This window comes from Streptomyces fildesensis (assembly GCF_016107395.1).
In the GTDB taxonomy this organism is placed as follows: Bacteria; Actinomycetota; Actinomycetes; order Streptomycetales; family Streptomycetaceae; genus Actinacidiphila; species Actinacidiphila fildesensis.
The window spans coordinates 164,884-222,554 of sequence record NZ_JAAIKO010000009.1 but is presented as its reverse complement, the minus strand read 5'-3'; the positions used below and the strand labels follow the sequence as shown (position 1 = coordinate 222,554).

General features: G+C 69.5%; 53 protein-coding genes (2 of these 53 only partly in view). 23 read left to right on the top strand and 30 right to left on the bottom strand.

The features are described from left to right. Positions 1–822 carry the 3' portion of a cytochrome P450 family protein gene (locus C6N31_RS16945; RefSeq protein WP_232485275.1) on the top strand. The gene continues 471 nt to the left of window position 1, outside the view, so the window shows 822 of its 1,293 coding nt (coding positions 472–1,293); its start codon lies beyond the left edge, outside the window; the stop codon is at positions 820–822. Between the two features lie 65 nt (positions 823–887). Here the strand turns inward: C6N31_RS16945 and C6N31_RS16940 are convergent, their stop codons facing one another. The 3 genes from C6N31_RS16940 to C6N31_RS16930 form a co-directional block, all read right to left on the bottom strand. Next, positions 888–1,094, bottom strand: a complete 207-nt coding sequence (locus C6N31_RS16940; protein WP_138352446.1) for a ferredoxin — start codon at positions 1,092–1,094, stop codon at positions 888–890. Positions 1,095–1,131: 37 nt separating this feature from the next. Then, on the bottom strand, positions 1,132–1,779 hold the full coding sequence (locus C6N31_RS16935; RefSeq protein WP_232485274.1) for an LmbU family transcriptional regulator: 648 nt from the start codon (positions 1,777–1,779) through the stop codon (positions 1,132–1,134). Between the two features lie 314 nt (positions 1,780–2,093). Continuing rightward, entirely contained in the window at positions 2,094–2,933 is an 840-nt protein-coding gene (locus tag C6N31_RS16930; protein ID WP_138352445.1) for a TetR/AcrR family transcriptional regulator, read from the bottom strand. 113 nt (positions 2,934–3,046) lie between these two features. Between C6N31_RS16930 and C6N31_RS16925 the strand changes: the two genes are divergently transcribed. From C6N31_RS16925 to C6N31_RS16895, 7 genes are all read left to right on the top strand, one after another. Continuing rightward, positions 3,047–3,916: a siderophore-interacting protein gene (locus tag C6N31_RS16925; RefSeq protein ID WP_138352444.1), complete on the top strand. Its 870-nt coding sequence runs from the start codon at positions 3,047–3,049 to the stop codon at positions 3,914–3,916. 74 nt (positions 3,917–3,990) lie between these two features. Beyond that, a complete protein-coding gene (locus C6N31_RS16920; protein WP_164606459.1) occupies positions 3,991–4,974 on the top strand; it encodes an ATP-binding cassette domain-containing protein in 984 nt (327 codons plus the stop codon). Then, positions 4,964–5,731 (top strand): ABC transporter permease, encoded by a 768-nt coding sequence (locus C6N31_RS16915; protein WP_138352442.1) that lies wholly within the window; start codon positions 4,964–4,966, stop codon positions 5,729–5,731. The genes C6N31_RS16920 and C6N31_RS16915 overlap by 11 nt, the downstream gene beginning before the upstream one ends. A 116-nt stretch (positions 5,732–5,847) precedes the next feature. Continuing rightward, positions 5,848–8,109, top strand: a complete 2,262-nt coding sequence (locus C6N31_RS16910) for an ATP-binding cassette domain-containing protein (protein ID WP_198357761.1) — start codon at positions 5,848–5,850, stop codon at positions 8,107–8,109. A 364-nt stretch (positions 8,110–8,473) separates the two neighbouring features. Then, positions 8,474–9,847, top strand: coding sequence for an ATP-grasp domain-containing protein (locus C6N31_RS16905; RefSeq protein ID WP_198357760.1), 1,374 nt, complete (start codon positions 8,474–8,476; stop codon positions 9,845–9,847). A 62-nt stretch (positions 9,848–9,909) separates the two neighbouring features. Further along, positions 9,910–11,859: a PEP/pyruvate-binding domain-containing protein gene (locus tag C6N31_RS16900; protein WP_307811437.1), complete on the top strand. Its 1,950-nt coding sequence runs from the start codon at positions 9,910–9,912 to the stop codon at positions 11,857–11,859. 125 nt (positions 11,860–11,984) lie between these two features. After that, positions 11,985–13,250 (top strand): MFS transporter, encoded by a 1,266-nt coding sequence (locus tag C6N31_RS16895; protein ID WP_138352439.1) that lies wholly within the window; start codon positions 11,985–11,987, stop codon positions 13,248–13,250. Between the two features lie 7 nt (positions 13,251–13,257). Here the strand turns inward: C6N31_RS16895 and C6N31_RS16890 are convergent, their stop codons facing one another. Then, on the bottom strand, positions 13,258–14,331 hold the full coding sequence (locus C6N31_RS16890) for a PAS domain-containing protein (protein WP_187144704.1): 1,074 nt from the start codon (positions 14,329–14,331) through the stop codon (positions 13,258–13,260). Positions 14,332–15,141: 810 nt separating this feature from the next. Here C6N31_RS16890 and C6N31_RS46915 point away from each other — a divergent pair. After that, entirely contained in the window at positions 15,142–15,333 is a 192-nt protein-coding gene (locus C6N31_RS46915; protein WP_381588688.1) for a hypothetical protein, read from the top strand. Positions 15,334–15,527: 194 nt separating this feature from the next. Then, entirely contained in the window at positions 15,528–16,019 is a 492-nt protein-coding gene (locus C6N31_RS16880; RefSeq protein ID WP_138352437.1) for a pyridoxamine 5'-phosphate oxidase family protein, read from the top strand. Between the two features lie 57 nt (positions 16,020–16,076). Here C6N31_RS16880 and rph read toward each other — a convergent pair whose 3' ends face one another. Then, a complete protein-coding gene (gene rph / locus C6N31_RS16875; protein ID WP_138352436.1) occupies positions 16,077–18,674 on the bottom strand; it encodes a rifamycin-inactivating phosphotransferase in 2,598 nt (865 codons plus the stop codon). A gap of 388 nt (positions 18,675–19,062) precedes the next feature. Further along, complete coding sequence (locus tag C6N31_RS43895) at positions 19,063–19,467, bottom strand: alpha/beta hydrolase (protein ID WP_187144705.1); 405 nt, start codon at positions 19,465–19,467, stop codon at positions 19,063–19,065. 652 nt (positions 19,468–20,119) lie between these two features. Here C6N31_RS43895 and C6N31_RS16865 point away from each other — a divergent pair. The 3 genes from C6N31_RS16865 to C6N31_RS16855 all read left to right on the top strand — a co-directional run bounded on the left by C6N31_RS16865 (position 20,120) and on the right by C6N31_RS16855 (position 23,532). Then, complete coding sequence (locus C6N31_RS16865) at positions 20,120–22,105, top strand: protein-arginine deiminase family protein (RefSeq protein WP_138352423.1); 1,986 nt, start codon at positions 20,120–20,122, stop codon at positions 22,103–22,105. A 187-nt stretch (positions 22,106–22,292) separates the two neighbouring features. After that, positions 22,293–22,931: a TMEM175 family protein gene (locus C6N31_RS16860; RefSeq protein ID WP_138352422.1), complete on the top strand. Its 639-nt coding sequence runs from the start codon at positions 22,293–22,295 to the stop codon at positions 22,929–22,931. Positions 22,932–23,007: 76 nt separating this feature from the next. Beyond that, a complete protein-coding gene (locus C6N31_RS16855) occupies positions 23,008–23,532 on the top strand; it encodes a GNAT family N-acetyltransferase (protein ID WP_138352421.1) in 525 nt (174 codons plus the stop codon). On the opposite strand, the gene C6N31_RS45185 is transcribed toward C6N31_RS16855, so the two are convergent. Together C6N31_RS45185 and C6N31_RS45180 are read right to left on the bottom strand one after the other, a co-directional pair. Next, positions 23,514–23,999: an MFS transporter gene (locus C6N31_RS45185; protein ID WP_187144706.1), complete on the bottom strand. Its 486-nt coding sequence runs from the start codon at positions 23,997–23,999 to the stop codon at positions 23,514–23,516. The two genes, C6N31_RS16855 and C6N31_RS45185, sit on opposite strands and share 19 nt — an antisense overlap. Beyond that, the gene (locus C6N31_RS45180; protein ID WP_198357759.1) at positions 23,981–24,310 is read right to left on the bottom strand and encodes an MFS transporter; all 330 of its coding nucleotides are present in this window, start codon (positions 24,308–24,310) and stop codon (positions 23,981–23,983) included. Before C6N31_RS45180 ends, C6N31_RS45185 begins: the two co-directional genes overlap by 19 nt. A 140-nt stretch (positions 24,311–24,450) precedes the next feature. On the opposite strand from C6N31_RS45180, the gene C6N31_RS16840 reads away from it, so the two are divergent. Continuing rightward, a complete protein-coding gene (locus C6N31_RS16840; RefSeq protein ID WP_138352419.1) occupies positions 24,451–25,353 on the top strand; it encodes a helix-turn-helix domain-containing protein in 903 nt (300 codons plus the stop codon). A gap of 261 nt (positions 25,354–25,614) precedes the next feature. Here C6N31_RS16840 and C6N31_RS16835 read toward each other — a convergent pair whose 3' ends face one another. Continuing rightward, positions 25,615–26,841, bottom strand: coding sequence for an ice-binding family protein (locus C6N31_RS16835; RefSeq protein ID WP_244808945.1), 1,227 nt, complete (start codon positions 26,839–26,841; stop codon positions 25,615–25,617). A 948-nt stretch (positions 26,842–27,789) separates the two neighbouring features. On the opposite strand from C6N31_RS16835, the gene C6N31_RS16830 reads away from it, so the two are divergent. Beyond that, positions 27,790–28,245 carry a universal stress protein gene (locus C6N31_RS16830; RefSeq protein WP_138352417.1) on the top strand — a complete coding sequence of 152 codons (456 nt, stop codon included), beginning with the start codon at positions 27,790–27,792 and terminating at the stop codon, positions 28,243–28,245. A 122-nt stretch (positions 28,246–28,367) separates the two neighbouring features. On the opposite strand, the gene ppk2 is transcribed toward C6N31_RS16830, so the two are convergent. Further along, positions 28,368–29,219 (bottom strand): polyphosphate kinase 2, encoded by an 852-nt coding sequence (gene ppk2 / locus C6N31_RS16825; RefSeq protein ID WP_244808946.1) that lies wholly within the window; start codon positions 29,217–29,219, stop codon positions 28,368–28,370. A gap of 255 nt (positions 29,220–29,474) precedes the next feature. Between ppk2 and C6N31_RS16820 the strand changes: the two genes are divergently transcribed. Together C6N31_RS16820 and C6N31_RS16815 are read left to right on the top strand one after the other, a co-directional pair. Next, complete coding sequence (locus C6N31_RS16820) at positions 29,475–30,533, top strand: alcohol dehydrogenase catalytic domain-containing protein (protein WP_138352415.1); 1,059 nt, start codon at positions 29,475–29,477, stop codon at positions 30,531–30,533. Further along, on the top strand, positions 30,530–31,405 hold the full coding sequence (locus tag C6N31_RS16815; protein WP_138352414.1) for a universal stress protein: 876 nt from the start codon (positions 30,530–30,532) through the stop codon (positions 31,403–31,405). Before C6N31_RS16820 ends, C6N31_RS16815 begins: the two co-directional genes overlap by 4 nt. A 144-nt stretch (positions 31,406–31,549) precedes the next feature. On the opposite strand, the gene C6N31_RS16810 is transcribed toward C6N31_RS16815, so the two are convergent. From C6N31_RS16810 to C6N31_RS16800, 3 genes are all read right to left on the bottom strand, one after another. Further along, on the bottom strand, positions 31,550–32,755 hold the full coding sequence (locus C6N31_RS16810; protein ID WP_138352413.1) for a globin domain-containing protein: 1,206 nt from the start codon (positions 32,753–32,755) through the stop codon (positions 31,550–31,552). A 361-nt stretch (positions 32,756–33,116) separates the two neighbouring features. Next, positions 33,117–33,599, bottom strand: a complete 483-nt coding sequence (locus C6N31_RS16805; protein ID WP_164292350.1) for an RICIN domain-containing protein — start codon at positions 33,597–33,599, stop codon at positions 33,117–33,119. A 303-nt stretch (positions 33,600–33,902) separates the two neighbouring features. Continuing rightward, a complete protein-coding gene (locus tag C6N31_RS16800) occupies positions 33,903–34,316 on the bottom strand; it encodes a VOC family protein (protein WP_198357758.1) in 414 nt (137 codons plus the stop codon). 312 nt (positions 34,317–34,628) lie between these two features. On the opposite strand from C6N31_RS16800, the gene C6N31_RS16795 reads away from it, so the two are divergent. Next, complete coding sequence (locus C6N31_RS16795; RefSeq protein ID WP_138352410.1) at positions 34,629–35,108, top strand: hypothetical protein; 480 nt, start codon at positions 34,629–34,631, stop codon at positions 35,106–35,108. A gap of 28 nt (positions 35,109–35,136) precedes the next feature. Here the strand turns inward: C6N31_RS16795 and C6N31_RS16790 are convergent, their stop codons facing one another. From C6N31_RS16790 to C6N31_RS16760, 7 genes are all read right to left on the bottom strand, one after another. Continuing rightward, complete coding sequence (locus C6N31_RS16790) at positions 35,137–35,523, bottom strand: hypothetical protein (RefSeq protein ID WP_138352409.1); 387 nt, start codon at positions 35,521–35,523, stop codon at positions 35,137–35,139. A gap of 37 nt (positions 35,524–35,560) precedes the next feature. Then, on the bottom strand, positions 35,561–36,289 hold the full coding sequence (locus C6N31_RS45570; protein WP_198357757.1) for a serpin family protein: 729 nt from the start codon (positions 36,287–36,289) through the stop codon (positions 35,561–35,563). A gap of 198 nt (positions 36,290–36,487) precedes the next feature. Next, positions 36,488–37,000, bottom strand: a complete 513-nt coding sequence (locus C6N31_RS16780; protein ID WP_198357756.1) for an RICIN domain-containing protein — start codon at positions 36,998–37,000, stop codon at positions 36,488–36,490. Positions 37,001–37,309: 309 nt separating this feature from the next. Then, positions 37,310–37,738: a cytidine/deoxycytidylate deaminase family protein gene (locus C6N31_RS16775; protein ID WP_164292353.1), complete on the bottom strand. Its 429-nt coding sequence runs from the start codon at positions 37,736–37,738 to the stop codon at positions 37,310–37,312. 120 nt (positions 37,739–37,858) lie between these two features. Next, positions 37,859–40,267 (bottom strand): thiamine pyrophosphate-binding protein, encoded by a 2,409-nt coding sequence (locus tag C6N31_RS16770; RefSeq protein WP_198357755.1) that lies wholly within the window; start codon positions 40,265–40,267, stop codon positions 37,859–37,861. Between the two features lie 294 nt (positions 40,268–40,561). Then, entirely contained in the window at positions 40,562–40,939 is a 378-nt protein-coding gene (locus C6N31_RS16765; RefSeq protein WP_198357754.1) for a luciferase domain-containing protein, read from the bottom strand. A gap of 33 nt (positions 40,940–40,972) precedes the next feature. Next, on the bottom strand, positions 40,973–42,373 hold the full coding sequence (locus tag C6N31_RS16760; RefSeq protein ID WP_198357753.1) for a PP2C family protein-serine/threonine phosphatase: 1,401 nt from the start codon (positions 42,371–42,373) through the stop codon (positions 40,973–40,975). Between the two features lie 375 nt (positions 42,374–42,748). Between C6N31_RS16760 and C6N31_RS16755 the strand changes: the two genes are divergently transcribed. Together C6N31_RS16755 and C6N31_RS16750 are read left to right on the top strand one after the other, a co-directional pair. Next, the gene (locus tag C6N31_RS16755) at positions 42,749–43,075 is read left to right on the top strand and encodes a YciI family protein (protein WP_138352403.1); all 327 of its coding nucleotides are present in this window, start codon (positions 42,749–42,751) and stop codon (positions 43,073–43,075) included. Beyond that, positions 43,072–44,301, top strand: a complete 1,230-nt coding sequence (locus C6N31_RS16750; protein WP_198357752.1) for an RNA polymerase sigma factor — start codon at positions 43,072–43,074, stop codon at positions 44,299–44,301. Before C6N31_RS16755 ends, C6N31_RS16750 begins: the two co-directional genes overlap by 4 nt. Before the next feature lie 119 nt (positions 44,302–44,420). Here the strand turns inward: C6N31_RS16750 and C6N31_RS16745 are convergent, their stop codons facing one another. The 6 genes from C6N31_RS16745 to C6N31_RS16725 form a co-directional block, all read right to left on the bottom strand. Then, on the bottom strand, positions 44,421–44,774 hold the full coding sequence (locus C6N31_RS16745; protein WP_138352402.1) for a VOC family protein: 354 nt from the start codon (positions 44,772–44,774) through the stop codon (positions 44,421–44,423). Between the two features lie 734 nt (positions 44,775–45,508). Continuing rightward, complete coding sequence (locus C6N31_RS16740) at positions 45,509–46,990, bottom strand: DUF308 domain-containing protein (RefSeq protein ID WP_198357751.1); 1,482 nt, start codon at positions 46,988–46,990, stop codon at positions 45,509–45,511. 22 nt (positions 46,991–47,012) lie between these two features. Further along, positions 47,013–47,291: a hypothetical protein gene (locus C6N31_RS16735; RefSeq protein ID WP_138352400.1), complete on the bottom strand. Its 279-nt coding sequence runs from the start codon at positions 47,289–47,291 to the stop codon at positions 47,013–47,015. Further along, entirely contained in the window at positions 47,291–49,084 is a 1,794-nt protein-coding gene (locus C6N31_RS45565; RefSeq protein ID WP_307811425.1) for an FtsK/SpoIIIE domain-containing protein, read from the bottom strand. The genes C6N31_RS16735 and C6N31_RS45565 overlap by 1 nt, the downstream gene beginning before the upstream one ends. Further along, on the bottom strand, positions 48,991–51,705 hold the full coding sequence (locus tag C6N31_RS45560; RefSeq protein ID WP_306664980.1) for an FtsK/SpoIIIE domain-containing protein: 2,715 nt from the start codon (positions 51,703–51,705) through the stop codon (positions 48,991–48,993). Before C6N31_RS45560 ends, C6N31_RS45565 begins: the two co-directional genes overlap by 94 nt. 87 nt (positions 51,706–51,792) lie before the next feature. Further along, positions 51,793–52,092, bottom strand: a complete 300-nt coding sequence (locus C6N31_RS16725; RefSeq protein WP_138352399.1) for a WXG100 family type VII secretion target — start codon at positions 52,090–52,092, stop codon at positions 51,793–51,795. A gap of 433 nt (positions 52,093–52,525) precedes the next feature. Between C6N31_RS16725 and C6N31_RS43880 the strand changes: the two genes are divergently transcribed. Next, positions 52,526–53,908: a ricin-type beta-trefoil lectin domain protein gene (locus tag C6N31_RS43880; protein WP_244808950.1), complete on the top strand. Its 1,383-nt coding sequence runs from the start codon at positions 52,526–52,528 to the stop codon at positions 53,906–53,908. 79 nt (positions 53,909–53,987) lie between these two features. Here C6N31_RS43880 and C6N31_RS16715 read toward each other — a convergent pair whose 3' ends face one another. Both C6N31_RS16715 and C6N31_RS16710 read right to left on the bottom strand, forming a co-directional pair. Next, complete coding sequence (locus C6N31_RS16715) at positions 53,988–54,797, bottom strand: aquaporin (protein ID WP_138352398.1); 810 nt, start codon at positions 54,795–54,797, stop codon at positions 53,988–53,990. A 27-nt stretch (positions 54,798–54,824) separates the two neighbouring features. Beyond that, positions 54,825–55,139 carry an ArsR/SmtB family transcription factor gene (locus tag C6N31_RS16710; RefSeq protein ID WP_138352397.1) on the bottom strand — a complete coding sequence of 105 codons (315 nt, stop codon included), beginning with the start codon at positions 55,137–55,139 and terminating at the stop codon, positions 54,825–54,827. Positions 55,140–55,218: 79 nt separating this feature from the next. Here C6N31_RS16710 and C6N31_RS16705 point away from each other — a divergent pair, with 79 nt between their 5' ends. Both C6N31_RS16705 and C6N31_RS16700 read left to right on the top strand, forming a co-directional pair. Continuing rightward, entirely contained in the window at positions 55,219–55,632 is a 414-nt protein-coding gene (locus tag C6N31_RS16705) for an arsenate reductase ArsC (protein ID WP_138352396.1), read from the top strand. 64 nt (positions 55,633–55,696) lie between these two features. Beyond that, the gene (locus C6N31_RS16700; RefSeq protein ID WP_138352395.1) at positions 55,697–56,248 is read left to right on the top strand and encodes a DinB family protein; all 552 of its coding nucleotides are present in this window, start codon (positions 55,697–55,699) and stop codon (positions 56,246–56,248) included. A gap of 328 nt (positions 56,249–56,576) precedes the next feature. Here the strand turns inward: C6N31_RS16700 and C6N31_RS16695 are convergent, their stop codons facing one another. Both C6N31_RS16695 and C6N31_RS43875 read right to left on the bottom strand, forming a co-directional pair. Further along, the gene (locus C6N31_RS16695) at positions 56,577–56,945 is read right to left on the bottom strand and encodes a cupin domain-containing protein (RefSeq protein WP_138352394.1); all 369 of its coding nucleotides are present in this window, start codon (positions 56,943–56,945) and stop codon (positions 56,577–56,579) included. Between the two features lie 148 nt (positions 56,946–57,093). Then, a protein-coding gene (locus C6N31_RS43875) for an MDR family MFS transporter (protein ID WP_244808951.1) crosses the window boundary here: on the bottom strand, positions 57,094–57,671 show its final stretch. Its footprint extends 2,023 nt past the window's final position; the window shows 578 of its 2,601 coding nt (coding positions 2,024–2,601); the start codon falls outside the window, past its right edge; it ends in the stop codon at positions 57,094–57,096.

Below are 57,671 nucleotides of genomic sequence, written 5' to 3'. Positions count from 1 at the left end.
CAGGACGGTGCGGTCGACTTCCTGGAGCATTTCGCGTATCCACTGTCGATCACCGTGATCTGTGAGCTGGTCGGCATCCCGACGATCGATCTCGAACGGTGGCGGGTGTGGGGAGGCGATCTGGTGTCGATGCGGCCCGAACGGCTGCAGCACTCGTTCCCGGTCATGATCGACTACTGCCATGCACTGATCGAGCAGCGCCGCGCCGCGCTGGGGGACGATCTGCTGAGCGCGCTGATCCGGGCCCAGGACGACGACGGCAGCCGGCTCAGCGACATCGAGATGGTCACCATGATCGTGACCCTGGTGCTGGCCGGGCACGAGACGAGCGCGCATCTGATCGGCAACGGCACCGCGGCACTGCTCACCCACCGCGACCAGCTCGAGCAACTGCGCAAGGACCCGTCGCTGATTCCGCGCGCGGTCCACGAGCTGATGCGCTGGTGCGGTTCGGTGCAGGTGGCACGGCTGCGCTACGCCGCCGAGGAGCTGGAGATCTCCGGGACGCGCATTGCTCGTGGCGACGCGGTCCAACTGGTGCTGGTGTCCGCCAACTTCGACCCGCGCCAGTACCCGGACCCGGACCGGCTGGACGTCACGCGCCACCAGGACGGACAGGCCGAGAACCACGTGGGGTTCGGTCACGGTATCCACTACTGCCTGGGTGCCACGCTGGCCCGGCAGGAGGGCGAGGCGGCCTTCGCCAAGCTGCTGGAGCACTACCCTGATCTGGCGCCGGCCGACGGTGACGCGGGGTGGGACCGCGCGCTGCTCCCCGGCAGCTGGCGGCTGAACTCGCTGCGCCTTCGGCTGCGGGCCTGAGCCGGCCGGTCGCGGGGTGAGGGGGCCGACCGGTGCCGGGCGACCCCATCACTCCGCTGTCCCGCTCAGTTGGCGGACGGCTCGTCCGCCACGGCGATGGCCCGTACAGGACACGACAGGGCGGCCTCCGCCGCCTGCCGCCGCGTCGCTACCTCAGTACCTCCGGGTACGAGCCGGGAGTACCCGTCGTCATCCTGGGTGAACAGGTCAGGCGCCGTCAGGACGCACTGCCCCGAGCCGATACACGTATTGTGGTCAATGCCGATCAGCATGAGCGTGACTCTCCGGTGGTGGGCAGTCAAAGGTCCTTCAGTGATCCAGCCCGTGCGCGGCGGCGCGGTCGAGCGCCGCGACTATCCAGTCCTCGAAGTCCCGTTCAGCCTTGGACGCGGCCTCGCGCCAGAGCTCCACGCGGTCACCGGAGGCGCTGATCCGGGGGATGTGGTCACGTTGGGGTGTGGCCGCCCGGTTGCCCTGACGGCTCTCGCGCAGGGTGGCTCTGAGCTGATTCCTGGACCAACTGTGCTGCTCCGCCCGGTCGAGCCACACATCCGCCTCCGCGGGCGGGAGGGAAGCGACCTCGGCATGGTGGCCGAAGCTGAGAGCCTCGCGCCGTCGCCCGAGCTCGAAATGCCGCGCCACCCAGGCGTAGTTGCGCAGTGTCTGGTAGTCGAGGCCGGCAGCCTCCGCGCCGGCCTGGTAGCGGTCGGCGTACTGTTCCTGGCCGTACACCAACCAGTCCCCCAGGCACCAGGCGGAGGAGTCGGCGATCTGGAAGATGCGCTGTCCGGCCTTCTCCCAGCGGTCGTAAGTGAGTCTGGCTGGGAGCTGCAGGCCGACCCGGGTGGTCAGGATGCGCTCCGGTCCGGCGTTCCGGGGGCGCACTGTCCTACCACCCGTGGTGTGCCTGGCCGTTGATGGCATGATCCGCTGGTTTTCCTTGGTGATGTGCTCCATGTGGTGCTCCCCTGGAATTGAGGCACTGCCAAATCTCGTACCAGTCGTATGCGGCCGGGGGTCGTGATATGTAGCGGCCCAAAAAACCGTAGGTCAACCTTCAAGAATCAGTCAACAATCATTTCCGGTCGGCATATGACCGATCCGGTTGCGTTCCTGGGCTCCCAGCGATCAAGACCGTCCTAAAATCGCCTATAGGTGAGCGCGATAGGAGTCAGCCGCCCGGGGCGGGGGGTACTGCTGCCTTCACGCCTCCACGCGGCGGCGCAGCACCCCGCCCGCCCGGACCGTCCGCCCGTCCGTCCGTCCGTCCGTCAAGGAGCTGACGAGGTGGGGCGGTTGGAGCCGGCCGAGGTGGACAGGACCGCCGCGTCGATGCCGTCGAGGATCAGGTCCAGGCCCACCCGGAAGGCCTCCTTGGCCTCATGGTCCAGATAGGGCGCGGTGTCGCCGCTCCCTTCCTCGACGGCGACGGGGGCGGCGCCCGACTCCAAGGCCGCCACGGCCGGAAAGCGCTGGGCGAAGTCCGGAGCAGCCTCCATGAGCAGCGCGGACCGGACGGACCACCACTCCTCGTCGGACACGCCGGTCGCCGGCCCCGCCTGCTGAAGCTCCGCTGCGACCCGGGCCATCCCGCGAACGAACTGGAAGAGCACGGAGATGACACGACGGACCTTCAACGGCTCCAGCCCGATCCCGTCGAGGATCCGCACCACCGTCTCCAACTGCGTGTACTCGCCGGGGCCGAGTACGGGCCTGGCCTGGGAGACCTGCAGGACCCACGGGTGGCGCAGGTAGAACGCCCAGACGTCGTCGGCCCAGGAGACGACCGCGGGGCGCCATCCACCGCCGGTCTCGTACGCGGTGGGCAGCTCGGCCAGCACACGGTCGTGCATGAGGTCGATCAGTTCGTTCTTGCTCGGCACATAGGTGTAGAGCGCCATCGCGCTCCGCCCGAGCCACACGCCCACCGCCCGCATCGACAGGTCGGCCATGCCCTGCTCGTCGGCCACGGCGATACCCGCCGCCACGATCGTGTCGACGTCGAGACCGGGCTTGGGCCCGGGCGCCGTCCTGGCCTCCTTGGAACCGGCCGTGCGCCAGAGCAGGGCCATCGAACGGCGAGCGTCGCCCTGTCCGGAAAAAACAACCACCTTGCAACTCCTTACCGCATAAAGTAACCTCTTCCACGCATCTCTTTACAGCGTAAAGATATCACGTCGGCACGGGCTGCCCCGGGATGGCCGACGTCCATGGAAGGTTTCCAATGGCAGAACTCCCTGTATCTCTCATCCAGGTCACCGACATCACCCGCGTCACACCGCACATGGCCCGCGTGACCTTCGACGCCGACCAGCTCGACGCCTCCGTCGGCCGGACACCGGACCAGCAGGTGAAGCTCTGCTTCCCCCTCCCCGGCCAGCGGGTGCCCATCCTCCCGGAAGAGGGAGGAGACGCCACGAGCTGGTACTACGCGTTTCTGGCCATTCCGGAGGACGAACGTCCGACGATGCGCAGCTTCACCGTCCGCCGTCGCGTACCGGGCACCAACACGATCGAGATCGACTTCGTCCTCCACGGCGAGACCGGCCCCGCGACCCGCTGGGCCGCCTCCGCCCAGCCGGGCGATCAGCTCGGCATGGTCGGCCCCTCGGCCGTCTACGCGCTGCCGGTCTCGATCGACGACTCGATCGCGAACTCCGACTGGCTCCTGCTGATCGGTGACGAGACCGCCCTGCCCGCGATCGGCACCCTGCTGGAGGCGCTGCCCGAGGGAGCCCGCGCCCATGCCTACATCGAAGTCGCCGACCACACCGAGCGCCAGAGCTTCGAGACCAACGGCGACGTCAGCGTCAACTGGGTGTTCCGCAACGGAACCGCCGCCGGACAGAGCGACGTCCTGTTCGACACCGTAGGCAAGGCCGAGTTCGCCCCGGGCCGCCCCTTCGTCTGGCTGGCCGGCGAGTCGGGCACCGTCCGGGCACTCCGCCGTCACCTCGTTGACGATCGCGGACTGGACAAGCGGTCGATCGCCTTCAGCGGCTACTGGCGGTTCAAGCTGACCCAGGACGACGCGCCGACCGAGCAGGACATGGCCGAGGCGCAGGAGCGGCTGGCCGAGGCGACCGCGGAATGAGCCACAGCGAGGAGTACACGGTCGGGCCCTTACGTGGTCCGAGCCAGGAGCCGTCCGCACACGAGGGAGATCCCATGATCACCGTGCGAGGTCTTGCCCGGCAGTTCGCCCTGCGGGGGCGAACCGTCGACGCGGTCAAGGGCATTGACTTCGATGTGGCCGCAGGCGAACTCGTCGGGTTCCTCGGGCCCAACGGAGCAGGCAAGACCACGACCCTGCGGATGCTGACCACGCTGCTGCGCCCCACCGGCGGGACCGCGACCGTGGGCGGCTGCGATCTGCTGACGGACCCTCAGGGAGTGCGCCGCAGGATCGGCTATGTGGCCCAGGGCGGCTCCACCTGGCCGGAGTCCCGGGTCGGCGAGGAGATCGAGCTGCAAGCCCGGCTGTACGGACTGTCGCGATCGGAGGCCAGACGCCGCGGAGCACTGCTGGCCGAGCAACTCGACCTCGCCGGCTTGGACCAACGTCCAGCCAAGACGCTCTCCGGAGGCCAGCGGCGGCGGCTCGACATCGCCCTGGGCCTGGTGCACGAACCGGCCCTCGTCTTCCTGGACGAGCCCACCACCGGACTGGATCCGCAGAGCCGGGCCAACCTCTGGGACCACGTCCGCCGGATGCGCGCCGAGCAGGGCATGACCGTCTTCCTCACCACCCACTACCTCGACGAGGCCGACGCCCTGTGCGACCGGATCCTCGTGACCGACCACGGAACGATCGTCGCGCAGGGCACCCCGGACGAACTCAAGGCCCGCGTAGCCGGCGACACGATCACCATCGAGGTGTCCGACCGGCCCACCGAGGCCGCCGACGCCGCCCAGCAGCTGCCGGGCGCCCACGAAGTCACCATCACCGACGACACCGTGCGGCTCCGGGTCCCGCACGGCGACGCCGCCCTGCCCGAACTGCTGCGCGTTCTGGACCGGCAGGGCATCACCATGACCTCGGTCAAGGTCAACCGCCCCACCCTCGACGACGTGTTCCTCAGCCTGACCGGTCGCTGTCTGCGCGACGACGAGGCCGCACCACCGGCCCTGGAGGCCACCCATGCTGCATGACACCGGACTCATCTTCACCAGGGACATGAAACTGTCGCTGCGCAATCCCACCTGGCTCCTCATCGGAATCATGCAGCCGCTGCTGTACCTGTTCCTCTTCGGGCCACTCATGGTGACCGTGGTCCGCAACACCCCCGGCTTCCCCTCCGACGACGCCTGGACGGTCCTCACGCCGGCGCTCATCGTGCAGACGGCGTTGTTCAGCGGCTCGTTCGCCGGAGTCGGACTGCTCACCGAGTACCGGGTCGGCGTGGTCGACCGCTTCCGGGGCACCCCGGCCAGCCGGTCCGCCCTGCTGTTCGGCAAGGTACTGGCCCAAGCCGCCCAGGCCACAGCACAGTCCGCCCTGATCGTGGTCGTCACCCTGCTGGTCTTCGACCTGAACGCCCCCGTCTCCGGCATGCTGCTGAGCCTGCTGATCGCCGCGGTGCTGGCCATCACGCTCTCCTCGGGGTCGTACGCGCTCGCGCTGATCCTCAAGAGCGAGGCCGCGTTTCCCTCGCTGATGAACATGGTGCTGCTGCCGCTCCTGCTGCTGTCCGGCGTGCTGCTGCCGGTCACCAGGGAACTGGCCCCCGCCTGGCTCTACAACCTGGCGCGGATCAATCCCCTGACCCACATCGTCGATGCCGAACGTGCAGCGTTCCGAGGTGACCTGCAGGCGACTGGGCTGCTCACCGGTTGCCTGATCCTGTTGCTCATGACCGTGTTGGCGCTGGTCTGGGGCACCCGCACGTTCCAAAAGGAGAACGCCTGACGAACCGTCGGCCGGGCGGGCCGCGGACCGACCCGCCCGGCCGATGACACCCCCTCCCCCGACCACCACCCGAGGTTCCCTCCGGAGCCTCACCCGTACCACCCCGAGGAGCGCATGTGAGTACCGAGGCCATCAAGGTGACCGGTGCGAGGGAGAACAACCTCAAGAACGTCTCGGTAGCGATCCCGAAGAACCAACTGACGGTCTTCACCGGTGTCTCCGGCTCGGGCAAGTCCTCCCTGGTGTTCGACACCATCGCGGCCGAGGCACAGCGCCAGCTCAACGAGACCTTCACCAGCTTCGTCCGCAACTTCCTGCCCGACCAGGGCCGCCCGGACATGGACGCCATCGAGAACATCTCCGCCGCGATCGTCATCGGCCAGAATCGCCTCGGCGGCAACCCGCGCTCCACCGTGGGCACCATCACCGACACCCACCCGCTGCTCCGACTGCTGTTCTCCCGTGCGGGAGAGCCGACCGGCCTTCCGCCGAGCGCCTTCTCCTTCAACAACCCCGCAGGCATGTGCCCGGTCTGCGAAGGCCTGGGCACGATCGTCGAGCTCGACCTCGACGCCTTCGTCGACCGCACCAAGTCCCTCAACCAAGGCGCCCTGCTGCACCCGGACTTCTCCCCTGACAGCTGGTACTGGCTGAGCTACGTGGAGTCCGGCCTCTTCAACGGCGACACCCCGCTGGCCGACTTCACCGATCACGAGTGGCAGCACCTGCTGCACGGCGAGACACCGCACAAAATCCGTCTCAATTGGCAGGGCAACACCCTGAACGTCAAGTACGAAGGCATCGCCGACAAGTTCACCAGGCTGTACATCAAGAAGGAGGACATGTCGGAGCGCGGCCGCCAGGTGTTCCAGCGGTTCACCCGCTCGGCTGCCTGCACCGCCTGCGACGGCACGCGCCTCGCCCCCGCCGTTCGCGCCACCCGCATCGCCGGCCACCACATCGCGGACCTCACCGCGATGGAGACCGAACATCTCGCGGCGGTCCTGGCGGCATGGGACCTGCCCCACGTGAAGCCCGTCCTGAACGACCTGACCTCCCGCCTCCGCCACCTGGTCGACATCGGTCTCGGCTATCTGAGCCTGGACCGGGAGACCCGCACGCTGTCGGGCGGGGAGTCGCAGCGCATCAAGATGGTCCGTCATCTGTCCAGCAGCCTGACCGGAATGATGTACGTCTTCGACGAACCCAGCGTCGGCCTGCACGCCCGGGACGTCCACCGGCTCAAGGAACTCCTGGTCAAACTACGGGACAAGGGCAACACCGTGCTGGTGGTCGAGCACGACCCCGACATCATGGCCATCGCCGACCATGTGGTGGACATGGGACCCCATGCCGGAACGCTGGGCGGCGAAGTCGTCTTCGAGGGGACCTTCGCCGGCCTCGCCGACGCTGACACCCTCACCGGCCGCCACCTCCGGCACGCTCTTCCCCTGCGGTCCGAGCCCCGGCAGCCCACCGGGACCCTCACTGTCCGCAACGCGAGCGGCCACAACCTCAAGGACGTCACGGTCGACTTTCCCACCGGCGTCCTGACCGTGGTCACCGGCGTGGCCGGGTCGGGAAAGAGCTCACTGGTCAATGACGAGTTCCTGAGCCGGTATCCGGATGCCATCGTCATCGACCAGTCCGCGGTGACGGGCAGCCGGCGGTCCAACACGGCCACCTACACGGGGCTGCTGGACACCATCCGCAAGTTGTTCGCCAAGGCCAACGGCGTCAGTGCCTCCCTGTTCAGCGCCAACTCCAAAGGCGCCTGTGAGAACTGTCAGGGGCTCGGCATGCTCTACACCGACCTGGCGTTCATGGAGACGCTGAAGTCCGTCTGCGAGGTCTGCCAGGGCCGCCGCTTCTCCGACGACGTCCTCGGCTACCGGCTGCGCGGCCGGTCGATCAGCGACGTACTGGAGATGACAGCGGCCGAGGCGGCGGAGTTCTTCACGGAACCCAAGCTCCGCCAGGTCCTGCACGCGCTGACCGAGGTGGGCCTGGACTACCTCCGCCTCGGCCAGCCGCTCAGCACCCTGTCCGGCGGCGAGTGCCAACGTCTCAAGCTCGCGGCCGACCTGCACCGGGTCGGCAGCGTCTACGTCCTGGACGAGCCCACCACCGGTCTGCACATGTCCGACACCCAGCGACTCCTCGGCATCATCGAGCGCCTCGTCGACCAGGGCAACACCGTGATCGTCATCGAGCACAACATCGACGTCATCAAAAGTGCCGACCGGATCATCGACCTGGGCCCCGAAGGAGGCAGCGGCGGCGGCCGGATCCTGTTCGAAGGAACGCCCTCGGACCTCCTGAAGGCCGAGAACTCCCATACCGCCGAATTTCTTCGCCGGGACCTCGCGGGCACATGACGTGTCCGCACGCCGCCACACGGCGACTCCCCTGGCGGCTACGCCCGGGGAGTAGCCGTTTCCTCGGCCGGCACGGCCACTCCTACGACGCCTGACGCCCCCGCGAAGCGGGCTGCACTCCCCCGATCGGCTCGGCTCCCCTCTTCGGCCGCCCGTTCTCGCGATGGCTGATTCCCACTCAGCGACGACTCGCTCACTCCTGGTTGTTTGGCGGACGCCTAATCGAATGACCGCACAAGTGTCCACACATCGCGTTCTGTCATGTTTTGGTTACTGACGGCCCGTTCAAGGCAATGCCATGCCGACGACGACCGGACGAAACCGCAGCGGTGCGCGCAGCGCCCCGCCCGACACCAGGAGTGCCGTGAACCCGATCCTGTTCATCTACGCCAAGGGCGGACCGCCTCTGGAATACGCCCTCCCGAAGATCGCCGCACACGGCGACGTGCATGTACTGGCGCTCGCACCACTGCCGCAGTCCACCGAGATGGCGTGGCAGCCCTGGTGTGCCTCGGTCACCCGCGTGCAGCCGCAGGAGGGTGCGGAGTTGGTGAACCTGATCTGCGCCCACGCCACTCGCGTCGAGGCCGCCGCCGTGCTGACACTCTCGGAATACGCGGTGGTGGCCGTCGCGCACGCCTGCCTGCAGCTCGGTCTGGCCGGTGCGGGCGAGCAGGTGCTGGCCGCCCGGGACAAGCGGCTGATGCGGCAGATCTGGCACGACGCCGGGGTTCCCGTTCCGGGCTTCGCCGAGATCCACTCGTCCGGCGACATCGCCCTCGCCTTCGAATCGCTGAAGCCGCCGCTGCTCCTCAAGGCGGCGTGGAGCGCGGGCTCCACAGCTCACCTCACGGTGCGGAACGAACAGGAGGCGGAGCGCGGCTGGCGGATCGGACGCTCCGTCATGGAGGCGTCGTCCGAGGAGGGTTACGCGGAACTGCACTCAGCGGACGAGGGCGTGAGCGACTTCCTCCTCGAAGAGATCGTCATCGGAGACGCGACCGACTGGTTCGACGGACCCGGCTGGGGGGACTACGTCAGCGTGGAGGGAATCGTCGCCGACGGTACCTACCACCCTTTGTGCATCACCGGACGCATGCCGACCATCCCGCCCTTCACCGAACGCGCCAGCATCACCCCGGCCGCACTGCCCGAGGCGCTGCAACGTCGCATCGAGGACGTGTCCCGAGCCGCGGTCGACGCGCTCGGACTCGGCACCTGCGCCACGCACACCGAGATCAAGCTCGGTGCGGACGGCGCGATGTGGCTGATCGAGACCGCGGCCCGGTTCGGCGGCGTGATGACCACCTGCCAGGTGGAGACCGTTTTCAGCCTGGACATGATCGGCATGCTGGTGCGCCAGTTGCTCGGTGAGAAGGTCGTATACCCGTCGCGGATGCTGACCGAGGGCTCGGGCGCCGCGGGCTCGCTGGTCATCCTCGCCGCCGACACCGCGGGCGAGCCGTGGCAGCACCTTCCGCGCTGGGACTTCGCCGCGGTGGACTGGTCCTCCCTGCTCAGTGGCGGGTCCCGGATCGAGCTCGTCCGCGAGCTCAGTCTCCCGCCCGGCACGGTCATGCCTGCCTACGAGGAGGCCGGAGGAGCCAACTCCATGGCCGCCCTGTGCTTTGTCGCAGCCGATTCCGGCCCCGCACTGCTCGCCGACTGCGGACGCATCGTCGAATCCCTTCCCCACGAGCTCGCCGCCACCTGTCCGACCTCGCGGAGTACCTCATGACGAACTCCGGCACTCCCGTGCCCGGGACGGGCGCACCGACCACGGCTCACCAGGGAGCAGTCGTGGGCAGTGTGCTCACCCTGCCCCTGTTCGAGCAGCTGTGCGGCGTCCTCGGCGGCCACCCTTACGTCAAGGTCGTCGTGGACCGGCAACAGGGTGTGTGGCACATCCTCGACAGCGCCGTGCACTCCTTCCACGTCAACTACATCGCCACCGAGATCCAGGCGCTGACCCTGGAGGAACTCGACTCCGAGCTCGACAGTTTCAACCACAGCGTCTACCAGGACCCGGAGCGCCGGTTCCTGCTCGGTGTCCTGTCCCTGCACTTCGGCGGGCCCGAGGACCAGTCACAGCCGTTCCTGGTGCTGGAGACGACCGAGGCCGACACCATGGGCGCGACGCTGCTCACCGAGTTCTACTCCTTCGTCCGCGAGCAGCTCGACAGCGCGCTGGCGCTGCTGATCAAGCCGGCCAACCACGGCCAGGCGAACGCTCTCACCTCCGTGCCCGAGACCGTGCTGCCGCGCACCCAGGGCCACGAGCTCTTCGCGGCCGCCCCCTTCGTACCGCTCACCCTCGGCTCGGCCGTCGGCCGGCTGCGGGCCTTCACCTCCACCGAGGAGTACCTCGCCGCCCGCCCCGGACTCACGTGGTACGACATCGTCGCCATGCCGGTGGTCCCGGACGACATCCCGCGGCTCGCCGGCCTGATCAACGGCTCGCCCACGACCCCCCTGTCGCACACCAACATGCTGGCGGCCGGCTGGGGCATCCCCAACGCCATCGTGCGCGGTGTCCTGGACCGGATCGCCGCCGAGGACCTCGACGGCGCCTGGATCCGCTACGAGGTGCTGGCCGACACCGCTGTCGTCGAACGCGCCGAGCAGCCGTCCGACCTCAACGAACCGACGTGGCACACCCAGCGCATCAGGCTCGACGCCCCCCAGGTCGCCGACGTCCCCATCGTGCCGCTGAGTGAACTCCGCTCCCACGACCGGCGCAGCTACGGCACCAAGGCGGCCAACCTCGGCGAGCTGCACCATGTGCTGCGCCACGGCTCGGCCCGGCTGACCGGCTACTACTCCGTACCGCGCCCGCCCAGGCCCGACCTGCTCGGCCACCTGGCGGGCCGCCTGCAGACGCCCGAGCACGCCGATCTGGCCGAGGCCGCCGGTGCGTTCCTGGCCCGGCGCGTCAGCGCACCGGAGGGGATAGCCGTCCCCTTCGCCGTCCAGCAGCGATTTCTGGACTCCTCGCCTGCGGTGCAGCAGAGCATCGGCAAGCTGAAGATGGCCCTGGAACTGGATGCCATGGACGCCGTGGACACCGCCTGCGTCCAGTTGCAGCACCTGGTGCGCACCCTGCCGGTGCCCGAGGACCTGGTCAGCGCGCTCGACACGCATCTGGTCAAGCACCTGGCTGGAACGAGCCGCTTCGCTGTGCGCTCCTCCTCCAACGCCGAAGACCTGCCGGGCTTTTCCGCCGCGGGCATCTACGAGTCGCACACCAAGGTCACCGATCTCCCCGGACTCCTGGACGCCATCCGCCACGTGTGGGCGTCCCTGCTGTCCCCCCGTAGCGTGCGGCTGCGCCACCAGGCAGGCATCTCCCTCGACGACACGTACATGGGCGTGATCGTCCAGCGGTACGAGGCATCCCCGCTCGGAGGCGTGATGGTCACCTGCAACCCGACCAACAGGGCCGACTTCCGCAACGTCTACCTGAACTGCGCGCACGGCTCCACCTCCGACATCGTCGACGGCACCACGCTGCCCCTGCAGTACCTCTACAACACCGTGGAGGGCGGCGGCCGTACCATCTCGCTCGGTGCGGCCTCCGAGGACCTGGACCCGCACACGCAGGACCACCTCGGCGAGCTCGCGCTGGCCGGCCGCCTGCTCCAGTCCCACTTCGCCACCGACTACACCTTCGCGGTGCCGCTCGACATCGAATGGCTCCTCGCACCCGGTGGCCGGCTCCACATCCTCCAGCTGAGGCCCTACAGCGCCTGACACCGCCCGGCAGGCCCCACCACCACAGGACTTCCGGTGTGGTGGGGCCCGTCCCCCGTGGTCGCCCGCGCACTCTCGGGGAAGCCGGCCCCTCGCACCGTCCCGCTCATCGACGAAGGTCACCCATGCCTGTTTCCCTGCTCGCGCGTGCGAAGCGCCGCGCCCCCCTGCGCAAGAACGTCCTGCGCGTGATCCGCCTGAACAACGGCTTCCAACTGCTGTTCAACCTGCTGTGGTGGATGCCGGTCTTCTACGAGTACCAGAGGCAGGCGGGGCTGTCGGACAGCCAGATCTTCGGCATCCAGAGCATCTACTACGTGGCGTTCTGCCTGCTGGAAATACCCACCGGTCTCCTCGCGGACCGCATCGGACAGCGACGCTGCCTGCAACTGGGAGCGGCGGTGATGACCGCCGCCAACCTGGTCCCGGTGGCCTGGCCCTCCTTCTCGGGCTTCCTGCTGCACTTTCTGGCCATCGCCGCCGCCCGGTCCCTGGTGTCCGGAGCCTCCAGCGCCTACCTGTACGAGTACCTGCACGCCAACGGTGCCGGCGAGCACTACGTCCAGGCGGAGGGCACCGCGAGGTCCCTCGGACTGTGGGCGAAAATCGCCTGCTGGCCGCTGGTCGGCGTCCTGATGCACCTCCAGCACCAAGCCCCCTACCTGCTGACAGCCGCCTGCACACTCGGTTCGCTGGCCTGCGCCGGCGCACTCCCCGCCCTCGCCGCGGACCACGAGGCACAGCGCCCGCACGCTGAGCGCGCCGGCCTCCTCAGCTCCGCCCGCCAGGCACTGACCTTGCTCAAGAACTCGCGATCTCTGGGACCCTTGATGGTGCAGGGCGTCGCCATCTTCACGCTGGCCCGCATCTGCCAGGTCAACCTCTTCCAGCCGCTACTCCTCGACAAGGCCATTCCGGTCGCCGACCACGGCGCGGTGCTGTCCGCCATGACCGTGGCCGAGGCCGTCGGTTCGGCACGGCCGGGCTGGGTCCGCGGCAAGCTGTCGGACACGGTCATCGTCACCGTCCTGAGCCTCGTGATGGCCCTGTCCCTGGCCGCCACCACCATGGCCGGGGCCATGGCCACCGTCGGATGGCTGTGTGTCTTCGCGGCGGCGACCGGTCTCGCCTACCCGGTCCAGCGGAACCTGATCAACGCGGCGATCCCGCAGACCCCTTACCGCGCAACGCTCCTGTCGTTGGAGTCCATCATCGACCGCGGGGTGTGCGCCCTGGTCGCGCTGGCCGTCGGCGCCTACCTCGCGGCCGACCGCCTCGACGCCCTCCTGGTGCACGCGGCCGTGGGAACGTGCCTGCTGCTTCTGGTCGTCAGCGTCGTCCTGTGGCTCGTCCGTCGTGACCGGGTCCGTCCAGCTCCCGAGGAGGCCTGAGACCTGGTCAATGCCGGGAGAGGGCGTCGGCGGCCCGCGGCGGCCAGGCGGTGGCGTCGAGAATGCCCAGAGCGTAGGCGCGAGCCACCATCGCCGGACGGGAAGCGGCGTCCAGCACACCGCGCAGTCGCCGCAGGTGGTAGTCCAGCGCTTGCCGCGACAGTCCGAGGTCGGAGGCTATGACCGTGTTCGGGCGGCCGCCGGCCATCAACGTGAGCACGCGCAACTGCACCGGACTCAGACGCGGCCTTCCGCGGAACTCGGCGCTCAGCGCGGTCAGAACGGCTGCGATGTGGTCGGGCGCTCCTTGCCTCCTGACCACCGCCAGGTCGGTCCGCAGCACCCTGTTGCCGCCGGAGGCCGTACGGCAGACCACCGAGCCGCTGTACCGGGAGGTCCGTCCCGCGACGAGGTCCGCCCATACGCGCCGCACCGTGCCGTCATCGAGACCACCGTCCAGATGCTCGGCGGCCCAGCTTCCCTCCAGGGCGCTGCGGCCGCTCCCCAGCAGTTGGGCGGCGCCGCCACTGACTCTCCGCACCCGGCCGCTCAGGTCCAGTGTCACGACGGCGAGCCCCGTACGCTCCCGCAACGCGTGCAGTTCCTCGTCGGCGACGGTCTTGTCCTCCAGGACCCGGGTGTGGTCGGTGAGGTCGACATAGATGCCGCCCACACGCGGACCGCAGCCGACGTCGAGCACGAAGCGGTGCCCGGTCACCTGGCGGGGTAACCCGTCGGGATGCCGGAAGGAAAGGGTATGACGGACGGGCCTGCCGGACAGGAGCACCTCGCGGTCGAGCGCGCGGAACATGGCCGCGTCGGCGGGTGTGTCGATCTCCTCGACGGCCCTCCCGACGACATCGTCGGGCTCCCTGCAGTAAAGGTGCGCGTAGGCGGCGTTGACCCACAAATACCGGCCCTGCCCGTCCCGGATGAACGCCGGCGCCGGCGCGAACACGGCAATCGCCTCGAACCACCGCGCAAATTCCGAACGGTCCTGCTGCACCGGCGGCTTCCGGGCCGACGCCTCCCAATTGCCGGGCTCCCGCAGGGCCCGCCCGTCATCCGCTTCTGCGTACATACCCAACTCCCCCATTCTTCATCGGATCCCGTGGTCATCGGCTGGTAATCGGCGCCGGCGTATCGAGTGCAGCGGCCCATCGTCGAACGTGCCTAGTTCCCCACCACACAGACCATGATCGACGATCAGGCCCCTGACGGGCCAGCGCCGGCGATGCACGATTCGTCAGCTCGGCACACCACCCCGTCGACGTGCCGGTGTCGAGCGCACCTGGTGAAGTACGCTCGACACCGGCATCGCGCCTCTCCAGCAGTCCACGCCTCTGCTTCAGATGAGATCTCATGAGCGATACACCTCTCGGATCGGTTGACGCTACGCGCGAAAATTACCTTCCTGGCAAGCTCCACGGCTTTCCAGCGGCCCTTGGAGGTCCCTTCTCAGCCAGGCTTCCTGGCGCCCGGTGAGAACGGTTCCGATAGTGAACTGATAGCGAGGGCACGGGTATCCCGAACTCTGGTGGGTGGACACGCAGGACCTACGTTGGGAGCTTGCAGGGACGGAATGGATCCCAGCAATGCAGTCAGGCGCACCACGGCCGGAGGACGGGCGGTTCGATGGCCCGAAGGACCCGGGCTCGCGACGAAGATGGGTGCGGTGCAGGCGGGTAGCAGCGTGGCTTGGTCGCCGTTGAGGTGACCGCGTGGAAAAGGACGAACGGCGCTGGCCGAGCTGCGCAGCTCGCTGCCGGCTGTCCGTGCCCTGTCGGGCAGTGCCGAGGCGGTACAACCGTCGGTGGTACCCGCACTGTTGACGAGCAGCCCCTGTCCCGCGCGATCACCCGGCTCGAGCGACAAGCTCGGGGTCACGCTGTTGGAGCGCACCAGCCGCAAGGTCACCCTCACCGAAGCGGGAGCGGTGCTGCTCTCCGAGGGGCGCGCCATCCTCAGCGCGGTAGCCGCGGCGGAGCGGCGTACCCAGCAGGCCGCGCAACCGCGACCCAGCCTCGTCCTCGCCGTCAAATCCGGCGCCGCCGGCGACCCGAGTCCGCCGGCACCGACCTGAGCCGGGATCTCGCCGCCGTACCGGTCATGGACGCTCCGCCGGTGACAACGGTGATCGCTTGGCCGTCACAGAGCCGACTTCGCGCAGTCGCCGACCTGATCCGCGTAGCAACACGCCTCTGACCGGGGTGGGCCCGGGGGCCGAGGTCGCGTGTTGCCTGCCGCTCAGGCCCGCGTTGTCGTAGCGTCACAACCATGACGACCTGGAAAGAGTTCACCGAGGGCGCGCCGCGGATCGCCGGCATCTTCACCCGCCGTCATGCCGCCACAGGCAACCTGTGCCTCCTTGCCACTCTCCGCTCGGACGGATTCCCGCGGATCAGTCCGATCGAACCGAGAGTGTTCGAAGACCAGCTGTGGATCGTGGGCATGCCGGACACCACCAAATTCCGGGACCTGGGCCGCGACCCGCGCTTCTGCCTGCACACGGCAACGGTCGACGCCGAGGTCAAGGACGGTGACGCGAAGTTGTGGGGCGTCGTCGTCGACGTCCAGGACAAGGCGCTGCATCAGCGGTTCGCCACCGACCTGTTCGAAGACACCGGACTCGATCTCCGGGGGCGCGACTTCGACCACTTCTACGCGGCCGATGTGACCGCCGCGTCAGCGGTAGAGGTCGGCGGCGGCCACATGGACGTCACGATCTGGAAGCCGGGCACGCCGGAGCGCGTCGTACGGAAGCACTGACCTCGCTCCGGCGCCTCCCGGTCTGGTCGGTCTAGTCGGCCCGATCGGCCTGACAGGTCACGACAGGATCTCGATGTACCCGTCGGTTCCGTGCACGCGGATCCGCTGCCCGTCCTTGATCAGCCGGGTGGCCTGCTCCACGCCGACGATGGCCGGCAAGCCGTACTCACGGGCGATCACGGCGCCATGGGTCATCAGGCCACCCACCTCCGTCACCAGGCCCGCGATGCCGACGAACAGCGGCGACCAGCTGGGGTCCGTGAAGGCGGTGACCAGGATGTCGCCCGCTTCGAGATCGGCCTCCGCCATGTCAAGGATGACGCGGGCCCGTCCCTCAATAGTCCCAGCGGAAACCGGCAGGCCGATCAGGGCGCCGGCCGGCGCGTCGTCACGTCGGTACGCCCCGGTGACGGCCTCACCGTCCGAGGTGAGCACCCGGGGCGGTGTGAGCGCGTGATACGAGCGGAACGCGTCCTTGCGCTCCTGGATGAGCTGGTCATCCACCTGGTGAGAGCGCACGACGTCGTGAAACTCCTGGAACGTGAGGTAGAAGATGTCCTCCTTGGCAGGGAGCACGTCAGCCTGCACAAGACGCTCGGCCTCCGCCAGCAGGGCCTGCTTGTAGACGAAGTAGCGGCTGATGATGCCGTACTTCGGGTACTCCCGGTACCCGATGAAGGTCCGGACCCGGTCGATCATCCGCTTGGTCTCGTCGGCTTTCCGGTCGCCGTCCGGCAGGGCCCGCAGGCGTGACAGGACGTCCTGCTCCTTCTTCAGCGCCTTCTGCCGCCCTTCCTCGAAACGCCGCTCGGCGGCGCCCGGCTCGAAGATCCTGACGTTGTCGAGGATCACGGGCACGAGCGTGGTGGGGCGCTCGCGCCAACGTGGCCTCGTGATGTCGATCTCGCCGACGCAGCGCATGCCGTACCGGTCGAGGTAGGCCTCGATGGCGTCACGCGCCTCGGTCCCGCCCGCGACCTTCGCCAGCTCGTCCAGGAAACCCTCGTCCTCGACGCCCTGCAGGAACGTCACCACCTCCGGATACGGGCGGATCACGTCCGCCACGTCGAGCAGCGCCAGTCCCATCTCCGACGTGACGTTGTCGGGGGCGGACAGCGTGAGCGTGTCAGCCGCGTTCTTCTCGCCCAGCCACTCCTGCAGCTTGTCGTTGAGCCACCAGGTGGACTCCATCCCCGCCATGATCACCTGCAGGCTCAACGGGTCGCTGAGGACTCGCTTGTGCTCCTCGAAGGCCTCCCGCAGGAAGTCGAAGAGCGCCGGTCCGGTCTTCGTCCGGATGGCGCGCTCCAGGGCGGCGATGGACAGCCGGCTGCGCTCGATCAGCTCGGTGACGATGGCCGGATCGGTGTCGATCGGGGCGGGCGGGCTGCCGGCCGGCGGCCCGCCGGGACCTGCGTCCGGGAGCGACGGGACGAAGCCGTCGCGGTCGAGAACGGTCTCCAGAGCGTCCCTGACCAGCGGATCGCCCTTCCCCATGATGTCCAGGAGGCCGGCGCGGCTCGCGGGCGAGGCCAGGCGCCGGGTGACGTCGACGAACAGCCTCCCGCCGGCCTCGTGCATCGGCACCATGGCCGTCAGCTGCCACATGGAGAACCCCAGGGGCTTCATGGGGTCGGTCATCATCTGCTGGTGACCGACGGAGACGTAGACGTGATTCTCCTGGTCGCCCGACTCGGGGATGGGGAACAGCGTCGTGATCGGCCGGCTCTGAACGATCTGGAAGCCGTCGTCGACCAGACACCATTCGATGTCCTGCGGGCGGCCGAAGTGCGCTTCGATCCGCCGCCCGAGCTGTACGAGCAGCACGACCTGCGCATCCGTCAGCGCCGGCTGCTCCTGCCGCTGCGAGTCGATCGCCACTTCCTGCGTGCCGCCGGCGGGCAGGGCGTAAATGGCACGCTGTTTGGCGCCGATCGCCTTGGCGATGACTTCGCCGTGTCGCACCGTGTAGACGTCCGGGTTCACCAGGCCGGAGACCAGGGCCTCGCCGAGGCCGAAGCCGGCGTCCACGGTGGCGACCTTCCGGTTGCCCGTGACGGGGTCGGCGGTGAACAGGATACCGGCCGCATGCGGGAAGGCCATCTGCTGCACGACCACGGCCATGTGGACCGTACGGTGGTCGATGCCGTTGCGCCGGCGGTAGGTCACGGCCCGTTCGGTGAACAGCGAGGCCCAGCACCGGCTGACGTGCTGAAGGATCGCCGTCGGCCCCACGATGTTCAGGTACGTGTCCTGCTGGCCGGCGAAGGACGCTGTCGGCAGGTCCTCCGCCGTCGCGCTGGACCGGACGGCGTAGGCGGCCTGCTCGCCGAGCCGGGCGAGCGAGCGGGTGATCGCCGCCGCGAGATCACCCGGGATGGCAATCCCTTCGATGGTCCGACGGATCTGCGCGCTGAGGGTGCGGATCGCCTCCCGGTCGTCCGGGTTCACACGCGACAACTGGTCGAGCTGGTCGTCGATCGACAGCGCTTCCGCCATGATCCGCCGGAACGCGTCCGTGGTCACGCAGAAGCCACCCGGCACGCGGATGCCTTCGATCCGCGACAGCCCGCCCAGGTGCGCGCCCTTGCCACCGACGACCGCGACCTGGGTCTCGTCGACCTCTTGAAGGTCCAATACGTACTGCTCAGTCATGGCGTTACCTCCGAGGCAGCCGTGTTCCGTTGCACTGCGGCGGCCGATCGAATCACCGGTGCCTCCAACTCTGTCGCGCCTCTTGGCGACAACAACACACGCACGTGGTGCTCCTCTTTCCGCAGGTTGTGGCCTCGGCCGACGATTCTGCGGCACCACCGGGGTCTTGCCGCAAGCCCCCCGGTGCGCTATAAGTTGAGAGTGGCAAGGAGAGAGTTCTCCTTGCCTTTGCCTTTTGCCGTCCCATGGAACCGTCGTCCAGAGCTTGGTCAGGGGTGGTCGCCGGCCTGCCCCCCTCCTCGTACTCGGGAGCTTCGGGGGACGGTTGCCTACTGAGACGAACGGGACATCGATCCTTGTGAGATCCGGTGTCCATTCTGCGTAGGTTTCATCGTCGAGGGGGTGCTCCCGCGACGTGTCGAGCGAATTCACACCCTTTGCAAGAGGACACGTCCTTGGCCCGCCCTGCGGTGACCGCCTCCAAGTCCTGTTCGTTCCGGGCCCTCTCGCACGCGATGCAGGTCAGCATCCGGCCGCCGGAGAAAGCGGTGCCGACGGACTCGTAGGCGTGGTCCATTGCCGCGACCACGAATCCGCGGCCGGCGAGTTCCTCGGCGAGGCCGGTGAGGGTGAAGCGCGAGACGCCGAACCCTGGGGAGAGCACCACCAGGGGATGACGGCGGCGGTCGGGCCAGGCGCCGACGCGGCCGTTGGTGGCCGTGGCGCTCAAGGTCTCGGCGGGGAAGGCACCATCCAAACCGAAGCTCTTCAGGAACAGCCCGGCCTCGCGCACGGTCGCGTACGGTGCCGGTGTTCCGGTGCCGGTGTTCCGGTGCCGGTGTTCCGGTGCCGGGGAGCGCGGGGTAGAACATGCCGATCATCAGTTCTCGAGCCCTGTCCGGCACCCACGGGTCCCGGCGGGCGCCGTCGACGAGGTGAAGGGTGTCCCGGCCGACGGCGTGCGGGCCGGTGGGGCGGGGCAACGAGGTGCGCGCGTCCGCGTCGTCGCGGATGGAAGCGACACCGGCGGCCGCATGAGTCGAGGGCGACGCCGCGGCGGCCGGCCACGCACCGGCGGTAGGCAGCGTCAGAGCGAGGGTGAGCAGCGCGATGGTCGGGGTTGCAGAAGATCTGAGCATGTCGTGGACGCAAAGTGCCGTGGCGGGTCCAGCACATCAGCCCCCAGTTGCGTCCTGATGCCTGGAGTGTCCACTTGCGGATGCAGTTCCGCGACGGTGGATTCAGCCTGTGGGAGCCTGGGCGTTCCGGTCGTCCTGGCCCACGTTGAGCGCGTGAAGGTCCCCGCTGACGAGTCGCTGACCTCCGGTTCACAGGAACCTGACAAGTTTTGGCGATCTTGTTGTCTTCAGACGGTCCCTGAAGCTGAAGCGGGTACTCCCCGGCAGCGGGACCTCGCACGCACCAGATCCGAGGGACACCCAGCGATGAGATTCCGAACGCGCGAACTGTTTCTGGCAGGGGCACTGACCGTCAGCACGGTGGGCCTGGCCGTGCCCGCCTCCGCCGCCTCGCCGGTGGCGGACCTCCGGACCGATGCCGCCACGCCTCCCGGGAAGCCTGAGCTCTTCCTGGCCAACATCGACGATGACGCCGGCGTCTGCAAGGCCCGTTCCAAGGAGCTCCTGGTCGATGCCGCCGGTCGGGAGCAGGCCGACAACGAGAGCTTCCGGGTGCAGGAGGCGGCGCTGCGTGAGGAGGCCAAGGACCCCGCCAAGAAGGAGGCGGCGGAGCGGAAGTACGCCGCGCTGAGGCGGACCCATCGGCTGGCGCAGTATCAGGCCGACCGTGACATGGCCGGGTGCAACGACGCCGCTGACACGGTGGTCAACGGCGCCCAGGACGAGGCGGATCTGGCCCGGCTCCATACGGCCCCCTGGGCCGCTGCACCCGCCTCCGCGACGGGGCGCGTCACCGTGCCAGGCGCCGGGGCCGACCACGTCCGCCTGTTCGTCAAGCGCCCCAAGAGTGCGGCGCCCCGCGGCTGGGAAGTCGTCGGCCCCGACACGAAGCTGAGCGCCGCCGAGCTGCGCGCCGGAGTCGAGCTGGGCATCGAAGGGCGTGACATCGTCCGGGACTCCGCCGTATGGGCAGGCCGCGTCACCGTACGACTGGACGTCACCGCGAACGGCGTGACCTCCTCTCGCACCGTTGCCCTCGAACAGGCACCCGTTCTCACCCAGCTCAACACGCAGCGTCTGCAGGAGGCGCTCGCCTCAGACGACCAGGACCCGGAGACCGGCAAGCCCTTCACCGACGCCCTCGCCGCCGCCGTGAAGGCGAACGGCGTCGCCACTCCGCTGCGCAGGGTGGACACCGGCGGCGACCAGTGGATGCAGGACCTCTTCGAGCCGGGCTACGCCTCCATCCCCGGCCCCGGCGGCAAACCGCACGGGATGCGGGTGCTGATCCCCTCCGTCAACGAGAACCGGCACGCCGCCTCCCGTGTCGTGTTCACCGAACTCGCCGGGCCCGATGTGGCCGCTGTGCACATCGCGCACGTGCCGACCCCGGACGAGGACTCGACCTACGACTCGATGGGCAACCTGGAGACGGTCCCCGCGTACCCGGGGTACCCGGCGGGGCGCATCGTCATCGGGGGCGATCCCGCGGACGGGAAGAAGGGCCCCGCCGCGGAGATGCTCACCTTCCTGCGCTCGCAGAACATGCAGAAACCCCTGTCGCTCGACACGTCATGGCTGTCGGTCGGCCACATCGACGAGTTCGTCCAGTTCCTGCCCGCGCCGGGGAGCCGCCTCGGCTGGCGCGCGGTCGTCGCCGACCCGCGAAGCGGCATGAGGATTCTCCAGGACGCGAAGAAGGCCGGGTACGGAGGCCAGATCATGCACGGCGGGCTGCCGGCGCTGGACTGGCGCTATACCGACCACGTCGACCAGCGCAGCATCAGCGAGTTCCTCGCCGACCCGCAGTTCCTTCACGTCAACGACCGCAGCGCGAAGAGGATCGACGCGAACGTCGCCGTGCTGAAACGCGAGGTGGGTCTGACCGACGCCGACATCGTGCGGGTCCCCGCCTTGTTCACCGCCCGCACGATGGACTACCTGATGCTCCAGAGCGAGATCAGAAGCATGAAGCCGGGCCCGGACAGGGACGCGGCCGAGGCCCGGCTCCGCGCCATGGACCAGGCGGTCGCGTTGATCCCCGGCACGGTCAACGGCCTGGTGCTGAACAACGGGGAATATGTCGCGCCGAAGCCCTTCGGTCCGCTGATCGGCGGGAAGGACGTGTTCACCGAGGCCATCGACAAGGCCTTCGCCACCACCGGCTACACGGTCCGCTACGTCGACGACCTGCTCTCCACGCATGTGTCCGAAGGAGAGATCCATTGCGCGACCAACACCCTGCGCGCGGTCTTTTCCACCGACCAGCGGTGGTGGCCGCACTCCGCATGACCGACCGCGGATAACACTCCGCCCAGGAAGCCCGGGAAGCAGCGCCACGTCCGCTCCGGTGCGGCGACGGTCGTCCGGCCCGAGGTTCGGAACGACGTCGCTGCACCGGCGCGGGCAGGACGCAACGCATCGCCCGAACCGTGGCGGGTGCGCTACCACCAGGACACAGCGCCCTACTGTCGTCGACATGACGGAACCAGTGGCAGCGACGCACCCGCACGAGAGCGACCTGGGCGCGACACGCCTGATCGCGCTGTCGGACGGTATCTATGCCATCGCGATGACCCTGCTCGTCATCAACGTGGCGATCCCCGCGCATCTGGGGGACGCCGCGTTCCATAAGGCGCTCGGCGATGCGCTTCCCAACGTCGGTGCCTTCGCCCTCAGCTTCAGCCTCATCGCCGGATTCTGGCGTGACCACCGCCGCATCCTCACCGCGCTGCCCACCGAGACGGTCGTGATCACCCGCCTGGTCCTCCTCGGCCTCGGCCTGGTCGCCCTGCTGCCCTTCCCCACCGCGCTCCTGGCCGAGTACGCGTCTCAGCCCGAAACCGTCGCCCTCTACGCGGGCACTCTGGCCGCGATCCACGCGGTGCACGCAACCTTGCTGCTGCTCACACAACGCCAAGTGCACCCCTCCGCCGCATCATCCGCGGCCGCGGCCCGCCGAGGCTTCACCGCCCAACTCGGCTCCAGCGTGCTGATCTTCGGCCTCTCCGTTCCCTTGGCCTTCGTCAACACGGCAGCAGCCATGTGGTTCTGGATCACGCTCATCCCCGCCCACTACATCCTCGGCCACTACCACCGCAGACGCCCCGAACGGTGAATCACCCGGTCCGGCTTGTCGGTCCCGTCGTCGCGTGATGTGCTTTCATGCTTCGGTGAATCGACAGGGTGTTCCTATGGCCGGTGAACCTTCGACCTGCCGCATTCGGCAGCGCGAGGCGTCTGATCTCGATGACTGTGTCGAGGTGCTCGCCGAGGTCCATTCCGGTGACGGCTATCCGGCGAACTGGCCCGACCGTCCCGGCGAGTGGCTGATGCAGCCTGCACTGCTGGCTGCCTGGGTGGCGGAACTGGACGGGCGCGTAGTCGGTCACATCGGTCTGTCCCGCAGCGGGGCGGGAGATGCGGCACCTGGCCTGTGGAGCCGCCGCGAGGGTGTGTACGTCGAGGACACCGCTGTGATCAGCCGGTTGTTCGTCTCGCCTTCCGCTCGTGGCCACGGGATCGGCGCACTGCTGATGGAGCGGGCCGTGCAGGACGCCCACGAGCGTGCCCTGCATCCGATCCTCGACGTCCTGGCCTCCGACACGTCGGCCGCAGCCTTGTACGAACGCCTGGGCTGGAGCTTGCTGGCCACCGTCGATCAGCAGTGGAGTCCGACCCAGACGGTGACGGTCCATTGCTATGCCGCACCTGCGTGACCAATCGGACCACGCCACAGCCTTTCATTGCGCCCGGCACTGGATCCTGTCCCGGGGTCAGCGGTGGCGTCGGCCAGGACGAACAGGCGGTAGTCCTCGTCGGCCGCCTGCCGGAGCGTCGTCAGCACCACGCCGCTGATGTGCAGCGGCGAGTACGAGGGCGGCGGCGAGCGGGGCCGGTCCAGGTGCGGCAGCGCCGAGAGGAAGATCATCAAGGCGGCGAGCGAGCCGCCGAAGCCCAGCATGTCGAGCCAGTCGACGCGGGAGGCGAGAGCGCGCGGCGAGCCGGGACGCACGGGGTCGGCGTCCCGTGGGATCCCGGTCAGCACCAGGATCAGAGTGACGGCCGCGACCGGAATGTTGATCCAGAAGGCACTCCGCCAGCCCGCCCAGGCGACCAGCAGCCCGCCAAGGGCGGGACCGACCGCGACGGTGGCGGCGCCGGTGATCAACAGTCCGCCGAGCACCCCCGTGGTGGGGCCTCGTGCCCGGCCTGTTCGGCGCGGCGGCGTATCAGCAGCATCGCCGCCGGATTTCCCGCCGAGGTGCCCGCACCGATCAGCACCCGTGCCACGATCAGCGCGGTCAGCGAGTGGGCCGACGATCCGACGACCCCGGCCGTGAACTTCAGCACGATGCCTGCGACGAAGACCCGCCGGGGCCCGAACTCCTCGGCGAGGCGCCCGGCGGCGGGCTGGGCCGGCGCGCTGGTGAGGTAGAGGCAGGAGATCAGGATCGCGGTGTCCCCGACGGGAAGGTGGGCACGACGCGCTGTCAACCACCCATTGGAAGGAGACACGCCGCAAGATGATCGTTCCTGCAGCCCTGACCGCCTAATCTGCAGGCGGATCGCTCAGCGGTCGCCGATGCGGCTGCCCAGCGGCTGGTCCCATGTTCTGTAGCGGAGGTAGTTGTCCTGTGTCGCCCCACGTCAATCCCACTGTCGGAAGACGCCGACTGGGATCGGAGTTTCGCGCGCTTCGAAAGAGCAGGGGTTTGACAGCCCAGCAAGTGGCAAAGCAGTTACTGGTCTCGCAAGCAAAGATCAGCCTTCTGGAGAATGGCCGCCGCAGAGTCAACTCACGTGATGTCCGCGATCTCTGCGAGGTGTACGGGGTTCAGGATCCGCAGGTTGTCGATGCTCTGATGCGGATGGCCGAGGAATCCGGTCAAGTAGGCTGGTGGAAGGAGTACGGCGATATCCCGCACAGCGTCTACATCGACCTCGAAACCGACGCCGTGGCCATCCGCTGTTACCAATCCATGGTGATTCCCGAACTGCTGCAAACTCCGGCCTACGCCCGGGCCGTTATTGCAGGAACGATCCCGCACGCCACGGCAGAACAGATCGACACATGGGTTCACGTTCGGTTGCGCCGTCAGTGGCGGGTCGACGAGCTGGACCGCCCGTTGCGCCTGTGGGTCGTGCAGGACGAGTCGGCCCTGCGGCGCGTCGTGGGCGGTTCCGAGGTCATGAGGGAGCAGTTGGAGCGACTGCTCGACCTCGGTGGTCGCCCGCACATCACCGTGCAGGTCATCCCGCACCAGTTGGGAGCGCATCCTGGCATGGCGGGGCAGTTCTCGATCATCGAGTTCGCGGATGACTCGGACCGGAGCGTTGTGTACCTGGAAGGGTTGACCAGCGATCTCTACCTGGAGAAACCCCTCGACGTGCAGCGCTACGCCGTCATCCATGAGAGTTTGCAGGCCAGGGCGCTGGACCCGGTAGCTTCCGGGCAGCTCATCACTGATGTCATCAAGTCGTACATCGGAGCGGAGTTCGGAGACTCCGCACATCAGGATGTCCCGCCACCGCCCTGAGGCTCAGCGGCGAAGAAGCTGACGATCGACACCTTTTGCATCCCGCCCGTGGTGTCCCATTGCGTCCATGCCTGCCGAAGGCACCTGCTCGCGCCGGCGGCGCGCGGCGGAATCGATGACGATCCGCCGCGCGCCGCCCGGACCACTCGCCCGTACGGACGACCGCTCCGAGAACTCAACGCTCCGCTGGATGCGGGATCAGCCGCAACTTAGCTGATCTGCAGGGCGAGTGGGCATCACCTGCCCGGCCCGGCCTCGGTGCTATGCGTAGTCGCTGTGCTGATCTTCGTGATCGGCGCCGTAGCCGCCGTGCACGTCGTGCGGCCGGCCCTGGTCATCGTGACCCTGAGGCTGGTCACCGTAGCCATGGCCACCGGTCTCGCCGCCGTTGACACCACCCGGATAGCCGCCGGTCTCGCCGCCGTTGTCACCACCGGGATAGCCGCCGGTCTCTCCGCCGTTGTTCCCTCCGTTGTCACCACCCGGATAGCCGCCAGTGGTGCCTGCCGTGGGACTCCCGGTGGTACCCGCCGTGGGGCTACCGGTGGTGCCCACCGAGGCGCTGCCCGTGGTACCGGCGATGAGACCGCCGGGAGTGCCGCCGATGACACCACCGGTCAGGACGCCGCCGAGCAGACCGCCGTTGGTGCCACCCGTGGTCACCCCGGCGATCAGGCCGCCCGAGGTGGTTCCGCCGGTTGCGGTGCCGCCAGTACTCGTGCCGGCGATCACGCCGGTACCACCGGTGATCACGCCACCCGCGGTGCCGGCCGCACACGTGGCCCGGGTGATCTTGTTGGTGTCCAGCGTCACCGAGCCGTTGCGCGCCAGCGCCCGGCCGTCGATGCTCGCACCCGTGGTCACACTGATCGACGTCAGCGCCATGATGGTGCCCACGAAGGTGGAGTTGGTGCCGATGGTGGCCGAACTTCCGACCTGCCAGAACACATTGCACGGTGCGGCACCATTGACGAGGAGCACGCGGCTGGCGGACGCCGTCGTCAGACCGGAGCCGACCTGGAAAACCCAGACGGCGTTCGGGTCGCCCTGGGCGTCCAGGGTCAGGGTGCCGGTCAGGTGGAGCGTGGAGGAAGCGGTGTAGACGCCCGGGACCAGCCTCAGGCCGCCGGCGTCCGGGGGAAGGGCACCGTTGGTGGCCTGACCGGCGGCGTTGTTGTAGGCCGCGACCAGGTCGCTCTTGGCTTGGAGCGCCACCCCGTCATGGGAGTGCTGAACTCCGTTCACCAGGCCGGGCGGAAAACCGGTGATCGACGTACCCGGATCCACTCCGAGGTCTCCGGTGATCACCGAAGGACCGGTGTTGGTGACCGACTCACCGGACAACACCGCGAAGCTGTCCGCCGTCGCCAGCGGTACGGGTGTGGCGATGGCCTGGGCCGGGCTCGACGTCATGGCGACCATCAGTGCGGCCATGACCGCCGCGACCAGCGCCGCGATCCAGGCCGAAAGGGTACGTGCATTGGGCACTACAGGGGCATTCAGGGTCATCGAGGGGCCAACTCCTGTGTGGGGGTAGTGGCGCAATCGGTGCTTCTTCGACAAACAGAGGCGCCGACTTCTGTCACCGGCATATTACGGAGTCACGTAATCCGGAATGCGGCGCATTCGGGTGATCGAGGAATGCCACCCATTTGCGACCGTGCGCTGCGATAAGCGCACGATCTCCTTCCATGAACGGGGTAATTTTATCAGCGGATATATGAGCGCAGGAAACGAGTTGGCCGCCATCCCGCCGGGGCAGATGACGCTGTCGGACGGGCGGAGCGCGGCCCATTGCTACGTGAGTAGCCGGCTTCATGGGGCCGGTCGGGCCCTTGGCAGGGCCCTGCGGCCCCTCCCCCAGCGGATTCACGGCCTGCACGCTGGAACGGAGCCGGTCCGCCGGCCACCGGCGACCTCGGTGTCGGATACGCGCTACCGCGCCATACCGACTTCCACTTTGCGCGGTTCGAGGGCCACGGTGTGGCTGGATCGCACGGGACGGCAGGTCCCGGCGCCCGTGGCTGGCGAAGAGCTCATGTCGATGACGTTGGTCGGTGGTGCGCTGGGCGCCGGCTGCGCGGCATTCGCGATCGTCATGGTGCGCGGACTGGTCCGCCGGGGTGCCGATCGGCGGCGCATGACGGAATGGGAAAGGGCCTGGGCGTTGACCGCTCCCGAGTGGGGCCGACGTCCGGTGTGACGACGAACCGCACCTCGAACCTGAGCACCGCAGAGCGCGGCGTGAACGTCACCGAGCGGCTGAACGGGCCCTCGAAATAGGGACGTTCGGCCCGGATCGCCGGGACTGCGGACCCCTGCGGTCCCGGATCCCGGGACAGCATATTGAGACCGGAAGCGCACCCCGCACTCCCCCGCACACAGACCGCGCCCGGCCCAGCCGGGCCGGTCGCCCTCACCCCCAGGAGATCGACCATGCCGCAGCAGACCCCGGAACTTGCCCGACGCGTGGTCGTCGGAGTCGACGGATCGGAGTGCTCCAAGTCGGCGCTGAAATGGGCGATGACCTACGCACGGCTGACCGACGCAACCGTTGAGGCGATCACCACATGGCAGAACCCCGACACCTACGTCTACAGCTATGGCTGGGCGCCCGGAGTGATCGACATCAGTGAGATCCCGGCCAGCGTCCGCAAGAACCTCGACGCAGCCATCGCCGACGTGGCCGGACAGGTCGACCGGCCCGTCGAGGTACTCGCCCGAGTGGTGCAGGGGCATCCGGCAGAGGTGCTCCTGGAGGCCGCGGCCGGAGCGCAGCTGCTGACCGTGGGCAGCCGGGGGCACGGCACCTTCGCCGGCATCCTCCTCGGCTCGGTCAGCCGGCACTGTGTCCAGCACGCACCGTGCCCGGTCGTCGTCGTTCCTGAGTGAGGTGTCCGCCGACCACCGTTATGACAGACGCTCAAGGAGTCCGCCGCTCCAGCCTGCGAGACGGCGGTACCCAGCCCGTTCGAGTGCCGGATCCCGCCTTCAGCCGAGGGAGCGCCGCCGGTTCAGCCGGATCCCCCTTCGCCCCGCCCCAGGGCGGCCGCGTGGTCGGATACGTAGGTCTGGAGATCGCGTGGCGGCCGCTCGTAGCCGGTGGACGGCGGGCGCTGGGGCAGTTCCAGCGTCGGCCGCGTCACCTCGCGGTACGGGATCGCCGACAGCAGATCGTTGATCATGTTGATCCGCGCGCTGCGCTTGTCGTCACTGGCGACGACGTTCCAGGGCGCCTCGGGGATGTCGGTGTGCACGAACATCTCGTCCTTGGCCCGCGAATACGCCTCCCACCGGGTGACGGACTCCAGGTCCATCGGTGACAACTTCCAGCGCCGGGTGGGATCTTCGAGCCGGGCACGGAAGCGCTCCTCCTGCACGGCGTCGCTCACCGAGAACCAGTACTTGCGCAGCAGGATGCCGTCCTCGACCAGCATCCGCTCGAAGATCGGGCACTGGTGCAGGAAGCGTCCGTACTCCTCCTTGGTGCAGAACCCCATGACGTGCTCGACCCCCGCGCGGTTGTACCAGCTGCGGTCGAACAGCACGATCTCCCCGGCGGCGGGCAGCTGCTCGACATAGCGCTGGAAGTACCACTGGGTGCGCTCGCGCTCGGTCGGCGCGGGGAGCGCGGCGATCCGGGCGACCCGCGGATTGAGGCGCTCGGTGACGCGCTTGATGGTGCTGCCCTTGCCGGCCGCGTCACGTCCCTCGAAGACCACGACCAGCCGGACGCCCTCGGCACGCACCCACTCCTGCAGCTTGACCAGTTCCGTCTGCAGCCTGAGCAGCTCGCTCTCGTACAGCCGCCGCGGCAGCCGCTCCTGACGTGGGGCACTCGTTCGGGACTTCTTGCCGGATGCCACGGCGGCCTCCATCAGAGAGCGGGTACTGGGGGTCCACGCTATGGCTTTTCCGCGATGCGGGCCGGTTGGACCCCGGTACCGGGTCCGAGTGGCCCAAGCGGCCGGCACTGGTGCCGGGCCAGGCTGTACCTGAGGGGCTGCGGGGCGGGCACCGGCCCCACCGGCCGGCCTACGGCCGGGTCCCCGGCGGGAAGCCCGCAGACAGCAGCAGACGGCCGCAGAAGCCGCAAGAAGCATTCGGTGAAGGGAACGGCCATGAAGGCATTCGTTTTCCACGGCCCGGGGCAGTCCGCGTGGCACGACGTTCCCGACCCGGGGATCCAGGACGCCGCCGATGTGATCGTCCGTGTCGATGCCGTCACCATCTGCGGTACGGATCTGCACATCCTCAAGGGCGACGTACCGGATGTCCTGCCCGGCACGATCCTCGGCCACGAGGCCGTCGGTGAGGTCGTCGAGGTCGGCAGCGGGGTACGTACGGTCCGGCCCGGCGACCGGGTCCTGGTCTCCTGCATCTCGGCCTGCGGACTCTGCCGGTTCTGCCGGGAGGGCGCGTACGGGCAGTGCCTCGGCGGCGGTGGCTGGATCCTCGGCCACACCGTCGACGGCACGCAGGCCGAGTACGTCCGCGTACCGTTCGCCGACCTGTCGTTGCACCCGCTGCCCGCCACGGTGAACAGCCAGGATGCCGTGCTGCTGGCCGACATCTATCCCACCGCGTACGAGGTCGGCGTGCTGAACGGGCGGGTGGGTCCGGGCGACACCGTCGTCGTGGTCGGCGTAGGCCCCATCGGACTTGCCGCGATCGCCACGGCTCAGCTGTTCTCGCCGGGCAGGACCATCGCCGTCGACCTCGTGCCGGCCCGTTTGGAAGCCGCCAAACGTATGGGCGCCGACACAGTGGTCAGCGCCGCGGAGGACCCCGAACAGCTGGTCGCGGACCTCACCGACTGCCTGGGGGCCGATGTGGTCATCGAAGCCGTGGGCGTGCCCGCCAGCTTCGAGATGTGCACCCGCATGGTACGCCCAGGAGGGCGGGTGGCCAACGTCGGGGTGCACGGCAAGCCCGCGACACTCCATCTGGAATCCCTGTGGAGCAAGAACCTGACGATCCGCACCGGACTGGTCGACACGTACTCCACCCCCGCCCTGCTACGGATGATGACCGCCGGACGGCTGCCCACATCGTCCCTCGTGACGCACGACTTCCCGCTCCACCGCATGGAGGAGGCGTACGACGTCTTCTCCCGGGCCGCCGACACCGGCGCTCTGAAGGTCGTACTCAGCAGCGGACCCACGAAGGACCGGACATGACCGCTGCCAATGTCGTCGTCGGCGTCGACGGCTCCGTCGTCGCGATGCGGGCACTCGACAAGGCCTCCGCGGAGGCGGACCGGCGCGCCACCGGTCTGGAGATCGTCTATGCCGTGCCCGGCTTCGACGAGGCCGGACCGGTTCTCGCATCGGCCGTGACCCGGGCACGCCACCGCTACCCGGCGCTCGCGGTGAGCACTACGGCAGTGGTCGGCGACGCGGCCGAGGCCATCGTGAGCCGTGGCCGGGACGCCGCCCTCACCGTCGTCGGCACCCGTGATCTGCCCGGGTTCGCCGGGAGGCTGCTCGGGTCGGTCAGTCTGCGGGTGGCGGCTCGCACCCAGAGCCCGCTCCTGGTCGTCCGCGGCGACCACACCGCGTGGCACGACAGTTCAGGACCCGGCGGTGACGTCCTGCTCGGCCTGGAGGACGACACCGACACCGACACCGCCGGGTACGCCTTCGCCGAGGCGGCCCGGCGCGCGGCGCCGCTACGGGTCGTGCATGCCTGGACCTACCGGCACCTGCCGCCCGTCGGATACGCCCCGGTACCCACCAGCCACCTTCAGGAGGACATCGTCCGGCGGGCGCGAACGGAGGAGGCGGTACCCGGCCACGTCGTGACACCCCTGCGGGAGACGTATCCGCAGGTTCCCGTGCAGACGCGCACCGTAAGGTCCGGCGCCACACACGCCCTGCTGGAAGCCACCTGCGGAGCGGCCGTCATCGTGGTCACCGCGCACCGCAGACCGGGCCTGCTGGGACTTCAACTCGGCCCGGTCGCCACCGCATTGCTGCACCACTCCCACTGCCCGGTCCTGCTCGTCCCCGAGACACCACAAGGCTCGTTGCCCGTCTCCCCGCGCGATTGAGCCGGGGCCGCTGAGCGGGGCATCGACGGAAAGGGCCGGCCCGCAGGCCGGCCCTTTCCGTCCGTCGGACGCTGTACCCCTCGGATGGGATCCCACGGAGCCGTGTGCGCGGTGGTGCACCGGACCGGCCCCGTGCCGGAGAGGCTAGAAATCGCCGTCGGCCAGCCACAGGTCGGGGCCGAAGACCTCGTAGTGGATGTTCCGGGCCGCCACACCGGCGCGGAGCAGCTGGCCGCGTATCACGCGCATGAACGGTAGCGGTCCGCACAGGTAGACACTCGCGTCGGACGGGACGTCCACGCCGTCCAGGTCCATCAGACCGGCCCGGGCCCCGGGTGCCTGCACCGGATCCGGGCGCTCGTACCAGACCAGTGCGCGGGCCTGCGGCAGGCTCTCGACGCAACGGTGGAGATCGTCCCGTAGCGGATGGTCGGCGGGCGAGCGGTCGGCATGCAGTACCAGGACGGGGCGGGTCGCACCGGCAGCGCAGAGGTGTTCGAGCATGCTCATCAGGGGTGTGGTGCCGATGCCCGCGGAGACCAGTACGACCGGACGGTCGGATTCCTCCAGCACCACCTCCCCGAAGGGTGCCGAGCAGGTGAGTTCATCGCCGGCGACGACCGTGGAGTACAGGAGGTTGGACATCTCCCCGTCCGGGGCACCCGGCTCCTGAACCCGCTTCACGGTGATCCGGCGCGACTCGCCGCCGGGGGCACCGGACAGGCTGTACTGGCGTAGTTGGCGTACACCGTCGGGCATGGTCATCCGCACGCTGACGTACTGACCGGGCAGGGCCTCCGGGGCGGCGGCGCCGTCGGCGGGACGTATCAGGAACGACACGGTGTCCGGGGTCTCCTCGCGGCGCTCCACGACAAGCCACTGCCGCCAGCTGCCGCCGGGTTCGACCCCCGCGCCCTGGTACAGGCGCGTCTCACGGACGATCAGTGCACCGGCCATCAACCAGTACACCTCGTCCCAGGCCGCGACCACCTCCGGGGTCACGGCCTCGCCCAGCACCTCCGCGATCGCGGCGAACAGGTACTTGTGGACGATCGTGTACTGGTCGTCCGTGACACCGACCGCGGCGTGCTTGTGTGCGATGCGGTTCAGCAGAACATCCGGCCGGGCGTCCGGATCGGCGAGCAGCGCGCCGGCGAAGGCCGCTATCGATCCGGCAAGGGCCCGGCGCTGGGCTCCGCTGGCCTGGTTGCCCCGGTTGAACATCCCGTCCAGGAGTTCCGGCCGCTCGCTGAACATGGCGCTGTAGAAGCGGGTGGTGATCTCGTCCAACGCGCCGCCGACCGCGGGCAGGGTGGCGCGTACCAGTACTGCGGACTCGGCAGAGAGCACCGTGACCTCCTGAGGTCGTTGGGGCACGGCAACGAGCCGGGCCCGGGGAGCAACAGACCCGTGTATAGCAGCCAGAGATCATGCCTTTTACGGCCGAATCGGACACTCGAACCAGACTGGGGACCCTTGACCGGCCAGATCGGGACCATGGTCCGGAGAGACCTCAAGGCGACAAGGACCCAACGGCCCTCCGGAAGAGCCCATCCGGCCCTCGCGGATCGCACTCGGCGTCGGGCCGGCCATTCGCCAGGATGAGCCGCATCGCCGCGAAGAACCGGACCGCCCACCGGAAGAGCAAACACTTCCCGTGGGCGGTCGGTCCGTCAGTCAGGATGTCGGCCGCTGAGAGGCGACCGACCCACTAGCGGACGAGGCCCCACGCCTGCCCGTTGTTGAAGTCGGCTGCGCAGGTCCACAGAGTGAGCCACGTGCCGTTCGCCAGCGAACCGCCCTTGTTGGTCAGGCACTTCCCGCCGGTGACGGTCCACGTGCGCTCGTTGGTCCCGTTGAACCTCTGCGGGTTGTTGAGCGAGTTGAAGTCACAGGTCCAGAGGGTGAGCACGGCGCCGTTGGTGCCCGAGGCGTTGCCGCGCGGCGTCAGACACTTGCCGCTCACATCGTGAACGATGAAGCCTTCCACCCAGTGCCAGTTCTGCAGGTTGCTGCCCGTGCACGACCAGGTGGTGATGACAGCGCCGTTGGACGTGCTGTTGCCCTCGGGAGTTGCACAGTTCCCGAGGTTGTACAGCCGGTCACCGGCGGCGTTGGCGGTACCGGTGGCGAGAACGCCACAGCCCAGCACGGTGAGCAGCGCGAGCAGCACTGCGGAAGCCTTGCGAATCACGTTCTGTTCCTTAATCGTCTTCTCCGGCCCGACGGCCGGCATGGTGTCCCGTTCTGTGACGCCGCCGCCGGGAGCAGATGCGGGTCTGGACGTCCGCCACCGGCATGCGTGTCTGTTTTTGGGCGCACGAGAGTCCGGCCCGCGAACCATGACGTTCGGGACCGCTGGCCCTGTGGAGTACCCCCTGGACGAGCGCGTATTTCGGGCTGACTCGCCATACGCACGCGTCGTTCACCGGAACTTTACATGGCCTCAAGCCAGGTGTTGATCTTGAGGGTCGGTCGCATCTCGGATGCGGCTGGTTCAACGCCGGGCGTAGGGCCGGGTCATGATCTCCATGTTGTGGCCGGCCGGGTCGGCGAAGTACGCACCGCGGCCGCCGAAGAGGCGGTTGATACGGCCTGGATCGGTGTGGTCGGGGTTGGCGTAGTAGGTGACCGCGATCGCCTTCAGGCGAGCGATCATGGCGTCGAACTGATCGTCGGGCACGAGGAACGCGTAGTGCTGCGACTGGATCGGTTCGTCGCGCTTTTCGTAGTAGTCGAGCGTCACGCCGTTGCCGAGGTCGACGGGAAGGAACGGCCCCAGCGGGGCACTGACCTTCAGGCCCAGGATCTCGGCGATGAACTCGGCCGACAACTGCCGGTCCGTGGCATACACGGCAGTGTGGTTGAGCTGGACGGCTGTGGTGGGTGGCTGCTGCTGGTCGTGCGACATTCTGATAGTGCCTCTCCGAGTCTTGGGTTCCACTGAGATGGGCGCCGCGAGAGGGCGCCGGAAGGGAAGACAAGGAGAGGGCGGCGGGCTTCTTGCCCGCGCGGTGCTCAGGGCGAGGCCGGGGGCCTCACTCGTGTATGGCCCAAGGCCGACCCGGCAGTCACCCGGCCGACCTTAATGCCCCGTCGGAGGCCAAGGCAACGCCCTATAGTGTGTCGTCGACCAAGGGGTAGCAGCCGGCACGCCGCTGGTTTTCCTGAACCCGGCCGGTGCCGCGCGGCGGCTGATTGGACGGACGGAGGGGATCGCGGCATGACCGGCCCCCACACCGATGAGGAGCCCGCCGAGCATCAGCGCTTCGCCCGCTACCTGCAGGCCCTGGAGGCCGTCGCCGAGCCGGACGAGGCCGGCCTGGTGGCCACCGTCCTGCGTGACGAGGACGCGACGACGGCGGACAGCGCGGTGGGCCGCCATCTGGACCGCCGGGCCGCGGACCTGCTGCCCGACCCCCGTTTCACCGCCTGGGCCCAGACCCTGACCGAGGTGATCGCGGACCGCGACTTCCTCGCCTGCCGCCTGCGCGAGTGGACCCTGCTCAGAACCATCGCCCTGGGCAGGCCGTGGGCCGCCGAGGATCTCACCAGGGCGTCCGACTGGTGCCAGCGCATGGCCGCAACCACGCAGATCGCGCCCTCATCCAAGGCCCTCAGCCTGCTGGCCGAACACGGACGGACCCGCCGCGTTCGAAACGCAGCAAAGCTGCAACTGCAGCGCTGGACGCAGCCCGACTGACGTGACCCATCGGTGATGCGGGCCGGAGCTATTCCCTGTGCTGGACCAGCTGATGGGTCTCCCGCGAGACCCTCCCTGTTCCCGTCGGCGGCAGACCGGTGATCGGCCGGACGTACCCGTCGTACACCAGGAACGCCACCACCGGGGTGCCCAGGGACAGGCCGTCCTTCTGTCCGAGCTTCCAGCCGGCGCCCGGAATCACACCGCGCACCTGCGGCTCGTCGTGCCGCTCCACCCGCAGAAAGCCGGGGCGTTCCTTGGCGGACACCAGTCGGCCCTCCTCCTGGTCCAGCACAAGAGCCAGGCCATCCGCACTCCAGCTCTCCACCCGCATCTCCGTCTCGCTCTCGTCCGAGCCGGGCGCTGCGTCCGGGTCGGTGAAGTAGGCCCGGTACTGCACGTCGTTGGTGTCCATCGGACGATCATGCCTCAGCGCGCACGGCAAGCGGGGCTCAGCAGGTCATGGACCTGAGTCTGTCGAGCGCCGTCCACCGGGCCGGCCGGGTGGCGGGCTCCGCACCCATGGATCCGCCGCGCGCCCGTAGTTCGACCACCGTGACCCGGCCGTGCGGCCGCTCGACGGTCCAGGCGTCCTCGACCGGTACTTCCGCGACCATGGCGGGTACCCGATGCGTCACGCCCTCCGCATCGGTGAAGGGGAACTCACGGGTGAAGGACGGCTCAAAGGACCGCTCCCAGTCGGCCTGCAGCGCGACAGTGCTGACGAGGAGGGCGCAGAGTGCGGGATCAGCGCACTCTGCCACTTGGCCGAACAGGCCGTCCGTACCGCGAGTCCGCCGGTGCAGCCCGTGCAGCCCGTGCAGGTCGTCAAGGCCGGGCTGTCCGACCTCGATCGCGTACGACGCCATACGGAACCCCGGCCGTGCCGCAAGCCGGCTCGACATCCTGGCCGAGGCGATGAACGCACCCTCCCGTCCGAGTGCGTGGACCGCGGCACCTTCCGCGTTCCGGGCACCGACCGGGCCGACGACCCCCCGCAGCTCGGTGCGGGTCGTCCCATCGGCGCAGGCCTCCAGGGCCGCCAGCGCCAGCCACACGCCGGCAGGCGAACACATCACGTCAGCCCTGGCACCACGGACCACCGGATCATCGAAGAGCAACTCCAGCCACAACTCGCCCAGGGCCGTGATGGCCCCGGCGGCGCCGGTTTCCGTTCGCACAACAGCCCTCCTGCCGACGGCTCCACAAGGGGCCGACTTCGTGGCATACCAGTGCGTTCCCTGGCGTTCCCGACGAGGTTACGGGCATGGCCGGCCGAGTGCTGAAGTCGGCCCCGTTGCCGTGCGGGACGTCAACTCGACAGCGACGCGCAGTGGCCGTCATCGGTCGCCGACCGATGACGGCCACTGCTCAGGTTGTCACCCGTGCCAGAGCTGGGTCGCACCTCCGTAGCAGTCCCACTGGTTCACGACGGTGCCGTTGCTGTGGCTCCACACGGCGTCCAGACACTTCGCGCTGTCCACGTTCACGACCTCGTATCCGCCGTTCACCAGCCGCAGCGTCCACAGTTGGGTAGCGCCGCCGTAGCAGTCCCACTGCGTCACGGCCGTGCCGTTGCTGTGACTCCACACGGCGTCCAGGCACTTGCCGCTGTCGGTGTTCACGATCTCCTGGCCGTTCCAGCTCCACTGCTGAGTCGCGCCGCCGTAGCAGTCCCACTGCGTCACCGAGGTGCCGTTGCTATGGCTCCACACGGCGTCCAGGCACTTGCCGCTGTCGACGTTGACGAAGTAGCCGCCGGCCACCGCGACGGCCGGGCCGACGAGCTTGACCTGAGCGCCGGCCGGTGCGGCCGCTACGAGACCGCCCCCGATGAGGGAGGCAACGCCGACCGCGAGGGCGGCCATACGCTGGACGTGATTCCACGCCATGATGAAGTGCTCCTTCGCTGATGCCACTGGTGTGGTGGCTACGGGCCGATCCTTGCTGTCCGTAGATCAGGTGATGACTCGGAGAAGCCGGCTTCCGTCTTCGATGCCAAAACTCTCGGATGTTCCGCCCTGGGTCGAGCAGCTTTTCGGACGATCCTGGATGTTCTCGGACAGAGCACCATCGATACCGGAATCACTGTCACGAGCGAACAATTCACGACACCGACCGAGGTCGGGAACGCAGAAAGGGCCCCCGCAGGCTTTCGCCTGCGAAGGCCCTTCGCACCGTCGGGACGCCCCGATATGAACCTACGGCTGCGCGCTGTGCGCGGCGTCGAGCTGGTGGTCCGACCAGATGTAGCTTTCGGGAAGCAGGCCGGTGATGGGGATGGTCCGGAGGCCGTCACTAGTGCCCACGATGACGTCGAGGGCCGGGAAGTAGTCGAGAAGGACCTGGCGGCAGCGGCCGCACGGAGGCACCACTCCGCGGTCGCGGTCTCCCACGGCGACGATGGTGTCCAGCTCGTAGGCGCCCTGCGCGGCCGCGGCACCGATGACGACCAGCTCTGCGCAGGGGCCGCCGGTGAAGTGGTAGGCATTCACCCCAGTGACGATCCGGCCGTCCCGGGCGCGGGCCGCAGCCGCCATGGTGTGGTTGTCGCCCCGGCAGCGTGTGGCCGCGACGTGCGCCGCGGCCTCGATCAGTTCATGGTCGACGCGGTCGGTCTGTGGGGTCATCTTCTCTGCCTTCATGCGGTGTCATGCGGTGTCATACGACGTTGGCCCGGCTGACGATGGCGCGGAGCCGGCATCAGCATTGTGCAGGGCGAAGGCGTGCCCGTCCCCGCGGGCCCCGGGCTACCGGGTGAGGTCGAGGGCGGCCCGGATGATGCTGTCGGTGTCGATTCCGTGGTAGCGGTAGACGTCCTCCAGGGAGCCGGACTGCCCGAAGCGGGTCACGCCCAGGGTGCGTACCGGCACCTGGTGGATCGTGGCGAGGAACGCCAGGGTGTGCGGGTGGCCGTCCAGCACGGTGACCAGAGGGGTCGCACGGGCGCGGGGGAAGGCCTGGTCGAGGATCCAGTCGGCGGACTCCGGGTCCTGTCCGGTACGGGAACCCTGCGCCCGGAAGAGCAGGTCGGGGCTGGTCACGCAGACGACGTCCGCGGCGACACCCTGCGCCGCGAGCCGGTCCGCGGCGGTCAGGGCCTCGGTCACCATCGCGCCCATCGCCGCGATGGTGACCTCCGCGCCCGCGACGCGCCGCATTGGGTAGGCGCCGGCCACCACTTGCCGGCGGCGGCGCTCCCGGGCGGCGGGATCGGTGGGCACCGCGGCCAGCGACTGGTCGACGGACCGGGTGGACAGCCGCAGATACGCCGACTCGCCGTCCGAGCGGCCCAGCTGGGCCAGCGCCGCGAGCAGGGCCCACTCGACGTCGATGGCGAAGGCCGGTTCCCACGTCGTGCAACCGGGCTGTTCGAGGCCCACCGATGGCGTGGTGATCGACTGGTGGGCGCCGCCCTCCGGCGCCAGCGTCACCCCGGACGGCGTGCCGACCAGGATCGACTGGCCGCCGGCGTAGATGCCGAACGACCACGGTTCCAGGGCGCGCTGCACGAAGGGGTCGTAGAGCACGCCGATCGGCAGCAGCGGCCGGCCCCAGCGGCTCCAGGTGGCGCCCAGTTCGCCGAGCAGACCGACCAGGTTCGTCTCCGCGATACCCAGCTCGATGTGCTGGCCGGTCGGCTTCTCCCGCCAGTGCAGGATGGTCTCCGGGTCGTCCGCGAACCAGTCCGTGCGCTCGGCCACCGACCACACGCCGACCTTGTTCACCCAACCGCCCAGGTTGGTGGAGGAGCTGACGTCCGGGCTGACCGTCACCACCCGCGCGGCGGCCTCGGGCGCCTGCCGGGTCAGATCGAGCAGCGCCCGGCCGAGCGCCGCCTGGGTGGTGCCGGAGCCCGTGGGGGTGCGGCCGATGTCGGTGGGCAGCGCGGGCGGCGGCTGGAGCACCGGGGCGTCGCGACGCAGCCGCTCGGCCGTTTCTGCGCACAGCCCCGCCGCCGCGGAGCCGAGCGCGAAGTCCGCCCAGGGTCGGGCGGTATCGCAGCCCAACTGCTCGGCCAGCTGGTCCATCTGCTCCTGGGTGAGCAGTGAGGAGTGGTTCTGGGGGTGGCCCTGGACCGGGAGGCCGTAGCCCTTGACGGTGTACGCCAGGATCACCGTCGGCCGGGTGTCGTCGACCGCGGACAGAGCGGCGTCCAGCATGGCCAGGTCGTGGCCGCCGAGGTTCCGGACGGCCGTGACGAGCTCCTCGTCCGCCAGTTCTGCGAGGAGTTCGGCGATCCCGGCCGCACCCGGTCCCGTACCGGGCAGGCGGCTGCGCAGCTCCAGTGCGGAACAGCGCAGCAGCCGCTGGTACTCGGCGTTCGTCATCGCGTCCAGACGGGCGCGCAGCGCGTCGCCACCGGGCCGGGCGAACAGCTCCTCCAGCGCTCGTCCGTACTTGACCTCCAGGACCTGCCAGCCGGCCGCCGCGAACATCCCGCGCAGTCGGTCCGCGGTGGCCAGCGGCACGACGCGGTCCAGCGACTGGCGGTTGAGATCGACGATCCACACCAGCTCACCGAGTCCGGCCACCGCCGGGTCGAGTACCGCCTCCCACACCGCGCCCTCGTCCAACTCGGCGTCGCCCACCAGCGCGTACTGCCGACCGGCGAATCCGCCGTCGGCCGCGGTCACCCCGCTCTCCGCTTCCGGCCTGGCCGCGTCGCCCGGACCCGTGCGGGTCCCGGCATCCGCGCCGTCCCGGACGTAGCGGCGGGCCAGCGCGCCCCAGATCGTCGCGGTCGCGCCGATGCCCACCGATCCGGTGGAGTAGTCGACCGGGTCGGGGTCCTTGGACCGGCTCGGGTAGCTCTGCAGGCCGCCCAGTTCCCGCAGCGTCGGCAGATACGCCTCCGGCAGCTCGCCGAGCAGGTAGTTGATGGCGTGCAGCACCGGCGAGGCGTGCGGCTTCACCGACACCTGGTCCTGCGGGCGCAGATGGCGGAACCACAGCGAGGTCATGATCGACACCATGGAGGCGCACGACGCCTGGTGGCCGCCGACCTTGAGTCCGGACGGATTGGGACGCACCCGGTTCGCGTGGTGCACGATCGAGCTGGACAGCCAGAGCAGGCGGTCCTCCACCTCGCCCAGCACGCCGTAGGGGTCCGATCCGCTGGATTCGGCACGGTCCCCGAGTGGAGCGGCTGTGGTCATGGCGGGGGGTTCTCCTGGGGTTCTGCCGGGGTTCTGCAGGTCTTCGCCGGTCGGTGGCGTACGGCACGACGGTATGTGTTCGCTGCCGACCAGGAGACCAGCAGGCAACCCGGCACACAAGTCGGGGCCGCACCGGGCAGAGGTCGAGCTGACGGGCGCGCGGCGCCGGATCGGACCGCCGTCCTGATCCGGCGCCGCCCGGCCGTGGCGTGGTGTCAGGCCGCGTGGCGGTGGTGGTTGAGAGTTGCGCGGGCGTGGCGCTGATCAGGACCGGCCGGCAGGCGGCGTGGCCTGTTACGCGACGTGCCCCGTGTGGATGATCGAGATGCGGCCCAGGTTGCATTCCCCCGCGCCGCCACCGGCCGCACGGTGGGTTTGCGCCCGCAGCGCGACGCTGGCCAAGGTGATCAACAGGTCCGCGTCCCTGTCGCCCCCCAGCACCACGGTCACCCACCCCGAACCCGGAAGCAGGCGCAGCGCGGTGGAGTGCCCCAGTTCCTCGTGCAGGCGCTCGATCGCCGGTCGGCCCAGGTCGGCCTGTCGCTCGGAATGGAAGTGGACGATCTCCGCCCCGTCGGCCAGCACAGCCGTCCCCGTACCGCACCGGGCCGGGGCCGCGGACAGGCCCGGCCACGTCATCAGGTCTTCCATAGCGCGACGCGCAGATGCCATGCCCACATGATCGACCGTTTGCCCCCGGTGCCGCTACCCCGCCCTCGTAACATCCTGTGGTCCCGGCTGTTCGTGGACGCGCGCGGCGAGGACCGCGATGTCGTCGTCGGGCGTAGTGGGTGCGACCGTGGTCAGAACATGGTCCAGCAGGTCCTCCAGGGACTCGCCCGGGCGCGGGCGGCGCAGGCGGGTGAGTCGGGCAAGGGAGGCGTCGATGTCCTCGGTGCGCCGCTCGACCAGACCGTCGGTGTAGAGCAGCAGCATCTGCTCGGGGTCCAGTGAGTGGACCACCGCCTGGTACTCGCCCAGACCCGTTCCCAGCGGTGGCCCGGTGGGAACGGCCAGCAGTTCCGCCGGCCCGTCCGGGCGGAGCAGAGTGGGCGGCGGGTGCCCGGCGCTGGCGAAGGTGCACCGATGACGTGCCGGTTCCACCAGGGCGAGCAGACAGGTGGCGGGGCGGGTGGCGTCGCTCTGCGAGGTCAAGTGGTCCAGTTGCCGCAGGATACGGTGCGGCGGCAGGTCGGTGGCCGCTACGTAGCGCAGCAGCATGCGGTAGGCATTCATGTCGACGGCCGTCTCCACCCCGTGGCCCATGACGTCGCCGATGACCAGCAGGGTGCGGCCGAAGGACAGGCGGATGGTCTCGAACCAGTCGCCGCCCACCATCGCGGACGTACCGCAGGGCAGATACCGGGAGGCCAGCTCCAGATTCGCGTGCGGGCTGCCCGGGTCGGCCAGCAGCGCCCCCTGCAACTCCATCGTCAGGTCCTGCGCCACGGCGTAGCGCCGAGCGTTGTCCATGCTCCGGGCCGCCCGGTCCGCGACCGCTTGCACAGTGGCGGCGTCGTCGTCGAAGGCGGCACTGGGTGGGGATCTGAGCAGCGACAGGACACCGATGAGCCGGCCGCCGGCCCGCAGCGGGACGACGAGCACCGACGCGGCACCGACGCCGCCCCCGAGCTCGCAGGACCAGTCCTCGCCGGCGCCGGCTCCCTGTCCGCCGGTCCTGTCGTGGCTCAGGAAGGCCTGGCCGCTCTCCAGGCACTGCGCGGTCGGGCACCTGGGCAGATGACGCACCCACTCCTCGGCCGGCGCAAGGGTCTCCATGCCGTGACGCAGTCCCGGAACCGCCTCCAGGGCGGTGCGCCGCACCCGCAGCGGGCCGGCCCCGACGGTCAGCCCGGCCGGAAGCGCCTCTGGGGGCAGGATCTCGACACTCGCCAGGTCCGCGAAGCGCGGGACCGCGAACCGCGCCAGTTCCGCGCAGGTGACGTCCAGGTCCAGGCTGGTCCCGATCTGCTCCGTGGCCTCGTCCAGCAGCGCCAGCCGCGCCCGGTCGGCCAGCAGTGCACGCAGGGCATCGGCGTTGTCGAAGGCCGACGCAAGCACCGTCTCACCTTCGCCCGGGCCGGTGCCCGCTGCTGTGGAACGCACCCTCGCCTCCCTGGTCCGGCCCCCGTCCCGGAAGAGCAATCATCGGTTCCCCGGACGCCGTGCGCACCCAGGCACCCTGTGAGGTAGCCGACACCCGGCAACCCTATGCCGTCACACACGCAACACAGCCCCCAGGGGACCCACGATCGGCGGGTCGAGGTCCGGCGCGCACCACTGCGAAAGCCGCCCGCCGTGCCTACGCTGGTGCAGGTCTCCAGCGATGGCTTCGCCGAGTCGGATCGCTCACCGTCCGAAGTACCGGGAAGCCCGTGAAAGAAATCCGTGCGGCGGTGTCGGATCGGGGCGGAGCTGTTCGTAGTAAGGGTGAGCGGTCGCCCGGGAGGGGCGTCGCCGAAGCGCAGGAGATGGTGCGAGATGCAGTATCTGGTTTCCGTGATCACCGACACGACCGACAACCTCGCCACCCCGGACGAGGACGCTGCGATCGACGTGTTCAACGAGCGCCTCCAGGCCGACGGTCACTGGGTCTTCGCCGGCGGCCTCGGCGGGCCCGACACGGCCACGGTGATCGACAACCGCGGAGCGGAGGCGTTGTTCACCGACGGGCCCTTCGTCGAGTCGAAGGAGTTCCTGATCGGCTTCTGGATCATCGAAGCGCCCGACCTCGACGTGGCGCTCAAGCTGGCGGCCGAGGGGTCGAAGGCCTGCAACCGGAAGACCGAGGTGCGGCCGTTCCTGTGAGCGTGACCGACGTCCGGGAGGCGATCAGCCGGGCCCACCACGAGGAGTGGGCCCGGGTGGTCGCCGCCCTGACCGGACGATTCGGCGACCTCGACATCGCCGAGGAGGCGGCGGCCGAGGCGTTCGCGACCGCCGTCGAGCGGTGGCCGGCCGACGGCGTGCCGCCCAACCCCGGCGCCTGGCTGACCACCACCGCCCGCCGCAAGGCCATCGACCGGGTCCGGCGCGAGAACAAGCGCGTCGACAAGCAGAAGGAGGCTCAGCTGATGTACGACGACCCGCCCGAGCCTCCCGGCCTCATCGACGACGAGCGGCTACGGCTGATCTTCACCTGCTGTCACCCGGCGCTTGCGATGGAGACTCGGGTGGCGCTGACACTGCGCATGGTCGGCGGTCTGACCGCGACCGAGATCGCCCGTGCCTTCCTGGTGCAGGAGACCGCCATGGGCCAGCGGATCACCCGTGCGAAGGCCAAGATCAAGGCGGCTCGCATCCCCTACCGGGTGCCGTCCGCGGCGGACCTCCCGGCACGCGTGTCCGGCGTACTGGCCGTTCTCTACCTCGTCTTCAACGAGGGCTACCTGGCGACCGGCCCCGACACCGACCCCGTACGTCACGACCTGACCGCCGAGGCGATCCGGCTCACCCGCCTGATCCGTGCCCTCATGCCGCAGGACGGTGAGGTGGCCGGGCTGCTGGCGCTGATGCTTCTGATCGAGGCCCGCCGTACCGCCCGGGTCTCGGGAAGCGGCGAACTCATCGCCCTCGATGAGCAGGACCGTGGGGCCTGGGACGCGGCGCTGATCACCGAGGGCCACCGGCTGGTACGCGAGCGCCTGGCGACCGGTGCGGCTCCGGGCCGCTACCAGATCCTCGCGGCGATCAACGCCGTGCACACCTCCGCCCGCGGCGTACGCGACACCGACTGGTCGCAGGTCGTCGCCCTCTACGACCAGCTCGTCCGCCTCGACCCCTCGCCGATCGTCGCCCTCAACCGGGCCATCGCGGTCGCCGAGCTCGACGGCCCGCAGGTGGCGCTGGCGGCCGTCGACCGTCTCGAGGACAAGCTGGCGGGCTATCACGCCTACCACGCGACGCGCGCCGACCTGCTGCGCCGGCTGGGCTACGGTCAGCAGTCACGCGCGGCCTACGACAAGGCCATCGATCTGGCGGGCAACACCGCCGAGATCACCTATCTGACGCGCCGCCGCGACCAGCTGGGGTAGCGACGCTTCCGGCGTGACCGTCGGGTGACGAGCCAGTGGGCCACGTCGCTCCTGCCCGGGCTGTACGACTTCCACGGCTGGAGCAGCAGCAGCACGTCACCGCCTGTCGGAAGTCGCGGTCAGGCGGGCTGCCACAGCTCGACCCGGTTGCCCTCAGGATCGGTGACCCAGCCGAATCGGCCGACACCCGCCATGTCCTGCGTCTCCGGAGCCACGTCCGCTCCCTTGGCGCGCAACTGAGCGAGCATCGCATCGAGGTCGCCGACCCGGAAGTTGAGCATGCTCTGCTGGGCGCGGGACCCGAAGTAGTCGGTCTCGGACTCGAAGGTCGCGAACACCGTCGGCCCGGCTCCCGGACGCCACAGGCCGTTCTCATCTGCGTCCAGGCCCAGGCAGTCGCGATACCAGGCGCCCAGAGCCGCCGGATCCGCTGCCCGCAGGAAATATCCACCGATTCCCAGCACACGTTCCATGCCGCCATCCTGCCAGGACGGCGATCGCGCGTGGTGGCACCTTGCCGGGTTGCTCGCAACAACGCGGATCCCCGGCTTGCACGGCGGGAGCGCGCGAGTTCGTGAGCGAACACCGCACTCACGGCAGCACTCTGATCAGGCTTCACCCGATCGCAGTAGCTCCGATGCTTCTGTCGCCGAGAGGGAGTGGCCCCATCGCCGAGCGTCCGAAGTTCGCGGAACTGCTGCGCCGGCACCGGCGCGCGGCCGCCGTACGCACTGGCTGATCTCGGCCGGTGTCTGGGTCGCTGGGCCGCCGCGGCGAAAACGTCTCCCGTCCGGCCACGGTGGCCGCCGTCATCACCCAGGCAGCCGAGGGCCTCAACGGCTGGTCCTGACGGCCGCGGGCGCTCGCCCCATCCGTCCACCGTCTCGACCTCGGCGCGGGTGACAGCGACATCGACAGCCCCGGTGGCGGCGAGTGGATGACCGATGACCTCCTGGACTGGCTGGCCTCCGGGGCCGGCTCACCATCTGCCTGAGCGCCATGATGCGGTCCCTTTCTCGGCGAACCCGGTCGGGTGGGATCTGGTTCGGGGTACGTGCGACCCAGGCGGCGGCTGTGCGTCCTGCGGAGACTGCGTCAGCCGCGCCGTGGCCACCGGTGGGTGGTCCCTCGAGCGCGTGTGCTCAGGCCCAGTGCCACTCCACCTGCGTCGGCGCCGGCCGGTCGTCGCTCATCGTCTCTCCCGTCCTCACGAGGCGGCCTGGCCCGGCGGGTTGACCGCGGGGATCCAGCCGACCAGGCGCCCACCGGTGTAGATGAAGCCGGCGCCGATGCCGAACGCGCCGTTCACGCCGCCCCAGACGAACCACAGCGACGAGATGCCCCCGAGGCCGGCCGCCTTGGTGATGGCCGACAGGTCGAGGGGCCCCTTGATACCGCCGAGGATGCTCGCGAAGTCCTTTCCGAACTTCGCCGGATCGCTCAGCAGGGTGCCCCACATCTTGCCGGCGCCCTGGAGCCCGGCCCAGTTCGATGCCCAGAACCCGATCTCGGGGGTGGTGGCGCCGAATTTGCCCAGCAGCCAGTTGGTGGCCGGATTGTTGAACCACTTCGACGTGTTCTGCCAGTCGGCGGCCACGTTCGGCGGCGGTGCCCCGGCCGGTTGGGAGCCCGGGGCAGGGCGACCCGGCACGTTTCCCGGCCTGTTGTTCGGCCCGAACGGCCGGGAGAAGTTCGGGACACCTCCGCCGGGACGCGGGTTGCCCGCCCCGAACGGCCTGGAGAAGTTCGGAATGGAGCCGGCGGGCGGCCGCAACGGCACCAGTTGGATGCCGCCGGCTCCGCCCGGCCGGTTCGCGAGGGCGGCGGCCTTGGCGATACTGGAAATCCCCTTGCCCACCACCGCGACGATGGCGCCCAGACCGGCCAGGCCGAGCCCGACCGCCCCGAGCACGACGTCCAGGACGCTGCCCTTGCCGTCGACGTACAGCACGATGTTGGCGATCAGCGTGACGGCACCGGCGACCACCCCGGCGATGACGATGACGTTCACACCGGGGATGAGGATCGCGAGGACGCCCAGGATCATGCCGATGATGGCGAAGATCTGGCTGATCTTGGCCATGACGGCATCGAGCTTGTCCTTGTAGGAGTCGGTCAGCCCATCGGTGTACCTTCTGGCGCTGACCGCGTCGCCGAAGCGCTTGCCGGCCACGTTGAGAGCGTCCACGGCGTTGTTGAGCCGCGTCTTCGCCGCTGCCATCTTCGAGGCCGCCTCGGAGTTGGCCTTCTCCTTGTCGGTGCCCTTCTGCTGTTCCTCGGGGGTGATGGTGCCGTCCGGACTCTTCGTCGGATCCGGTAGGCCCTTCGCCTTGGTCTGGGAGCCCTGGGCCTCGTCGGCGTCCTGAAGCGCGCCGGCGGTCTCGCTGAGCCCCCGGTCCAGATCCGGCTCATACTTGCCGATCTCGTTGGCGACATCGTGGTAGCGCACCGCGGCCTTGCCGAGGCTGTCCTTGAGGGTGCCGGCCTCGGACTTCAGCCCCTCGACGTACTGGCCGGCGAGGCTGTCACTGTCGCTGTCCACGATCTGCCCGAGCTTGGCGGTCGCGTCATCGATGGTCGTGGCGATGTGGCTGTAACGCTTCTGCGCCGCGCTCACCACGTCGGGGTCGGCGTAGGCGGGGTCCGAGTCCAGGTCCAGCGACGACCAGTCGAGATTTCTGATTGCCATGCGGTTCTCCTTGAGCGACTCGTCAACCGTTCTGGAACGTGTCCATCAGCTGTTGTTCCCCCTGCGACCACGCATCGTCGATCTTGGTCACCTTGTCGCGGAGGGATTTCATGTCCTTGACCATCGCGTCGCGGTGGACGGTCCAGTTGTCCGCGAAGTCGCCCATCGACAGATTGGCGTTGTGCTGACCCCAGAGCCCCTTGTCGTCGTTCTGGAAGTCCAACGCCCCCTCGAACTGGCTGATCAGTTCGTTGAGATCGCTGACCAGGTCCTTCAGGTCCTTCACCACCAGGTCTGCCATCACTGCTCCCGCGTGTCGTGGGTGGGTCCGCCGGGCCGGGCCGGCGCTGCCGAAGGGATCTGGGTGGTCAGCAGGCTGCCGCTGCCCAGGTGGACCAGTGCCGCGCCCGGCACGACCCTGGCGGCGATCTGAGAACGCGTCAGCCGGACGCCGACCAGGTCGCCGTCGCCCATGCCGGGAGGGGACAGCAGCGCGCCGCGCCGGTTCTTCTTGACCTCCGCCTGCCAGCCGGAGAAGCCCGCCGCTACCGAGGCGACGTTCCCGCCGAGGATCACGCCCCGGTTGCTCCCCGAAGCCTTGCGGACGAACGCCTTCAGCCAGTCCCGGCAGCGCAGGTCGCGCCATGCCTCGGCATCGTCGACCAGGAGCACCACCGGACCGTCACCGGGGTCCAGCAGTTCGGAGAACTCCCGCTCCGCCGGCTCCTCGCCGGTGATGACACCCCGCACCCCGGGCCGGCCCTCGAAGCCGCGCAGCGGGGAGTTCATGGGGGCACCGATGACGATCTCGGTGCCACCGCGCAGCAGCGACTCCGCCATGACGGCGAGTGCCGTGCTGCGCCCGGACCGGGACGGTCCGGCGACCAGGAAGGTCGGCTGATCACCCAGCAGGTCGGCCCCGACCGGCTCGAGGTCGTCGCCGCCGACCCCCACCAGTGCCCACATGGGGGCCGGGGTCCCGACCGCCTCCCACGCCTGCTCGAACGTGAGGTCCGTGGGCAGCACCGCGATCCGGTTCGGCCGCGCCGACTTCTCGACCCCCGCTTCCCGCTCGACGAGCCGGGCGGCCAGCGCATGCACCGCGGCCACCTGCGCCGGACCCGCCGGGTCGGCCGCCACCAGCGCGACCTGGGTCTCGATCGCGCTGCCCGCGCGGTAACCACGGCCCGGTGGCAGGTTCTCCGGGATCTTCCGCGGGTTCAGCCCGGCCAGGCTGGCGTCGCTGCGGTCCGACAGCCGCAGCACCAGCTTGTCCTCGCACAGCGAACTCATCCGGCCGGTCAGCAACATGCGGTCACCGGCGATGACCACGTGCACCCCGGCGCTGGCGCCCTCGCGGTGCAGGGTCTGGATCAGTTCGGTCAGCGCCCCGGCGTCGTACTCGTTGAGGGTTCCCATGAACCCTTCCCAGCGGTCGAGCAACAGCACGATATGGGGCAACCGCTCGGACTCCTGGGCGGCCGCCCGCTGCTCCGACACATCGGCGAAGCCTCCCTCACCGAGCAGTCGCTGACGGTTCCGCACCTCGGCGTCCAGGCGTTGCAGCAGCCGGACGGCCCGGTCGGTCTCCGAGCGCTGCACCACCGCGCCACAGTGCGGCAGCTTGGTGAGCGGAAGCAGGGCTCCGTTGCCGCAGTCGAGCCCGTACAGGTGCAGGTCGGCGACGCTGGACGCACTGGCCGCCGCGGCCGCGAAGGTCCGCAGCGCCGCGGAGCGCCCGGAGCGCGGGCCTCCGATGATGTGCAGGTGCCCGAAGGTGGCCAGGTCCACCGTCACGGGTTCCTGGCGCTGCTGCGTCGGCAGGTCCTGTACCGCCCAGGAGAAGGACGGATCCTCCCGGGTACCGCGGACCGGATCCGCCGCCAGCTCGACCACCGGCGACAGCGGCAGCGGCGGCGGCAGCCACGGCCGGCGCTGCGGGGCGATGCCCACCATGTCGTTGGCCTGTCTGATCGCTGTCACCAGGACTGACAGGTCGGTCAGTTCGTTGGTCTCGGCCGTGCTGTGCGGGCGCTGCGGCGCGGGCAGGCCGAGGTCCAGCCACGAGACCGGCTGCAGGAACGGGACGGCCACGACCGCTGTCCGGTCGGCCGGCGGGCGGCGGCCCCCACCCGGCCGGTCTGGAACGGGATCAGCGAGCTGTGCCCGAGCCGGGCGTAGCCCCGCCCCGGAGTCGACGCCGGGATGCTCGCGGCTTCCCGGGCATCGATGACATCGGTGCTCTCTCCGGAATCGGTCACCCGCAGCGCGACCCGCAGGTTGGTGTTGGCGCGGATTTCCGCCGACACCACACCGGACGGGCGTTGGGTCGCCAGGATCAGATGGATGCCCAGCGAACGGCCGCGCTGGGCGACGTTGACCAGGCCGGTGACGAAGTCGGGCAGCTCGCGCGCCATGGAGGCGAACTCGTCGATGACGATGAGCAGGCGTGGTATGGGAGCCAGTTCGGGCCGTCGGCTGGCGTAGTCGAGGTAGTCCTCCAGGTCTTTCGCGCCCGCGGCCGCGAGCCGGTGCTCGCGATGGGTCAACTCGGCGCTCAGCGAGGCCAGGGCCCGCTCGACGAGATGCGTGTCCAGGTCCGTCACCAGGCCGACGGTGTGGGGCAGTTGGACGCAGTCCTTGAACGCGGCACCGCCCTTGTAGTCGACCAGGACGAAGGTCATGGCGTCCGGGCGGTTGGCCACGGCCAGCGACGCCACCAGGGTCTGCAGGAACTCCGACTTGCCCGAACCGGTCGTGCCCGCCACCAGGCCGTGCGGGCCGTGGTTGACCAGGTCGAGCGCGAACGGGCCGCTGAGCGAATAGCCGACCACAGCCTTGGTGGTACGGCCCGAGGCACGCCAGCGGGCAGCGATCGAGGCACCGGTCGGCTCCTCCAGTCCGAGGACCTCCAGCAGGCGCGCGGCGGCCGGCAGCGCGGCCTCGCCCTGGTTGTCGCTGACATCGCGCAGGGGCGCCAGCCGGCACCCGGTCGCCGCGTACCAGCTGTCCGCCACCTCGTCCGCGAGGATGTCGTCGATCTGTGCCGCGCGCTGCTGCCGTAGGGTGGCCGGCCGCGCGGCGCCCCCGACCAGGACGGTCGCGCACTCCTCAGGCAGGGTGCGTTCGTCGGCGTCCACACAGATGCTGTAGACGCCGACCGCGGGTCCTTCCTGCAGGATCGTCACCATTCCGGGCAACGCCCGCAGTCGTCGGGCACCGTCCAGCACCACGACGACGTCCGGGTCGGCGAGCACCGCCCCGAAGCCGGCGTTGAGACGCGCCTGCTGACGTGCGTTGATGAGCTCGGTCAGCTCGGCGACCCGGCGGCCGAGCGTCTCGGCGTCGGCACCCAGCAGAGCCAGCGCCTGCTGCCCCAGCATCGGCCGGGTGTGCGGCAGCCAAGCCGCCCACTCCCATAGCGACTCCCCCGCCGGGTCGGTCAGGATGTACAGCTGCACGTCGCGAGGACTCTGCAGCACGGCCAGTTGACCGACCAGCCAGCGCGCGGTACGACGCGGCCAGTCGCCGAGCCCCGCGACACCGACGACACCCGTCTGCGCGATGGAGAAGGCCGCGGGGACGTCCCGCACCGCCCGGACTTCCCGTTGGCGGTGCGTGCCGTCGCCCCCCTCGACAGAGATCTTGGTGGGCAGGTCGGCGATGCCGACCCGGACCAGCAGGTGGTCAGGATCGGTGCGGCGGCGTTCCCAGAGCCGGGCCCGCGGACCGGTCGCGATGACGAGCAACTCGGCCGGGTCCGGGCTGGCGGCGCGGTAGTCCAAGCGTTCCTGCTCCAGCGCCGCCGTGATCTCGGCTTCGGTGGCCTCGAGCTGGGCCTGGTGTTCGGCCAGCTGACGCCGGTTGCTGATCCGGCCCTGACGCCGCCCGGTGAACCAGTTCCCGAGGACCATGACCGGCGACATCGCCGCCATCATCAGGAACAACGGGTTGTCCATCATCACCGCGAACGCGCCGCCGAAGACGGCGGGCAGCGCTGCCGCCAGCCAGGGCAGTGCGCTCGGTGCCGACGGCTTGGGCCGGTTCGGGAGGCGGAACGCGGTGCGCTGCTCGAAGGGAAGCAGCCGAGGGGGACGGTTGTAGTCCAGGTACTCACCCTCTGGCGAGGGTTCGACGACGGCATCCGGGCTCAGCAGCGGATACGCCTCCAGGATGGTTTTCCCGACCAGGAGTTGGGACGTCTCCCGCCAGGCGACCTCGTGGTCGGGCAGCGGGGTGCGGTCGAGCAGGGCGGAGGACGTGCCCGCGCGCACGTGCACCGAGGCGTCGAGGGACACCCGGACGACGGCGACCACCGCCGGCTGGTCACTGCCCATGATGATGCGGCAACCGGCACCGGATCCGATGCGGTGCTCGCCCGCGTCGAGGTACCAGACCCGCCCGGCGTCGGCGCCCGCCACGGCCCTGACCGTGGCCAGACCGGTGTCCGGGCCCGCGACGGGGCCGGGCGTGCCGAGCCACAGGACGGTGCCGTCGTGGATCCCGCTGTCCGCCAGGGGCGTGGAGAGGTCGAGCGGCTGATCGGCGAGATAGACCGCCGTCACACCCGGATCGCCGGACGGCGGGGTCTGCGACGCATCAAGGCTGTCCAGCAGGTTCTTGACGACGTCGCGGAGGACGGTGGTGGGATCGGCATCCACGACCACGTCGGCCGACCAGTCCGGTAGCCGGGCAATGGTGATCATCATGGGCATGGTTCCCCACCCTCATCAGTCCGGGCGCCCGAGCCGAGGGAGCGGCCGGCGCGGGGCGCACGTACGGCGCCGGCCGCTCTGGGCCGGCTACTTCTGGTTGAGGGAACCGGAGAGCTGGGTGTCCATGTCACGCAGCGCGTCCACGGCCTTGTCGAGCCACACCGACAGCTGGTCCAGGGTCTCCATGGCCTGATTGGCCGAGGTGACGAACTCGGTGTGCACTTCGTCGAACTTTCCCGATGCCTGCTCGGTGACGAAGCCGCTGGCCGTCAGGCCGTCGACGATGCTCTTGCACTGCGTGAGTTTGTCGTCGATATCGGCCTTGTTGGTGCGCATCGTGTTCGCGGTGTCCGACATCTCCTGGTAGGTGACGTTCAGATTCGCCATGGTGTGTCCCTTCTGGTGTCGCCGAGCGTCTCGGTACGCACCGACTCGTTCGGCACGGACGCTGCCGATGCTAGGAACGGACCCAGTGGCGGTCCAGAACACCGGCTGGAGGCTTGGGCCCAAGGGCCCAAGCCCTCCCCCTGCCCGGCGTTGACACTTCCCTGGCGGGAAGGCCAACGTTCGGGGCACGACGAAAACCCCGTGCGCTCCGCTCGTGGTGGGGCAGCTCCTGACGACGCGGCCAGCCGCGCCTGGCGGGGTGCGCGCCCGACACGACCAGCCGCCCACAACCGAGGGGCCACAGGTGACACTGCCGAGCCGATCCGCTGATCGCGTTCCTCGCCGCGGCGACTGGCGTGCCCGGCTGCGCAGGTCGCGAAGGACCGAGGCACGATCGGGGCCGGCCCGGGGCGCCGATCACGGCCTGTGGACCGTGGACCGGGTCGTACGCGTCCTGGCCACCGCCTGCGACCGCGAGAACCGCGGTGTTCCCGTGGCCCATGTGGTCGTCGTCGGACCCGACACCGTCTGGCTTCGCCTCAAGACCCCCGACGAGCGTCCCCCCGTCGGGTGGACCGCCGATCACGGCGGCCGGACCTGGCATGCGCGGCTGCGCATGCTGCAGAGCGCGAGTGTGGCGGAGTCACTGCCGGACCCGTACCCGAAGCTGGTCTCGCTCGGCGACACCGCCTCGGGCTTCGCGCTGCTGAACCTCAGTCAGGTCGGCGGCATCATCAGCCTGGAGGGCGACGCCCGGCAGGCAAGGGCCCTGGCCGAGGCGTGGACCCGCGAGCTCACCACGAGCCCGTGGTCACAGGGTGTGCAGGTGGTCCGGATCGGGTTCAGACCAGGGGCCGCGGAGCGGTTCGGATCGGCCGAGTCACCGACCCAGGCCCTGACCGACGGCGATGCCGCGCTGGACGACGTGAGCGGCGGGGTGGCACTGCTGGTCGGTCTGCCCGGCGGCCGTGACCGCCAACGCGAACGCATCACCAAGCTGGCGGACGATCCGGACGGACGCTGGTCGGTGGTCGTCGTCGGCCGGGTCGACCAGCCGCGGTGGCGCTTCACCATCGACGCGAACGGTGTCGTGGACACCGGCCTCCTGGACGAGCCCGTGGCACGCCGGCTGCATCCGTCATCGGACGCGCCCGCCCATGAGGAGGCGGGTGCCGATCCTGCCGGCCACCCCGTCGGCGGGGCCGCACCCGAGAACCGCCGGAGAGGAGGGCCGTTCACCCGCCGCTGGGTGATCGTGGCGACCGCGGTCGGCGCCTGCCTGATGGGCACTGCCCTCGTTCTCACGCTGAAGGACTCCTCATCGTCCTCCGCACCCGGGGCCAAGGCCCCCGGCACCCAGGGGGCTCCCCAGGACGCCGCCACTTCGAAGCCGACGGCGAGCACTCCCCCCGCGAGCGGGGGAACCACCAACGGGGGCAATGCCGGAACGGCGACCGCGCTGGTGAACCCCGGCACCGGCAAGTGCCTCAGCGGATCGAAGGCCTCGGACGGCACACCGCTGATCCTGGCGGCGTGCGACGGCAGCGCGAACCAGAAGTGGGACCCCTCGAACGGCACGGTCCGGACGAAAGGCCTCTGCATGGACGCCGCCTGGGGTGCCACCGCCCCCGGCACGGTGGTGCAGCTCGCGAACTGCAGCGGCAATCCGGCGCAGCGGTTCTCCGTCCGCGCCGGCAACAGCACCGTCTACTCCGAGCAGGCCAAACTGTGCGTGGGCACGGTGAACGGCGGCACGGCGATCCAGCTGCTTCCCTGCGGCCACAACAAGGCTGAGGCGGTCTTCAAACGAGGCTGAACGCCGAACTGGCGCAGGTGGTAGCCGGCGGCGAGCCCTGGCTGGGCCGCCGCCGATCACTGCACCCGCGCGGCGTGGGTCATTCGGCTCCCGCTGCGGCGGTGGCTGCCGCAGCAGCGGTGCCGGTCCGGCCGAAGACGAGCGCGACCAGGGCCAGGCCCACAACGGCGCCGGCGAGTTGGGCGCCGATGAAGCCGGGCACCGAGCTCGGGGCGATCCCGGCGAAGGTGTCGGTGAAAGCCCGGCCGATCGTCACCGCCGGATTGGCGAACGACGTCGACGAGGTGAACCAGTAGGCGGCACCGATGTACGAGGCGACGGCGACCGGTGCGAAGCGCAGTCGGCCGGTGCGGGCCAGGCCGAAGATCAGCAGGACGAGTCCGGCGGTGGCGACGACCTCGCCCAGCAGCAGGTGTCCGGTCGAGCGGTCGTGCGTGGACCACTTCACGAGCGGTTCGCCGAACATCGCGTCCGCCAGGACCGCGCCGCCGATCGCCCCGACCACTTGCGCGGGGAGGTACACGGCAACCTCGCGGCCGGTCACGCCTGCGCCGCCGCGCCGTGCGTTCCACCACTCGGCGAGGGTGACGGCGGGGTTGAAGTGGGCACCGGAGACCGGGCCGAGCAGCAGGACCAGGATGCCGAGGCCGAAGACCGTGGCAGTGGAGTTGGCCAGCAGTTGCAGGCCCACATCCTTGCTGAGCCGGGTTGCCTGGATGCCGGAGCCGACGACCACAGCCACGAGGGCGGCGGTGCCGACCAGTTCCGCTGCCGCCCGGTGGGCCAGCGGGACGCGGGGCGGGGTGGCGCCCGGGGCAGGCTGGGGGCCGGTCTCAGGTATGGGCGGCGATTCCGCCGTGGTCGCGGCGCCGGCCTCGGTGGCACTCAACGGGACTCCTCAATGCAGGTACGGAGATCAGGGGCAGGAACGCTTGAGGTTGCCCTCGGCGGTGGCGCGAGCGGTGGCGGCGAGCTCGGTGAAGGACCCGGCCAGGGCTTCCATGACGTCCGGCCGCAGCTTGTAGTACGTGAATCGGCCGCAGGGTTCGGTATCGACCACGCCTGCCTCGCGCAGCACCCTGAGGTGGTTCGAGAGGTTGGTCTGTCTGGCCCCGGTCTCCTCCACCAGGTGCGTGGTGCACAAGGTCTCCCGGGCGAGAAGGGTCACGATCTGCAGCCTGAGCGGGTCGGCGAGAACCCGCATCAGGTCAGTGTCGACTGACGTCATCATCTGCTGATACTTTCACATCAGTGAGCGCTGATGCCAGCTCCCGCCCACGACGCTCGCCGACAGAAGGAACGAGAACACCGTGTCCGACAAGCCATCCGTCCTCTTCGTCTGCGTCCACAACGCCGGCCGCTCCCAGATGGCGGCCGCATGGCTCACCCACCTGGCCGGAGACCGCGTCGAGGTCCGCTCCGCCGGCTCCGCCCCCGGCGCCCAGGTGAATCCGGCGGCAGTGGAGGCGATGCGCGAGGTCGGCATCGACATCTCGGCGGAGATCCCCAAGGTACTGACGGTCGAGTCCGTCCAGGCGTCCGACGTCTGCATCACGATGGGCTGCGGCGACGTCTGCCCGGTCTTCCCCGGCAAGCGGTACCTGGACTGGAAGCTGGAGGACCCGGCCGGCCAGGGCGTCGAGGCCGTCCGCCCGATCCGCGATGAGATCAAGGCCCTCATCGAGAACCTGATCGCCGAGATCGCCCCGGAGCCCGCCGCATGAGCGCGGTCGGCCGGTTGGGTCCGCCGGTACGCGCTGTCGGAGCCGTTCGCTAAGGTCTGCGGCCATGACTGAGTTCACTGCGGAAACATGGCCGGAACCTCCCCTCGCCGGTACCGAGGCGGCAGCCGTCCTCGGCGCCCTCGAACGCCAGCGGGCCACGCTCGCCTGGAAGTGCTCCGGCCTGGACAGCGCCGGTCTGCAAGCCACGGTTGGCGCATCCACCGTCACTCTGGGCGGGCTGCTCAAACATCTGGCGCACGTGGAAGACAGCCACTTCGCCCGGCTGTGGCTCGGCTCCGCCGCCGGCGCCCCCTGGGACACCGTCGACTGGGACAGCGTCCCCGACTGGGACTACCGCTCGGCCGCCGAGGACACTCCCGAGCAACTGCGCACTCTCTGGCAGGAATCGGTCGCCCGCTCCCGTGCCACCGTTGACCAAGCACTCAGCGAGGGCGGACTGGATCAGCTCGGCGCCTATGTCACCCGCAGCGGCGAACACCCCAACCTCCGCCGCATCCTGCTGGACCTCATCGAGGAGTACGCCCGCCACGTCGGTCACGCCGACCTCATCCGCGAATCCGTCGACGGCCTGACGGGCGAGGATCCGCCGAGGTGATCAGGCCGCGTGCGCGGGCGTCCGCTTCCTGGGCGGTGTTCCGGCGGTCGTAACGCCCTCGGGACGGGGTCCGGAACCCGTCGCCGGGAGCGTGGGCGGTCAGTACGGTCGTGACCGGTGGGACGCGACGGGGACGGAGATCCTGATGGGTGCGGCGGACGGATCGCGGGATGTACGTGCGTGGCTGCGGGGTCTGGAGGTGTTCGCCGGCCCCCTCGCCACGTTCGACCCGGCATCGGCTCCGGCCGAGCCGGTCGCGCTCTTCCTGGAGTGGCTGACGGAGGCGATCGAGGCCCGGCTGCCCGGGCCTGACTCCCGCGGGACCCTGTTACGAAGTCGGCTTCGCGTAATCTCCGTAGCCGGTCCAGTCCAGCGCCACGCAGGGTTCGTCGCCGACCACCCAGGCGTCGTGTCCTGGTGCGATCTGGATGAAGTCGCCCGGACCCGCCTCGGCGCTCTCGCCGTCGTCCATGACGACCTTGATCCGGCCGCTCACCACGTACCCGGTATGGGCCGACTGGCAGCTGTCGGTGCCGGCCATCGGCTTGATGTGCTCGGACCAGCGCCAGCCAGGCTCAAAGACCGCCCGACCGACCGGTCCACCATCGGTTTCGAGCAGGTCCAGCCTGCCCTTGCCGTCCTCGAACGGTCTTGTCTCGTCAGCGGAGTCGAAACTCCGGAACACCAGTCCGGTCATGATCAACCACCTCAGCGGGAAATGGCCCCGAGTCCACCTCCAGCCTAGACCCGCCCCGGGTACGTGGCGATTCAGCCGATGAGCGGCGGAGCCCGACCACCGCCCGTCACGTACTTTCATTACGCCGGGGTCACGCCGCCCTCTCGCGTCATGAAGGTCCGACGTGGCCGCCCTTGCCGTAGAGAGCTGCCGGCTCGGTCGTGGGGCCGGTGGGCGGGATCATCAGGCCCGCTACCAGGGCCGCGAGCAGCAGGATGCCGGCCACCCACCAGAGGGTGGAGGTGTATCCGCTCATGGTCGCTTCGGCGAGCGGCTTCGACAGCGACGGTGGGAGCCCTCGCTGGCTGCTGGCGCGCCCGCTCCGGGCCAGCTCGTCAAGGCCTGGCGGGAGCCCGGACAGATCGTGCACCCGGGCGACGATGGCCGAGCCGAGGATGCTGCTGAACCCCACGACTCCGATCAAACCCCCGAACTGTTGAGCGGCGTTCACCGATGCCGAGGTCACACCGGAGTCCTGCGGGGTGGTGCCGGCCGTCGCGATGGCGAAGAGCGGCATCAAGGCCATGCCTGTGCCGAGACCGGTGAGGAGCATGCTCGGCAGCACCTGGGCGGAGTAGGTGCTGTCGAGCGTGAGGCGCGTCAGGAGCAGAACGCCGACGGCCACGAGTGCCAGGCCCGGCACCATCAAGGCGCGGGGTCCGACGCGGTGCAGCAGGCGGGCGGAGA

Bases quoted from the DNA above. Each gene is read 5' to 3' on its own strand.
- C6N31_RS16880 (WP_138352437.1), top strand. From the start codon at position 15,528: ATGACGACCTGGAAAGAGTTCACCGAGGGCGCGCCGCGGATCGCCGGC.
- C6N31_RS16895 (WP_138352439.1), top strand. From the start codon at position 11,985: ATGCCTGTTTCCCTGCTCGCGCGTGCGAAGCGCCGCGCCCCCCTGCGC.
- C6N31_RS16860 (WP_138352422.1), top strand. From the start codon at position 22,293: ATGACGGAACCAGTGGCAGCGACGCACCCGCACGAGAGCGACCTGGGC.
- C6N31_RS16890 (WP_187144704.1), bottom strand. From the start codon at position 14,331: ATGTACGCAGAAGCGGATGACGGGCGGGCCCTGCGGGAGCCCGGCAAT.
- C6N31_RS16800 (WP_198357758.1), bottom strand. From the start codon at position 34,316: ATGTCGCACGACCAGCAGCAGCCACCCACCACAGCCGTCCAGCTCAAC.
- C6N31_RS45560 (WP_306664980.1), bottom strand. From the start codon at position 51,705: ATGCCCATGATGATCACCATTGCCCGGCTACCGGACTGGTCGGCCGAC.
- C6N31_RS16745 (WP_138352402.1), bottom strand. From the start codon at position 44,774: ATGGAACGTGTGCTGGGAATCGGTGGATATTTCCTGCGGGCAGCGGAT.
- C6N31_RS16830 (WP_138352417.1), top strand. From the start codon at position 27,790: ATGCCGCAGCAGACCCCGGAACTTGCCCGACGCGTGGTCGTCGGAGTC.
- C6N31_RS16920 (WP_164606459.1), top strand. From the start codon at position 3,991: ATGATCACCGTGCGAGGTCTTGCCCGGCAGTTCGCCCTGCGGGGGCGA.
- C6N31_RS16940 (WP_138352446.1), bottom strand. From the start codon at position 1,094: ATGCTGATCGGCATTGACCACAATACGTGTATCGGCTCGGGGCAGTGC.
- C6N31_RS16935 (WP_232485274.1), bottom strand. From the start codon at position 1,779: ATGGAGCACATCACCAAGGAAAACCAGCGGATCATGCCATCAACGGCC.
- C6N31_RS16710 (WP_138352397.1), bottom strand. From the start codon at position 55,139: ATGATGACGTCAGTCGACACTGACCTGATGCGGGTTCTCGCCGACCCG.
- C6N31_RS16770 (WP_198357755.1), bottom strand. From the start codon at position 40,267: ATGACCACAGCCGCTCCACTCGGGGACCGTGCCGAATCCAGCGGATCG.
- C6N31_RS16780 (WP_198357756.1), bottom strand. From the start codon at position 37,000: ATGGCGTGGAATCACGTCCAGCGTATGGCCGCCCTCGCGGTCGGCGTT.
- C6N31_RS16755 (WP_138352403.1), top strand. From the start codon at position 42,749: ATGCAGTATCTGGTTTCCGTGATCACCGACACGACCGACAACCTCGCC.
- C6N31_RS16915 (WP_138352442.1), top strand. From the start codon at position 4,964: ATGCTGCATGACACCGGACTCATCTTCACCAGGGACATGAAACTGTCG.
- C6N31_RS16855 (WP_138352421.1), top strand. From the start codon at position 23,008: ATGGCCGGTGAACCTTCGACCTGCCGCATTCGGCAGCGCGAGGCGTCT.
- C6N31_RS16820 (WP_138352415.1), top strand. From the start codon at position 29,475: ATGAAGGCATTCGTTTTCCACGGCCCGGGGCAGTCCGCGTGGCACGAC.
- C6N31_RS16725 (WP_138352399.1), bottom strand. From the start codon at position 52,092: ATGGCGAATCTGAACGTCACCTACCAGGAGATGTCGGACACCGCGAAC.
- rph (WP_138352436.1), bottom strand. From the start codon at position 18,674: ATGACTGAGCAGTACGTATTGGACCTTCAAGAGGTCGACGAGACCCAG.
- C6N31_RS16775 (WP_164292353.1), bottom strand. From the start codon at position 37,738: ATGACCCCACAGACCGACCGCGTCGACCATGAACTGATCGAGGCCGCG.
- C6N31_RS16815 (WP_138352414.1), top strand. From the start codon at position 30,530: ATGACCGCTGCCAATGTCGTCGTCGGCGTCGACGGCTCCGTCGTCGCG.
- C6N31_RS16795 (WP_138352410.1), top strand. From the start codon at position 34,629: ATGACCGGCCCCCACACCGATGAGGAGCCCGCCGAGCATCAGCGCTTC.
- C6N31_RS16925 (WP_138352444.1), top strand. From the start codon at position 3,047: ATGGCAGAACTCCCTGTATCTCTCATCCAGGTCACCGACATCACCCGC.
- C6N31_RS16765 (WP_198357754.1), bottom strand. From the start codon at position 40,939: ATGGCATCTGCGCGTCGCGCTATGGAAGACCTGATGACGTGGCCGGGC.
- C6N31_RS16700 (WP_138352395.1), top strand. From the start codon at position 55,697: ATGACTGAGTTCACTGCGGAAACATGGCCGGAACCTCCCCTCGCCGGT.
- C6N31_RS16740 (WP_198357751.1), bottom strand. From the start codon at position 46,990: ATGGCAATCAGAAATCTCGACTGGTCGTCGCTGGACCTGGACTCGGAC.
- C6N31_RS16735 (WP_138352400.1), bottom strand. From the start codon at position 47,291: ATGGCAGACCTGGTGGTGAAGGACCTGAAGGACCTGGTCAGCGATCTC.
- C6N31_RS16790 (WP_138352409.1), bottom strand. From the start codon at position 35,523: ATGGACACCAACGACGTGCAGTACCGGGCCTACTTCACCGACCCGGAC.
- C6N31_RS16865 (WP_138352423.1), top strand. From the start codon at position 20,120: ATGAGATTCCGAACGCGCGAACTGTTTCTGGCAGGGGCACTGACCGTC.
- C6N31_RS16695 (WP_138352394.1), bottom strand. From the start codon at position 56,945: ATGACCGGACTGGTGTTCCGGAGTTTCGACTCCGCTGACGAGACAAGA.